Source organism: Bradyrhizobium sp. HKCCYLS20291 (genome assembly GCF_051167715.1).
Taxonomy (GTDB): domain Bacteria; phylum Pseudomonadota; class Alphaproteobacteria; order Rhizobiales; family Xanthobacteraceae; genus Bradyrhizobium.
On record NZ_JBNPTO010000002.1, the window covers coordinates 169,943 to 226,957 of the forward strand.

A 57,015-nucleotide genomic window follows, 5' to 3' on the forward strand; every position below is an offset into this window, starting at 1 on the left:
AAGCTATCAGAACGCTCCGCCGCTGGAGAACCCCGACAACGACGCTCATGCCGTCGCGAAGCTTCTGAATTCGGCGGGCTTCGAGGTGATCACCGCGACCGACCTGACACAGAACGAGATGCTCAAGGTGGTGCAGGATTTCTCCAGCCGCGTCGCCGCCCACGGACCGAACGCCGTGGCCATGGTCTACTACGCCGGTCACGGCGTTCAGCTGGCGGGCGAGAACTACCTCATTCCGATCGACGCCCGCATCTCCGCTCCCTCCGACCTGTCGACGAGCACGATCCGCCTGGTCGATCTGATGGCCACGCTCGATGCCGTTCCCAGCCGACTGCGGATCGTCGTGCTAGATGCCTGCCGCAACAACCCGTTTCCCGCCGTCAACGATGCCGGCCGCGGCCTCGCCATCGTCGATGCGCCCAACGGTTCGATCGTCGGCTATTCGACGTCGCCCGGCGAAGAGGCGCTCGACGGACGCGGCGAGCACAGTCCCTATACGCAGGCGTTTCTCAATCTCGCGCGACAGCCGAACCTGCCGATCGAGCAGCTGTTCAAGCGCATTCGTCTGCAGGTCAACCAGACGACCGATGGCCGTCAGACGCCGTGGGAAAGCTCATCCCTGACCAGCGATTTCACCTTCTTCGGGGACACGCTGGTCGCTGCGGCGCGACCGGCGGACAATGCGCCGGTGCTGCAGATGGCAGCCAACCTGCCCAGCCGGTCGGTGCGGCAGGCCTATGACTACGTGCTGTCGGAGAACCGCCCGCAATACTACCGCGAGTTCATCGAGCTGTACCCGCGCGATCCGCTCGCTGACCGCATCCGCGCGCTGCTCGCCGGCTTGGTGCAGGCGGTCGCGTGGCACCAGACGGTGCTGGCGAACTCGCCCGCTGCGTATAAGAGCTTCAGCGACTCCTACGCCGATAGCCCCTATGCGCCGGTCGCGCTGCGGCTGCAGGTCCAGCCCAGGACCATCCCGGTGCTGCAGCCCAGCCGCCTGATGATGCCGCCGCACATGGCCCCGGTCATGCGTCCACTCAATAGCGGCGTCCAGGTCCGTCCCGCGCCGCTGCCGAACCTGCCGACCAAGAACCTGCCGCCGACGGTCGTCACCAACGGCAAACCCGTCAACAATGCCGGCCCTGGCAAGGTGCTCGATGGGCGGCTGTCCGGTCAGAACAAGATCGTCGACAAGATCGTGCCGCCGTCGAATCCGCCTGCGGCGACCAAGATCCAGCGCGATCCTCTCAAACGCGTCACGGGACGCCCGTTCGAGACGCACGACGTCCGTCGTCCCGCTGGCAAGTCCGGCCCGTTCAAGCCGAACTTCGACGCGTCGCGCCCCGCGCTGACGCGGGGGCCGGGCCCGTCGCATTTTGCCCAATCCGGCCCGCGTCAGGGTGGCGGCGGATTTTCCCGCGGCGGCCTCGGCTTCCGCTGAGGCCGTGGGCTCAGGCAATCAGCCTGGCGTACAGCTCGGCATCGACATTGCCGCCGGAGAGGACGATCACCACGGTCTTGCCGGCCGCCTCGAGCCGGCCCGCCAGCAGTGCTGCGAGCCCGACCGAGCCGCCGGGCTCGACGACCAGCTTCAGTTCCCGAAATGCAAAGCCGACCGCGCGGCCCACTTCTTCGTCCGAGGCTTCCACCGCGGCCGACAGCAGCCGGCTGTTGATGGCGAAGGTGATCTCGCCGGGGATCGCGGCCATCAGCGCGTCGCAGATGGTGCGCCCCTTGGCCTGATGCGCCTCGCGGTGCCCGGCGCGGAGTGAGCGGGCATGGTCATCGAAGCCCTTGGGCTCGGCAACGACCATCTGGGTCTGCGGATAGCGGGCCTTGACCGCTGTCGACACGCCGGCGAGCAATCCGCCCCCCGAAGCCGGCACGACGACTAGGTCAGGCGACAATCCGAGGGCGGCAAGATCCTCGGCGATCTCGCGGCCGACCGTGCCCTGCCCCGCGATCACGAACGGATCGTCATAGGGCGGCACCACGGTCGAGCCGCGTTTTGCGGCAATGTCGCGTGCGATCGCCTCGCGGTCCTCATGGTCGCGATCATACAGCACGACGTCGGCGCCAAACGCCTTGGTGCGCTCGCGCTTGGCGACCGGGGCATCGGAGGGCATCACGATGGTGGCGTGCATGCCGAACAGCTGCGCCGCATGGGCGACGCCCTGGGCATGATTGCCGGAGGAAAACGCGACGACGCCTCTGCCGTGGGCGTCCTTCGGGATCGAGGCGAGCTTGTTGTAGGCGCCGCGGAACTTGAACGAGCCGGTCCGCTGCAGCACCTCGGGCTTCACGAACACGTTCGCCTTGAAGAGATCGCTGAGTACCGGGGCCGGCAACAACGGTGTCCGCACGGCGACGGGTGCAAGAACACGGGCCGCCGCATCGATGTCGGCGACGGTGACGGACGGGATCGGAGCATGAGCTGACATGCTCGCATTTTACCGCGCCCGATCGCCGCGAGGCAAGGGACCGCTCAGGCCGCGCGCGCCGCCAGTTGCGGAACCGGCGCGGACTGGCGCTGCGGATCGGCCCAGGTCAGGATCTCGAAGCGGCCGTCCTCGTGCTCGACCAGGGCGGTACAGCTCTCGACCCAGTCGCCGCAATTCATGTAGCGGATGCCGTCCTGGTCGCGGATGACGGCACAATGGATGTGGCCGCAGATCACGCCGTCGGCACCATGCCGCCGCGCCTCGGACGCCAGCGCGGTCTCGAACGCGCCGATGTAGTTCACGGCGTTCTTGACCTTCTGCTTGGCCCATTGCGACAGCGACCAATAGGGCACGCCGAACATGCGGCGGAAGAAGTTGACCAGACGGTTCATCTGAATCGCGAAATCATAGGCCTTGTCGCCGAGATGGGCGAGCCAGCGGGCGTTCTGCACGACGAGATCGAAGATGTCGCCGTGAATGATGAGATAGCGCTTCCCGTCCGTGCCGGTGTGGACGATGTTCTCGACGACGTCGATGCCGCCGAAATGCGTGCCGTAATAGCCGCGCAGGAACTCGTCGTGATTGCCCGGCACGTAGACGACCTTGGCGCCCTTGCGCGCCTTGCGCAGCATCTTCTGCACGAGGTCGTTGTGCGACTGCGGCCAGTGCCAACTCGACTTGAGCGCCCAGCCGTCGATGATGTCGCCGACCAGATAAATAGTGTCGGCGTCGTGGTGACGCAGGAAATCGACGAGGAGATTGGCCTGCGAGCCGCGGGCTCCGAGATGTACGTCGGAGATGAACAACGTCCGAAAGCGCTTCGTCGGGCTTTCTTCACCAGCAGTCTCAAGTCCCATGCGCGCCCACCTAACAGTCCCTGATGACACTGCGATGACGAACGGAGGCTCCCGAGGGCCGTTCGCATGACGACTCGCGATGTCATTCGCCACGCCCCGCGATACCAGCGGGGTGCGACAATCAGGCGACAGGGCGCCGGCACAAACAGGGAAATCCCCTCCTATCTCGGCACGGCGACGACGCGCAGATTGTTGGTGGTTCCGGCCTGCGCGAACGGGATGCCGGCGACGACGACCAGCAGGTCGCCTGCGGCTGCGAACTCCTCCTGGACCGCGAGCACGGTCGCGCGCTCGACCATTTCCTCGTAGCTCTGGACGTCCTGCGACAGCACGCTGTGCGCGCCCCACAGCAGGCACATGCGGCGCGAGGTGTCCTCGTTCGGCGTGATCGCGAGAATCGGCAGGCTCGGCCGCTTGCGCGCGACGCGCGACGCCGAAGTGCCGCTCGACGTATAGGCCACGATCGTCCTGGCGTGAATGGCGGAGGCGAGGTCGGCCGCCGCAGTTGCGACCGCGTGCGGCGGCGTCTGCTCCTCGTCCGGCTGCGTCGCCTGGATGAGCGAGCCGTACATCTTGTGGTTCTCAGTCGCCTTGATGATGCTGTCCATCATCGCCACCGCCTCGCGCGGATATTGCCCGCTGGCCGATTCCGCCGACAGCATGACGGCATCGGCGCCGTCATAGATCGCGGTCGCGACGTCCGAGACCTCGGCGCGCGTCGGCGTCGGCGTCGCCACCATCGAGTCCAGCATCTGCGTCGCGACGATTACCGGCTTCACCGCGAGCCGGCAGGCGCGCACCAGCTCTTTCTGCTTGCCCGGCACGTCCTCATTCGGAATCTCGACACCGAGATCGCCACGCGCCACCATGATCGCATCCGACAGCTGGATGATGTCGTCGATGCGATCCAGCGCCGCGGGCTTCTCGATCTTGGACATGATGCCGGCGCGGCCGTTGATCAGGCCCCTCGCCTCCAGCACGTCGGACGGTTTCTGCACGAACGATAGCGCTACCCAGTCGACGCCAAGCTCGAGCCCGAAGGCGAGATCGGAGCGGTCCTTCGCCGTCAGTGGCGACAGCTCCAGAATGGTGCCCGGCAGATTGACGCCCTTGTGATTGGAGATCGCGCCGCTGACGATCACCTTCGCCTCGATCCAGTCGTCACCCAGCCCCATGACGCGCACGCGCACGCGGCCGTCGTCGATCAGAAGATCGTGACCCGGCGCGACCGCCGCAAAGATCTCCGGATGCGGCAACGGAATGGCACTCTTGTCGCCCTCGGTGCCGTTGAGCACGAAGCGAATGGTCTCGCCGGCTTCGACCTGGATCTTCTTGTCGCGCAAAGTGCCGACGCGAATTTTCGGCCCCTGAAGATCCATCAGGATGCCGATCGGCCGTTGCACGTCCTTCTCGAGCGCGCGGATCGCGGCATGGACCTTGGCGTGATCGGCCTGCGTGCCGTGGCTGAAGTTGAGGCGAAACGTGTCGACACCGGCGAGGAACAGCGCCTTCAGCATCTCCGGAGAATTGCTCGCTGGGCCGACGGTCGCGACGATCTTGGCTCGACGGTGACGACGCATATGGTGCCCTTTCTGTCTAGCTCATGTGTCGCGTCTTGATGACATGCATGTGATTGGCATGCGCGGACGCAGCGGAAGCGCTGGTATACGCCCCGCAGCGTTCATTGCAAGCACGACACCGGGCACGCCGAGATTGTACGGGAGATTTGCACGCCTCAGACATTCGAGCCGTGGATCGTGTCGATCACCGCATCTGTCACTTCCTTGGTCGTCGCCTTGCCGCCGACATCCGGCGTCAGTATGCCGGCTGCACACACCTTCTCCACCGCTACCATCAGCCTGATGGCCGCGTCCTTCTCGCCGAGATGCTCGAGCATCTGCGCGCCGGTCCAGAATGTCGCAACGGGATTGGCGATGCCCTTGCCGGTGATGTCGAACGCCGAGCCGTGGATCGGCTCGAACATCGACGGAAAGCGCCGCTCCGGATCGATGTTGCCAGTCGGCGCGACGCCGAGGCTGCCGGCGAGCGCACCGGCGAGATCGGACAGAATGTCGGCGTGCAGATTGGTCGCGACGATGGTGTCGAGGCTCTTCGGCTGCAGGGTCATGCGCACTGTCATCGCGTCGACCAGCATCTTGTCCCAGGTGACATCGGGAAATTCACGCGCGACCTCGGCAGCGATCTCGTCCCACATCACCATGCCATGGCGCTGCGCGTTCGACTTGGTGACGACGGTGAGAAACTTGCGCGGCCGCGACTGCGCCAGCTTGAAAGCGTAGCGCATGATGCGGGTGACGCCGACGCGGGTGAACACCGCGACTTCGGTGCCGACCTCTTCCGGCAGCCCACGATGCGCGCGGCCGCCCATGCCGGCATATTCCCCTTCCGAGTTCTCGCGCACGATCACCCAGTCGAGATCGCCGACGCCGACATTGCGCAGCGGCGAGGCGACGCCCGGCAGGATCTTGGTGGGACGCACATTGGCGTACTGATCGAAACCTTGGCAGATCGGCAGCCGCAGGCCCCACAGCGTGATGTGGTCGGGCACATCAGGCGCGCCGACGGCGCCGAAATAGATCGCATCGAACTTCTTCAGTTCAGTGAGGCCGTCGGCCGGCATCATCACGCCGTGCTTCTTGTAGTAGTCCGAGCCCCAGTCGAAGGTCTTGACGTTGAAGCTGAGATCGCCGGAGCGCTTCGCAAGAGCCTCGAGCACGCGGACGCCCGCTGAGATGACTTCGGGGCCGATGCCGTCGGCGGGAATGGCGGCGATGGAATGGGTGCGCATGGAACGAGCTCCGTGTGAGGGGTGCGGCGACAGCACCAGCCGGCCGGCGACGAAATATGGACCATAGGCGGTTGCCTGGGCCGGCTTCAATGCTCGCATCATTATACAAAAAAATCATATAATCCGGTCCATCGCCTCACGGGACCCGTCTCATGGAATTGCACCAGCTCCGCTGCTTCGTCGCCGCCGCCGAGGAGCTGCATTTCGGCAAGGCGGCGCAGCGGCTGCAGATGCTGCCGTCGGCGCTTGGGCGCCAGATCAAGCTGCTGGAGGAGGACCTCACTACCCGGCTGTTCACCCGGACCACGCGCGCGGTGGCCCTGACCGAGCATGGCACCGCGCTGCTGCGCGACGCGCGCACCATCCTGGCCAAGGTCGAGGCGGTCGAGACCGGCTTTCGTCGACGCGCACGCGGCGGCAAGGCGCAGAAGCTGCGCGTCGGGGCCATCGACAGCGCCGCCGCCGGGCTGCTGCCGCAGCTGCTGCATGATTTCCGCGACGGCCATCCGGAGATTGCGGTGCAGCTGATGGAGGAAAAGACCATCCGGCTGTTGCCGAAGATCCTCTCCGGTGCGCTCGACCTCGCCTTCGTGCGTCCGCCGGAGCGCGCCGATCCTAGGCTCGAAGTCCACGCGCTGCTCAGCGAAAGCGCCGTGGTGGCGCTGCCGCGGCGGCATCGGCTGGCCGCGCGTGCCTCCGTGTCTATGACTGACATTGCCGACCAGCCTCTGATCGTACCGGACCGGCGGTCGAGGCCGCACAGCCACGACCTCACGATGAAGCTGTTCGCGCAGGCCGGGCTGTCGCCCGACATTGCGCAGTTCGCCGACGAGAAGCAGACCATCGTCCATCTCGTCGCCGCGCGGCTCGGCATCGCCATCGTGCCGCGCTGGACCTCGCGGCTCGCCGTCTCCGGCGTGCGCTTCGTGCCGCTACGGCTGAAGCGCGGCAGCGCGATCGGACGCCTGCCATTGGCCGCCGCCTGGCTGCGCGGCTCGCGCGACCCGGCGCGGGAGGCGATGCTGGGGGTGCTGGAGAAGCGGCTGGCGAAGTATGCGCGTGGCGCTTGAGGCACCGCGATGGGCCGTGGGCAAATGATGCCGCGCCCGCTCGGCCTCATGGTTCGAGACGCGCGCAAAAGGGCGCGCTCCTCACGATGAGGGCTCCGTCGCGCTCACAACGTTCGTGAAACCAACACCGCCCTCATCCTGAGGAGCGCGCCGCTTGGCGCGCGTCTCGAAGGACCGCCGCGGGCACCCCTGCCCCCACTCTCCTGACAATCGATCCCCCAAAACTCCCCTACCCCAGCGGCGACTCCGCGACGTCGAGCAGGGCGCCGAGGCCGTGGCGGAGGCCGCGCATCGGCTGCTGCTCGGAGGACAGGCCGAGTGCCAGCATGGAGCGGCCGGTAACTTCATAGACATGGCCGAACGGCAGCGACTGCACCTGCGCGTCCGGCTGGTGGGTGTCGATCAGCGCCAGCCAATTGTGCCCCTCGGGCACCGACGGCAAGGTGAAGTTCACCACGTCGTGGTGCGCATTGTAGATCAACAGCAGGGTCGCATCCGAGCCGCGGCGCCTGACGCCGGTCTCCTGGGCGCGGCCGTCGAGCAGCATGCCGAAGCAGCGCGCGTTGCCGTCGGTCCACTGCTCGGTCATCATCTCCTCGCCGGAGGGCGCGAGCCAGGTCACGTCCTTGACGTCGAGCTCCTCGTTGAGCGAGCCGACCAGGAAGCGCGAACGATAAAGGATCGGAAATGCCTTGCGCATCGCGATCAGTTTGCGCGTGAACTCGCGCAGCTGCCGGCCAGATGCAGTGATGCCCATCCAGTCCAGCCAGCTGATCTCGTTGTCCTGGGCATAGGCGTTGTTGTTGCCGTCCTGGGTATGCCCGAACTCGTCGCCCGCGAGCAGCATCGGCGTGCCGTGCGACAGCAGCATCGTCGCCAGCATGTTGCGCTTCTGCCGTTCGCGCAACGCGGTGACCTCGGCATCGTCGGTCGGCCCCTCGACGCCGCAATTCCACGAGTGATTGTTGCTGTGGCCGTCGCGATTGTCCTCGCCGTTCGCCCCGTTGTGCTTGTCGTTGTAGGATACGAGGTCGTTGAGGTTGAAGCCGTCATGCGCGGTGATGAAGTTGACGCTGGCCCAGGGCCGCCGGCCGCGCTTGTTGAACAGATCACCCGAGCCGGAGATGCGCTTGGCAAAATCGGCGATGGTGCCGCCGTCGCCCTTCCAGAACGCCCGCGTGGTATCGCGGAATTTGTCGTTCCACTCCGCCCAGCCCGGCGGAAACTGGCCGACCTGATAGCCGCCCGGGCCGATGTCCCAGGGCTCGGCGATTAGTTTCACGCCCGACAGCACGGGATCCTGACGGCAGGCATCGAGAAAGCCGCCGCCCTCGTCGAAGCCATAGGGCTCGCGCGCCAGGATGGTGGCGAGGTCGAAGCGGAAGCCGTCGACCCGCATCTCGGTCGCCCAATAGCGCAGCGAGTCGGCGACGAGCTGGAGGACGCGCTGATGTGACAGATTGACCGTGTTGCCGGTGCCGGTATCGTTGATGTAGTAGCGCTTGTTGTCGGGCAGGAGACGGTAGTAGCTGGCGTTGTCGATGCCCTTGAACGACAGGGTCGGACCGAGCTCGTTGCCTTCGGCGGTATGGTTGTAGACCACGTCGAGGATGACCTCGATGCCGTTGGCATGGAACTGGTTGACCATGGTCTTGAATTCGGTCGCGAACGGCGTCTTCAGGTAGCGCGGCTCCGGCGCGAAGAAGCCGATCGAATTGTAGCCCCAATAGTTGCGCAGGCCCTTGTCGATCAGATAGCTGTCATCGATGAAGGCGTGGATGGGCAGCAGCTCGGCCGAGGTGATGCCGAGGGAGCGCAGATAGGCCGGAATGTCGTGATGCGCGAGGCCGGCGAAGGTGCCGCGATCGGCCTCCGGCACCAGCGGGTGCAGCTTGGTAAACCCCTTGACGTGCATCTCGTAAAAGAGGGTCCGTTCCCACGGAATCTCCGGCTTGCGCGATGTGCCCCAGGTGAAGGCGGGATCAATCACCCGGCACTTCAACATCAACGGCGCACTGTCGCGATCGTCGAACGACATATCCTTGTCGGCATGGTCGAGCTGATAGCCGAACAGTTCGGGCCCCCAGCGCAACTGTCCGACGAGCTGCTTGGCGTAGGGATCGATGACGAGCTTGTTGGGATTGAAGCGGTGGCCGGCATCCGGCTCGTAGGGACCATGCACGCGATAGCCATAAACAGTGCCGGGGCGCGCGGTCGGCAGATAGCCGTGCCAGACCTCGTCGGTGTATTCCGGCAGCTCGATGCGCTCGAGCTCGGTCTCGCCGGTCTCGTCGAACAGACACAGCTCGACCTTGGTGGCGTGCGCCGAAAAGATCGCAAAGTTGACGCCGAGCCCGTCCCAGGTCGCACCGAGCGGAAACGGCCGGCCTTCGCTGATCTTGACCTTGCGCAAATTGAAAGCGGCCTGCGTCAGGGCGTCCGCCCTGTCAGTCAGTTGATCCATCACTGCCCCCTTTATGCAAAGCCCGTCAGCTGGCCGGCGGTGTGTCGTCGGGCATGATCACCTCAGCCTTGGTCTCGGTCACCGTCACCGAGGCGATCACGGCGCCGGCCGGCGCTGCGAGCTTCGCGGCGCGCTGCTGCGTGACCTCCTTGTTGATCGCCGTGATGGAATTGCCGATACGTCCGACCATCTCGGCCAATTCGGCGGGCGACATCTTCAGCCGCTTGGTCACGACGCGGACCTGGGCCTCATCGGTCATGTCGAGCTTGTTGCGGTTCGGCTGGATTTTGGCACGGCGCATCGTTGGTCCCTCCTGCATGCCAACTAACCTTGGCTGCGGAATTTGGTTCCCTCGCGCGAACTGCCGCGGGTCGCATGCGACGTCTCGTGACATGAGTCACTGCTCTCGCGGCGTCATCCGCCCGAGTCTTGTCATCGCTGTTGCCCTCGGATCAGGCAGAGGGCGCGGGGAATGCCGGGCGCTGGCCTCGCCCATGGCCCGCCTGCAGAAAAAAAGCAGGCGGCAGTCACCACAGGTTCAGCCGAGACATCCCGGCATTCCCCGCACGATGGTTTTCACGCTTATCTCGCGCTCTTCCCGGTGTCCGGCTTGTAGCCACCGTCGCCCGAAGGATCATCATGACCTCCGGACTTGACGCCAGCCTCGGGGCGCCAGAACCACGCGTCTTCACGTCCGCAAGCCTGCCGTTCGTCGGCGAGCCCTATGGCCCGCTGCAGCATGCTCACAGCCACCGCATCCCGCGCCCAACGTATCGTGACGATCGCGACGCGCCCCTCTCGAGGAGCACGGGACCGGGACAATCAAGCATGATTTCCGAAAAATAGCAATAGATTTATCTTTAACAGAAGCCGGCTCGATAGAGAGAGTGGCAAGACCGTCGATGCGCTCAGGTCGGCAGCAGCCTCGTCCGGCACCAGAAATACGCGAAAGCGCCTGAAATCAGACCCACCAGGGCCAATAGGCCCAGCCAAAGCCCAGGAAGAAGAACGACCATCCAAGCCAATGAATCGAAGACGCTGGGATCATTCGGGGTCCGAAGTGTCATCGCGCTCCAAATGAGCAAGGGAACAGCCGTCATAGCGACCAGCGCTCCAGCGAGCCCACCGAGGATACAGGCAACCTCGCGCTTGACCCTATCGCTTGGCATGATTGGGCTATTGGCTAGGAGGCCGACGGCGGCTTGGCTTCGGCGGGCGTTGTGCGTAGGGGTTCAGTACGCACGTGGCAGACAGGCTCGCAGCCTCCGCCCGGCACGCGTCCCATGACGGATACTGGCACGAGATCGTGCTGGAACCGCCGCGCTTCCACACCTGGAGGCACACCGGACCATCGCCGCCGAACCGTTGCGCCGCGGCCGGAGCGGTTGCAAACAATGTGATAGAAGCCACGAAGAGAAGCGCACGCGTCATCACATGATCATGGCATGTGACTGACGAATCCGAAAGGGTCTGGTCTGCGGCCTGTGGCCTCATGGTTCGAGACGCGTCGCAAGAGCGACGCTCCTCACCATGAGGATTACAACTTTGCTGCAGAGAAAAGCCCTCATCCTGAGGAGCCCGCCGCAGGCGGGCGTCTCGAAGGATGGCCGCGGAAAGACTGCACGCGCAGCCACTTTCACCTATACGAGACCCTGTGTAGCGGTGGGTACGCGCGGTGGGCACGGCGCGGGAGTGCCTGCCTTACAAGCTCACACCCGGGCGCGACTTAGATGTCCCAGTGCTTCATCCACAAGGCCAGAAACCCCGTGATCATCACCACGGTGGCGATCAGGGCCATCAGGATCAAGCCGACCTTCCAGAAGCGTCCACATACGACAAGGACGAACAGCAATGCAAAAGGATCGCTTGCGGCCGTTGCGACCGTCATTGCCGCCGCGCCGGCGAGAGACGGTTTGCGTTCCCGAGCGTCTCTCAATTTCGATCGCTGGCGACCCACGACAGCCTCCGCTCAAAGATCGACCGCAACTTGTCGGCCAACGTAAATAGGCCTTCGAGAATTGCGAACGCCCGAGACGTCACAAGGCCTCTTCGATGAGACGAAGAGAGGCTTCGAGGGTTCACCGGTTCGGTGTCAGGTCACGCGGGCTTGATCTTTGACGGCAGCAGGGTCGGTGTGCGCGCACCTGCCGTGGGCAGCAGAAAGGTGTTTCGCGCGGCGTCCGAGTTCAACCGTTCCGGCGCGTACCAGTTCTGAAGGATCGCCTTGTCCTGCAGGTCCGTGTTCAAGTCGAGGAAATCCTCGACATCGGACGTCGGGCGGTCGAGCCGACGTTCGGCGATCAACGACAGGAACGCGATCGTGATCGTGTGGTGGAAGGCCTCGGGTCGGCCGGCGCGCGCCGCGATCGCTCTGAGCGTGCTGCTGAAGATGTGCGCCGCCGTCGTGAAATCGTACCTGTCCAGGAGTTCGTAGCCGACGCGCAAATGGTCGACATGGCGAAACGTCGTGTTGTCGATCTCCGCGCGCAGAAAGCGGGCGACGAGACTGCACTCATTCTGCATCGGGGGCCTCCGTGAGCCGGTGAGCGTCTTCGGCACACAGGTCCAGCCCGTACACCTCCTTCAGCCGCGCGATCTGCCGCAAGGTCTCCTGCGAGAACGGCAGCTTCGCCTCGAACGCATGAAGCACGATGCCTTCGAGGAGATCTCCCAGCGAAAGATCGAGATATTCGGCAAGCGCCTTCAGGACCTTGAGCGTGCGCTGCTCGATCCGCACGCCCGTCTGGATACGTTGAACGTCTTTCATGTTACCAATGTACCAAGGTAACGCACCGCAGGCAAGGGCTGCTGTCTGATTTTTCGTGAGGGTTTGGGCCGGCTCACCCTGAGCTGTTGCCCCGCTCAATTCGCTTCCGTGCTCCGGAGGAGCATCAATCGTGAGGGCCAATCACGCGCCCAGACAATAGGTGTCGTCCCTGCGAACGCAGGGACCCATACCGCGTGATGTCTGAAACAGGCCTGCTGCGAGTCCCGCGCAAGACAACTAAACCCTGTGGTTATGGGCCCCCGCGTTCGCGGGGGCGACAGCAGTGGGTGCCGCGTCGCGCGTTGCCTCCGAGAAAATGCTGCGTCGTTCGACCATCATCAACCGCGCCGCGCGTCGCAGCGCACCGCGTTCAGGCAGCCTCCCCTACCCGAACAGATGCGCCAGCCAGAAGGCGGCGCCGGCGGCGACGCCTCCGACGAGCGCGGTCTGCAGCGCGGACTTGATCTTGCTGACGCCGGTGAAGTGGCCCTTGATGCCGCCGAAGATGAGCAGCGCGATGCCGGTGGCGACCACCGAGATGCGCATCGCCGGCGCGATGTCGTGGACCAGCATGTAGGGTACGAGCGGGATCAGGCCGCCGATCACGTAGGAGCCGCCGATCGTCACGGCGCTGATCGGCGCGCGCTTCGGGTCGGGCCGTTCGAGGCCGAGCTCGAAGCGCATCATGAAATCGACCCAGCGCTTGCGGTCGGCCGCGATGGATTCGACCACCGTGGTCAGGGCCTGGCCTTCGAGACCATAGCCGCGGAAGATCTCCGAAACCTCCGCGATCTCGCGGTCGCGCAGACGCTCGACCTCGTCGTGCTCCCGCTTCTCCTCGGCGGCATAGTGCTCGGCGTCGGTGCGGGCGGCGAGATAGCCGCCGAGGCCCATCGCGATCGCCCCGGCCACGACCTCGGCGAGGCCGGCGGTGACGATCACGTCCGTGGTGGTGACCGCCGCCGACAGGCCGGCGGCGAGCGCGAACGGCACCGTCAGGCCGTCGGCCATGCCGATCACGACGTCGCGGACGCTCTCGGAGGCGGTGAAGTGCTTCTCGACATGAGGCGTGGCCGGCATGGGACCTCCGATTCGATCTCTGATGGAAGCCTTCTAGACCGTTTCAGCCACAGCCTCGATGACATGTCTCAGCCCCGGCTCATCCCCGTAGGCCCGGCACCATCCGCTTCAAGGTGCGATCGTGCAGCCAGTAGTGATGCAGCAGCGCCGCTCCGGCGTGAAGACCGATCAGAATGATCAGGCCGTTGGCCAGCACCTCGTGCATCTCCTTCATGTCGTGCGCGAAGCCGCGATCGCCGGCCCAGGGCGAAACGATGTCGACCAGGCCGAACAGCGGCAACGCCTCGCCGCGGGCGAACTGGGTGAGGATGCCGAGCACGGGAATCGCGAACATGATGCCGTAGATGAGCAGGTGCACGATCTCGCTGACGTGAACCGTCCACGATCCGAACTTCGTCGCTTCCGGGACCGGCGGCGGATCAGCGAGACGCCACGCCAGGCGGGCGAGCGCGAAGCCGAGCATCGCGAGCCCGAGCGAGACGTGCATGAACAGACCGGTGTCGTGGGACTGCCGCGACAGCATGTCGCCGAGATGGCCTGAAATCCAGGCCGCCGGCACCAGCACGGCAACGATCCAATGCAAACCGATCGCAACGGAGCCGTAGGTCTTGGCGGAATTTCGAATACGCATGGCAGCCTCCTCGGGTCAGATGTCCGCCTCCCCTGCGGGAGCGCGGAAGCGATATGACCCGAGGCATAGCTCAGCACCGGCGACGCGGCGCTGACGCCGGCTGTCAGCCGGCCGTCAGGATGGAACGCATCGGTTGAGGCACCAGGGCCGGCGATGGCAGGCCTTGCGGCGCCGGCATGAGGACCGGAGCGATCGTGATCCTGGCACCGCCGAGTTCGGAGCGCCCGATCTGCAGCTTCCAGCCATACGCCTCCAGCACGTCCTGCACGATCGCAAGGCCGAGGCCGCTGCCCGGCCCCTGCTCGTCGAGGCGGCCGCCGCGCTCGAGCACGCGGCCGATCTGCGTGTCCGGGATGCCCGGACCATCATCCTCCACCGACACGCTCGGCGGGGCTGCGCGCGCGACGATGCGCACCGTGCTTGTCGCATGACGCGCAGCGTTCTCCAGGAGATTGCCGAGCACCTCGGCGAGATCAGTACGATCCATCGCCACGCTCAAGTCCGCCGGCACCTCGCCGTCGAAGCTGACATGCGCGGCGGCCGTCGTGCGGCCGAGCGTGCCGAGCAGCGCCTCCACCAGCGGCGCCAGCTCCGTCGACGCCTGCGGCTCGCCGCGCAGCTTGCCGCGCAACCGCGCCAGCGCCAGCTCGCGGTCGACCTGGCGGCTCATGGCCTCGGCGACATCCTCGACATTGCGCGCCAGCTCCAGCTGGCCGAGCTCCTTGAGCCGCGCGGCGTCGGCGGCGAGCGCCGCCAGCGGCGTCTTGAAGCCGTGCGCGAGATCGGCGGCGCGGCTGCGCGAGCGCACGATCTCGCGGCTCTGCGCATCGAGCAGCGCATTGACCTCCTCGACCAGCGGCGCCACCTCGGTCGGCACCGCGACAGGAAGATAACGGCGCCGGCCGTTGCGGATCTCGGCCACGCCACGGCGCAGCACGGTCAGCGGCCGCAGCCCGAGGCTGACCTGGACCGAGGTGCCGATCGCCAGGATGACGGCGAGCACGGCGAGCGCAATCGACAGATCCTTGGCAAAGGTGCGCACCGCGCTGGTGGCGCCGTCGAGATCGTAGGCCACCGCAGCGCGCACCCGGATCGGGCGTTCCGGATTCATCACGATGCCGCGCTCGGCGACCAGCACGCGCGCACCGTCCGGCCCGGCGAGCTCGTGCTGATGCACGTCGGTCGGTCCGGGCTCATCGATCGGCAGCGGCAGGATCGTGTCCCACAGCGAGCGCGAGCGCAGCAGCTGGCCGTGATCGTCGGAGATCTGCCAATACAGGCCCGACAGCGGAATGATGAAGCGCGGATCGGCGGGCGCCCGCGACACCATGATGCGGCCGTCGGCATCGACCTCGAGGCCGTTCAGCAGCTGCCGCAGATGGACGTCGAGATCGGAGGCGAGCGTCCGCGCGACATGACGCTTGAACAGCACCACCATGCCGAAGCCGGCGACGCCGAGCGCGACCAGGATTGCGATGGTGCCCGCCGCCACTAGCCGCAGCCGCAGCGAGCCCAGCCTCATTGCGCCGACTCCGCGATCATGTAGCCGAAGCCGCGGCGGGTCTCGATGATGTCGGCGCCGAGCTTCTTGCGGACCCGGCGGATCAGCACTTCGAGCGCGTTGGAATCGTGATCATGGCCGAGGCCGTAGACGTTCTCCTCGAGTTCGTGCTGCGGCACGACCCGGCCGCTCTGCCGCAACAGATAGGCGATCAGCCGGTACTCCAGCTGCGACAGCGCCACCGGCACGCCGCACACGCTGACCTTCATCTGGCGCTCGTCGAGCGCGAGGTCGCCCGACGACAGCACCGACGAGGCGTGCCCCGACGAGCGGCGCACGATCGCGCGCAAACGCGCCAGCAGCTCCTCGTTGCGAAACGGCTTCGGCAGGTAATCATCGGCGCCGGCATCGATGCCGTCGACCCGCTCGGCCCAGCTCGCGCGCGCAGTCAGGATCAGGACCGGCATGTGGCGCCCGCCACCGCGCCAGCGCTTCAAGACCGACAGGCCGTCCATCTTCGGCAAACCGAGATCGAGCACGACGGCGCCGTAATCCTCGGTATCGCCGAGAAACCACGCCTGCTCGCCGTCGCCGGACGTCTCGACCAGATAACCCGCCGCCTGCAGCGTCCGCGACAGATCGGACGCCAGCCGCGGATCATCCTCGACCAGCAACACACGCATCTCTCATCCCCAACTACTTTTCCTCTACCAGCTCGATCTCGCCGCTGCGCGCATCGACATAGACCTCACGCACCCGGCCGTCGCGCCCGATGATCCGAAACTCGTAGCGCCAGCGGCCGCGCTGACGCTCGACGTCGACCCCGGTCACGTCGCCGGCGATCCGGCTGCGCAGCTTGGGAAGAATCTGTGACAAGGGCAAGGCGTCGCCGGACTCGACCGCGCGGCGCATCGCGTCGCGGCGCTCGCGATCGTCCTCGCGCGCGACGGTCGCCGCCGACGCCGCCGTCGAGATCAGCATCGCCAGCAAAGTGATGCGCATGGACCGTCCGATTGAAGGCGACTGCATGATTGTCCCGGCCCGACGATGAGATGTTCGAAGAAACGCGCCGCTGGCTGCGCTGTGGCCGGCGGCTGTGGATTGCACATGACTTGCAGATGCTGGAGTTGCAGACGCTAGGTGCGGAGTCGATTTTGATTTTCCGATGTCGGAATTGTGCCCGGATTCGAGCAAGCCTTGCGGGATACACATGGCCCGGCATTCTGCACGAACGAGCTGACAAGTTGCTGACGCGCGGCGACGGGAAGTCGTCAGCGCGGGTGCGAGACGATCCCGGCCCGGAGCAGCCGAGCCATGGCTGCCTGCTGATGAGGAGATCGATCTTGCGAAAGCCGTTGATGCTCGCCGCCGTAACGGCAGGACTTACTATGGCAGGACTTGGCACCGTCTCGGTGGCCCGCGCCGACGTAGTGGGGACGCCAACTCTCGCGCCGCTGGCCCAGGCCCAGCCAGGCGTCGCTCAGCTCGCCGCGCGGCATGCGCAGGCCGACGAGCTGCAATACGAGCCGAGCAAGCGCGATCGCGAGGGCGACGACGACACCGAGGACGAGCCGCGCCATTGAGGCCGGCGGCGTGCTCTAGGCCGGCAGCCCCGCTTCGTACCAGTTGCGGCTGGCCTTGACGATGCGCACGACCGACAACATCACGGGCACCTCGACGAGAACACCCACGACCGTCGCCAGCGCGGCGCCGGAGTCGAGCCCGAACAGGCTGATGGCGGCGGCGACCGCGAGCTCGAAGAAGTTGCTGGCGCCGATCAGCGCCGCGGGCGCCGCGACGCACCAGGCGACGCCGAGCCGGCGGCTGAGCCAATAGGCGATGCCGGCGTTGAGATAGACCTGGATCAGGATGGGCACGGCGAGGATGGCGATGACGACCGGCTGCCTGAGGATCTGCTCGCCCTGAAAGCCGAACAGCAGCACCAACGTCGCCAGCAGCGCCAGCAGCGACACCGGCTGCAGCACGCGCAAGGTGCGCTCGAAGGCGCCACCCTTGGCGCGCAACGCGCCGCGCCAGAGCTGCGCCACGATCACCGGCACCACGATGTAGAGCAGCACCGACAGCAGCAGCGTGGTCCATGGCACCGCGATCGAGGCGACGCCGAGCAACAAGCCGACCAACGGCGCGAACAGGAACACCATGATGACGTCGTTGAGCGCGACCTGGCTCAGCGTGTAGTGCGGCTCGCCCTCGCAGAGGTTGGACCACACGAACACCATCGCCGTGCACGGCGCCGCGGCCAGCAGGATGAGACCTGCGACATAGGACGATAGCTGTCCCGCGGGAAGCATCGGCGCAAACACGTGGCCGATGAACAGGCTGCCCAGCAGCGCCATTGAAAACGGCTTGATCGCCCAGTTCACGACCAGGGTGACGCCGATGCCGCGCCAATGCGCCTTGACCTCGCCGAGCGCCGCGAAGTCGATCTTCAGGAGCATCGGGATGATCATCAGCCAGATCAGGCCTGCCACCGGCAGGTTCACCCGGGCGATCTCGGCGCCAGCCACGGCGGCGAAGACGCCGGGCAGCAGATGGCCGAGAGCGATGCCGACGCCGATGCAGAGCAGCACCCAGATCGTCAGATAGCGTTCGAACGTCGTCATCGGATCAGGCCACGTCGAAGCGGAACGACGTCGCGCCCTCGCCTGCCCCGATCTCGCGCAGCCGGGTGCCGAGCGAGAGACGATCGATGCGATCGAGCGGCAGATTGATGAAGGCGCCGATGCGGTTTTTCAGATAGCGGAAGGCGGTCGTGAATGCCGCAAGCCGCTCCAGCTCCGTGCCCTCGGCCGCCGCCGGATCTTCGATGCCCCAATGCGCGGTCGTCGGCTGTCCTGGCCAGATTGGGCAGGCCTCGCCGGCGGCGTTGTCGCAGACGGTGAAGACGAAATCCATCACCGGGGCGCCTGCGGCAGCGAACTCGCTCCAGCTCTTTGAGCGCAGATCCTCGGTCGGATAATCCATGCGCCTGAGCAGTTCGATCGCGAGCGGATGCACCACCCCCTTCGGCGTGCTGCCGGCCGAGAAGGCGCGGAAGCGACCGGCGCCGTCCTTGCGCAGGATCGATTCGGCGAGCACCGAGCGCGCGGAATTTCCGGTGCAGAGAAACAGCACATTGTAGCTGCGATCAGGCATGGCTCTTCTCCTTCCGCTTCGGCGGACAACAGGGCGCGAGGCTTGCGATGACGGGCGCGCAGATCTCCGGCCGGCCGCCGCAGCAATCCTGCAGCAGGAACAGCGCGACCTGCTGGAACGCCGCCAGATCGGCGCGGTAGACGATCGAGCGGCTGTGCCGGGTCGAGCCGACGAGGCCGGCGCGCGCCAGCACGGACAGATGCGCCGACAGCGTGTTCTGCGGCACCTCGAGCAGGCGCGCGAGCTCGCCCGCGGCCAGGCCGTCGGGCTCGTGCTGCACCAGGATGCGGAAGGCCTGTAGCCGTGTGGACTGCGCCAGCGCGGCCAGGGCCATGACGGCCTGCTCGTTTTCCATATATCCAGAATTATCGATATAAGGAGCCGGCGTCAAGGCAGCCGTTGGACGGCCCGGCTTGGTCCAACGCCTCAGCGCAGCCGCAGGCGGCTGCCGCGCACGATCAGCGTGCCAGACTGCTGCATGCGCGCCAGCGCGCGGTAGAGCGCTTCATGGGTGAGGCCGAGCTCGGCGGCCCAATCCTTCTTCGAGCGGTCGAGCTCGATCGTGCCGCCCTCGCCTTCGGTTTCGAGGAAATGTACGATCCGCTCGCGCGCCGTCTTGAGGCTCAGCCGCTCCGCCTGCGCACGCACCTTGCGCAGCTCGCGCGCCAGATGGTCGCTCCATCTTTCCCGGATCTCCGGGCGCCGCAGCGCTTCCGCGAATGCCTGGCTGTCGATCGCGAGCAGCACCGAATCCTGCGCCGCCACGGCGTCGCAATGATAGGCCGCCTGGTCGAGACTGGCTTCGGCCAGGAAGCCCTGGCGCGCACGCTGCAGGACGACGTCGTCGCCGCCGCGCGAACGGCGCAGCAGCCTCACCTCGCCGCTGAGCACGAAGAACATCGCCCGCGGCCGATCGCCCCGGCGGAACACGTGGCCATGGCGCGGGATCTCGACACGCCGCGTCCGCAGCCGCGCGGCCTCTGGCAGCGCAGCCAGCAGCGGCGACAGAGGCGCGAGCGCCGGCCAATCCAGCTGCGCCAGGCGTCCCGGCGCGTGATCGTCGGTCAGAGGCATATGATCGGGATCATACGCCTCCGCAGACCGCCCGGTCTATGCATCACGCTCGTCGATCAATCGAAGGGAGATGTCATGCGCCTGCATCTGGCCGCCACCACATTGGCGTTCGTTGCCGCGGTCAGCGCCGCCCTGGCGCAGCATCACGGCAATCATGGTCATGGCAGCCACGACGCGCCGGCGGCCGATACGCGCGAGCGGGTGGCCTTCCCGCCAGAGCTGACCGCGCACACGCTGGCGAACATGCGCGACCATCTGCTGGCGCTGCAGCAGATCAATGACGCGCTGGCCGCGGGTGACCTAGACCAGGCCGGTCGCATCGCCGAGCAGCGGCTCGGCATGACCTCGCTGCGGCTGCATGGCGCCGCCGAGGTGTCGGGCTTCATGCCGCAGGGCATGCAGGACGCCGGCACGGCGATGCACAAGGCCGCGAGCCGCTTCGCCATCGCAGCCCAGGATGCGGGCGTGACCGGCGATCTCAAACCTGCGCTGAAGGCGCTCGGCGAGACGATGGCGGCCTGCGTCGGCTGTCATGCCGGCTACCGGCTCAAATGATCCCGCGCGGTGGCTCCCTCCCCGCGCCAGCATATTTCCAATATTCTAGAAATACCGTTTGACGTCGGGCTTCGCCTGATGCATCTTCATCGCCATGAAGCTCGACGACGTCGCCGCACGACTGGAAGCCCTCGGCAACACCACGCGCCTGAAGATCTACCGCGCGCTGGTGCGCGCCGGGCATGCCGGGATGCCGGTCGGGAAGCTGCAGGAACGGCTAAAGGTCCCCGCATCGACCCTGTCGCACCACGTCAAGACGCTGGTCGCGGTTGGGCTGATATCGCAACGGCGCGAGGGCACGACGCTGGTATGTCACGCGGAATACGACGTGATGCGCGGCCTGCTCGGCTTTCTCGTCGCCGAATGCTGCGTCGAGGAGCGCGGCTGCGGCACGGCGAGCACGGCGGCCTGATCATTTGACCTATAATTCGATCATTCTAGAAGTATGGGAGCTCGAAGATGACGGAAGCCAGGACAGTTGCCAAGACGGTTGCGATCATCGGCGCAGGCCCAGTGGGGCTCGCAGCGGCGGCGCATGCGCTGGAGCGCGGACTGACGCCGGTCGTGCTGGAGGCAGGTCCCGAAGCCGCGCATGCCGTGCGGCAGTGGCAGCATGTGCAGCTGTTCTCGCCGTGGAAGTACAATGTCGACACGGCGGCGGCGCGGCTGCTCGCCTCGACCGGCTGGAATTCGCCCGACCCGGAGGTCTATCCGACCGGGCGCGAGCTGATCGACTCCTACCTCGCGCCGCTGGCCACCCGCACCGCCCTGCGCGATGTCATCAGGACCTCGCATCGTGTCACCGCGGTCAGCCGCATGGGCTTCGACAAGGCGAAGTCTAGGGGACGCGCCGCTGCGCCGTTCGAGATCCGCTATCGCAACGGCAAGGGCGACACCGCGATGCAGGCCGATGCGGTGATCGACGTCTCCGGCACCTGGTTCTCGCCGAACCCGGCCGGCAACAACGGCCTGCCTGCGATCGGCGAAGCCGAGCATGCGGCGCGCATCGCGTATGGGATGCCGGACGTGAAAGACGCGCAACGCAGCCGCTATGCCGGCAAGACCACAGCCGTGCTGGGCGGCGGCCATTCGGCGGTCGGGACCCTGCTCGACCTCGCAAGCCTCGCCGAGGACGCGCCGGGCACGCAGGCGATCTGGCTGCTGCGGGCGGAAGATCCCGCCAAGTCGTTCGGCGGCGGCAGCGCCGACCAGCTTGCCGCGCGCGGCGAGCTCGGCATGGCCTTCGCCGCATTGGTACGCTCGGGGCGCATCGCCATCGAGGCCGGATTCCACGTCACGCGGATTGCTGATGAGGACGGCCGGCTCTCGATCGTCGCACGCGGCGATCGGCGCATCGCCGCCGACGAGCTGATCGTCGCCACCGGCTTTCGTCCCGATTTGTCGCTGCTGTCGGAGTTGCGGCTGCGGCTCGATCCGGCGATCGAGGCGCCGGTGGCGCTCGCGCCGATGATCGATCCGAACGAGCATTCCTGCGGCACCGTGCGGCCGCACGGCGCGCGCGAGCTGGCGCAGGCCGACGAGCCCGGGCTCTATCTCGCCGGCGTGAAGAGCTATGGCCGCGCGCCGACCTTCCTGATGATCACGGGCTATGAGCAGGTCCGCTCGATCGTGGCCGACATCGCGGGAGACAAGAAGGCCGCCGCGCGCGTCGAGCTGCAATTGCCGGAGACCGGCGTCTGCACCCGCGGCGGGCTCGAGAGCATTGCAGCCCTGTCCGGCTGCTGTGGCGGACCGGCGCCATCCAGCGTAGACAGTTGTTGCGCTGATGATGCCAAGGCCAAGGCGGCGGGGCGCACCGGCTGCGGCTGCACGTGAGCCGCGCCAAGGAGAGGTGCAAGGAATGCAGGCACGACGGCTGGGCGTGGTCATCGCTCTCGGCACCGCCCAGACGCTGGCCTGGGGATCGAGCTACTATCTGCCGGCGATCCTCGCCGATCCGATCGCCCGCGACCTCGGCCTGTCCAACAACTGGTTCTTCGCCGCCTTCTCCGCCTCGCTGATCATCTCCGGGCTGCTCGGCCCGCGCATCGGCCGCCAGATCGACCGTGTCGGCGGCCGCCAGGTGCTGTGCGCGTCCAACCTCGTGCTGGCCGTCGGGCTCGTACTGCTCGGCCTGTCGCACTCGCTGTGGGTGATGGCGATCGCCTGGCTGTGGCTCGGCGTCGGCATGGGCCTGGGGCTCTATGACGCCGCGTTCGGCACGCTCGGACGGATCTACGGAAAGGATGCGCGCGGCGCGATCACCGGCATCACCCTGCTCGCCGGCTTCGCTTCGACCGTGGGCTGGCCGCTGAGCACCTGGGGGCTTGCGACGATCGGCTGGCGCGAGACCTGTTTCGCCTGGGCGATCGCGCATCTCGTGATCGGACTGCCGCTCAATCTGTCGCTGCCGCGCGCGACCGAGGTCGCGGCGGGCGATACGCCCACGGCCAAGCCGAACATCGCGCTGGACCGGCCGATGCTGCTAATCGCCTTCGCCATGGCGGCGGCCTGGACGGTGACCGCGGCGATGGCGGTGCATCTGCCGCGGCTGATGGAGGCGTTCGGCGCGACGCCTGCACAGGCGCTGTTCGCCGGCATGATGATCGGACCGGCGCAGGTCGCCGCGCGGGTGTTCGAGGCCGGCTTCCTCAGCCGCTTTCATCCGCTCGCTTCGGCGCGGCTCGCCTGCATCACCCATCCGATCGGCGCGCTCACGATCGGACTGTTCGGCGGCGGCGCCGCGGCGGCATTCGCGCTGCTGCATGGCTCCGGCAACGGCATCCTGACGATCGCCCGCGGCACGCTTCCTCTGGCGATCTTCGGCCCCACCAACTACGCCTACCGGCTCGGCCTGATCGGCGCGCCGTCGCGCATCTGCCAGGCTTTCGCGCCGCTGCTGTTCGGCCTGCTCATCGACGTGCTCGGCCGCGGCGTGCTGATCGTGTCGGCGAGCCTGAGCCTGTCGGCGCTCGCCGCGCTGATGCTGCTCTCGGCCGGACGAACCGAGGCGGCGCTGCCGGGCACGGCTCCTGACAAGGCCGCCTGAGCCGCCCCCGCTAGGACTTCCTTAACCAGCTTTGCGCGTGCGCTGCCGCACTCGCGCCTGCCGTGCACTCGCGGGGCTGGCATATACGGAAATTTGAAGGTTGGATTGAACGATGCCCGTGATCGTACGGGGTGGGGTGTCACAACGCGATGGCATTGCAGCGCAAACATATGCTTCGCGTCGGCGCGGTGACCGCCTGCGTCGGTATCTTCCTGGCCGGCGCTGATTTCGCGGTGACGGCGCTGATCGGCAACCAGACCGCGCGCCAGCTCGGCGAGCTGAGCTCCGTCGCGCTGCGCCGTTCGGAAGCCGCGATCGACTCCGCCGGCGTGATCCTGAACCGGCTCGCCATCGCGGGCGGCATGGATTGCGGCGAGAACGCCCTGCAGGCGCTGCGCCTGCACGTCTACCAAGGCACCATCATCAAGGACATCCGCACCGTCGATCGCGACGGCTCGGTCGCGTGCGCGGCCTATCCCGAGACGCTCGAATTCGACAATGGCTGGGCCCGGCGCGACCAGATGTTCACGTCGGCCGACGGCCAGCTGCGGCTGTTCCAGGTCGAGCAGTTCACCGGCGCCGCGTTCGGCGTGCTGCGCGACATCGACGCACAGCGTTCGCTGGCCGCGATCCTGCGGATCGACGGCAACCTGCTCGACGTGATGCCGGTGGGCCTGCGCGCCGAGAGCCACGTCACCCTGACGCTGCCCGACGGCGAGCAGGTCGCGGGCTATCACCCTGACGCGTCGGCCAAGCCGCCGGCGCAGACCTTAGCCTTCAGCACCACGTCTGACCGCTATCCGCTGCAGGCCACGATCCACGTGCGGCCGCAGAGCCTGAGCGCGCGCCACGACATGGCCTATCTGCTGACGATGCTCGCCGCCGGCATGCTGGGCGGCGTGTTCGGCCTGCTGCTGGCGAGCTATCTGAACCGGCCGGTCGATCCGGTGGCCGAGCTCGACCGCGCGCTCGCCGGCAACGAGTTCAAGCCCTATCTGCAGCCGATCTTCAGCCTGCGGACCGGCGACGTCGTCGGCTGCGAGATGCTGGCGCGCTGGGAGAAGCCGGACGGCCGGCTGGTGCCGCCGATGAGCTTCATTCCGCTGGCCGAAAGCAGCGGCCGCATCGAGAAGCTGACCTGGCAGCTGCTGTCGACAGCGCTACGCGAGCTGCAGCCGGAGATGCGGCGCGACAAGCTGTTCAAGCTCTCGGTGAACATCACGCCCCGTCACCTGCTCGGCGACAGCTTCATCGACGATCTGCGCCAGGTGGTCGCGTCGTCATCGGTCTCGACCCGCCAGGTCGTGCTCGAGGTGACCGAGCGCGAGGAGCTGCCCGACCTCGACAAGGCGACCGACGTGGTCAAGCAGCTCGGCGAGTTCGGCTTCCGTGTCGCGCTCGACGACGTCGGCATCGGCCACAGCGGTCTGTCCTACATCCAGCGACTCGGCGCGCGCACCCTGAAGATCGACAAGTTCTTCGTCGACGCGATCACGCGCGACCAGTCGGCGGTCGTGGTGGTGCAGATGCTGGTGGCGCTGGCGCGCGAGCTCGACATGTCGCTGGTCGCCGAGGGCATCGAGCACCAGGCCCAGGTCGACGCGCTGATCGCCTGCGGCGTCGAGGAAGGCCAGGGTTATCTGGTGTCGCCGCCGCTGTCGCTGCCCCGCTTCAAGCAGTTCCTCGAGGTGCGCCACGCCGTCACCGGCGCGGCGCAGATCAAGCAGCCCGAACTGGCGGCCTGAGGCCGGGCCGAAGGCCTCACTGCTTCGTCATCTGTCCCCGGATCTCGCCGCCCGGATTGGCCTGGGTATGGATGTTGGCGTACCACTTGCCGGCGAGCAGATCAGCTGCCTGGGCTTCGCTGATGACCAACGATCCGGTGATCGGCGGCTGCGGGCTCTTGAAGGGCAGCACGATGCCGGCGTTCTTGCCGGGCTCGCTGGGGCCGTGGAAATGGGCGCCGATCGGCGGTCCGCTCAGGCCGGAGAAGTTGATCGTCCAGCTCAGCGTCCGCGTTGCGGTGTCGAAGCTCGCTTCCGCCGTGCCCGATGCCGGGCTCGCATTGGGCGGCACCGAGTTGGCGGCGCTCAGCTCGGACTTCAGGACGATGGTCTCTGCGTGAGCCAACGGCACGGCCACGGCTGAGGTGACGACGGCGAACAACGCCAGATGAACCAATGCCCGAGACATGCTTTTCCTCCCCCTGCCGGCTTCGTGCCGCCTTTCCGATACCCCGCAATCTAACGGATATTCCTTAAACGACTTGGTATGGACACGGGTTTGTGGCCTCCGGCGCGTTGATTGAACAATCCCCACCCCTGTGCCAAACAAGGGCGGGACCACAAGGGCCTCGATAGAAAGCCATGGCGGATCGAATGGTTGCTTCCAGGACGGCGCGCGGCAAGGTGGGGCGCCCCCCGCTCGAACGCGCCGGCGAGGTCGAGCAGCGCATTCTCGACGCGGCCAAGCGGGTGTTCCTCGCCCATGGTTTCGAAGGCGCGAGCGTCGACGAGATCGCGCAGACGGCGCGGGCCGGCAAGCCGACGATCTATGCACGGTTTCCGAGCAAGGCGGCGCTGTTCGCCGCCGTCATTGCTCAGCACGCGGCGCGCAACACCCAATATGAGAACCTGGTGCCGCAGGGGCGCACCTTTCGCGCCCGCCTGGTCAGCCTCGGTCTGACCTTGATCGATCGCGCGTTCGTCGACGACACGATTGGCCTGATGCGGACGGTGATCGCTGAAAGTCCGCGCTTTCCCGAACTGACGCTCGAGATCCAGGATACCGCGCGCAAGCGCGCCACCTGCAACGTCAGCCACGCGATCGGCGAACTGGCGCGCGCCGAAGGTCTCATCGGCAAAGGCGCCTTCGCCGCCGACAGGCTCGAGGACACCGCGCGCATCTTCCTCGATCTCGTGGTCTTCGCAGTCTTGATCCGCAGCCTGCTCGGCGAGGACGTGCGCGCGCTCAAGAAGGAAGCGCAGGCCCATGTCGAGAAGCGCGTCGACTTCTTTCTGGCGGCGACGACCTGAGACCACGACCGCGGACGTCTGTTGCTCGCAGCCTGACGAGATCCCCGGATCTCTCCACACGTCATTCCGGGCTTGTGCTGCGCGCGCCCCGGAATGAGGAGAGATTGAAGTCTTGCGTTCGTCTGTTTCCCCACGTCATGGCCGGGCTTGTCCCGGCCATCCACGTCGGCCGGCATCCCGGGGAACGCGTGGATGCCCGGGTCTTCGCCGCGCCGAAGCGGCTTTGGCCGCGCAGGCGGGTCAAGCCCGGGCATGACGGAGCAACTAACTGGCAGGGCTGATCGTCGCGAGAGCCCAGATCGGCCTATACAATAGCTGTCGCGTCGGACGAAGCCGGGCGACATCGTCGAGGTCGAGATCAAGCGTATCGGACTGCTGCGGAACGGCATCGCGGACGAGGTCTGAACCCGCCGGAGGCGAGCGTCTCGAAGGGAGAGCACCGCTGCCCGGCGAGACCTCGCATCCAACTTCCTAAGTCAAAAGTTCCTGCGCAAATGATGGACGCACGTTGCAATTGGACTAGGTAAGCGAAACCTGCGTCGCAGACGTGACCCGTGCGAAACGCCGCCACGCGAAGATGCCGAGCACGACGAACAGAACCAGGGTGACGATCTGGGCGGCGGCAAACGGTGGCTCGCTCTGCGTCGGCGCCAGCGCGTTGAGCACGCCGATTTTCTGGAACGACTGCACGATGGCGACGAAGACGTTGAGATAGAGCGACAGCAGCCCGGTGATGACGTAGACCGATCGCCACCGGCCCGACAGCGCGAACAGGTAGAGTGCCGCACCGGCCGCGGTGAGCAGCGCGAGCAGGATGATGCCGATGATCCGCGGCGGGTCGAGACCGAACGGCGGCAGCGGGAACCCGGTCACGCCGGTGAGGAAGGTCGTTGCCAGGAACAGCGCCGCCCAGACCGCCAGATGGCGGCCTGCCAGCATCCCGGCCAGCATGACGAGCCCGGCCACAATCCCGATCAGGCTCAGCCCGACGTGGATCTGCAGAAACAGAGTCGTCGGAATTCCCCAGGTCATGTGTCGCCCCTATTTGTCAGGTCCGGATGAAGCTGAGGAGATCGGCGTTGATCAGTCTCGGCCTCAGCGAGCCGCAACCTCAATCCCAAGGCAGATTCCGTGCCAGCGACGCGCGACCCAGGCCCCCGCTTTCCTCAGAACATGCCGTTGGTGTTGGCCGACTGTTCGGGGATCGGCTGCACCGAGTCCCAGTGCTCTTCGATCTTGCCGTCCTTCAGGCGGAAGATGTCGACGATGGCGCTGCCGCGGGTGCCGGGCTCGCGAAGCGCGTGCACGCGCAGGATGACGAAGTCGCCGTCGACCAGCACCTTCGTGACCTCGCTGTGGGACTGCGGGTACTTGGCTTTCAGGAATTCGATGAACTTGCGAAACCCTTCCGGGCCGTCCTCGGCATTCGGATTGTGCTGGATGTAGGTGCCGAGATATTTCGAGGCTGCGGCGAAATCCTTGCGGTTGAGGCCCTGCTCATAGAAGTCGAGCACGATCGCCTTGTTGCGCTCTTCCTCGGCGGAATAGGCGCGCTCGGCCATGGCCGGCGCTGATAGCGCGGCGACCGTGGCCAGTGTCATCGGAATGAGGAATCGCCGCAGCATCGGGGTGTCCCTTGATGAGTTGGAGAAGCTCGCCTGCCCCGCTGACACCTCGCAGATGGAGTCAGTAGAAGCGGTGGAGATGGTGCACCGGACCGTGGCCGTGACCGACGCTGAAGCGGTCGGCCGCGGCGATGGCGCCGGAGATGAAGGTCTTGGCATTGCGGACCGCGGCCTCGAGGCTCTCGCCCTTGGCAAGGCCGGCGGCCACCGCCGAGGAGAGCGAGCAGCCGGTGCCGTGGGTATTCCTGGTCGGGACGCGCGGCGCTGACAGCGCGATGCTGCTCTCGGCCGTGATCAGATAATCGGTGCTGTCGGCGCCCTCCCCGTGCCCTCCCTTGATCAGCACGGCCGGGCAGCCGAGCGCGAGCAGCCGGCGGCCCTGCGCGGCAATCGCGTCGTTCGTCGTCGCGATCTCCTCGTCCAGCAGCGCGGCCGCCTCGGGCAGGTTCGGCGTGATCAGCGAGGCCTGCGGGATCAGCCGGCGTCGCAGCGCGTCGATCGCGTCCTCCGGCAGCAGCCGGGCGCCCGAGGTCGCCACCATCACGGGATCGAGCACGATATGAGGCGGCTTCCAGCGGGCGAGGCTGGCGCTGATGGCATCGGCGATCGGCGCCTGCGCCACCATGCCGATCTTGACGGCGCCGACGGCGAGATCGTCGAACACGGCGTCGATCTGGGCGGTGACGAAGTCGGGCGGCACCAGGTGCACGCCGGTGACGCCCGTGGTGTTCTGCGCGGTCAGCGCGGTCAGCACCGAGGCGCCGTAGACGGACAGCGCCGCAAAGGTCTTGAGATCGGCCTGGATGCCGGCTCCCCCGGAGGAATCCGAGCCTGCGATGGTGAGTGCGACGGGGGTGCTCATGTCCCTTGTCCTAGCCCGGCCCGGCCACGCCCCGCAAGCCGGCCGCAAGGCCCTGAGAAAGCGTATCGACTCCGCCCGAAAACGTTATATTGAGGCTTCAAACGTCTTCCGGAGACAGTCCGCAATGGTTCCCTTCTTCGTCCAGATCAAGTGCAAGCTCGGCCAATCCTACGTCGTGGCCAATGCGCTGGCAGAGGCCGAGATCGCCTCGGAGATCTACTCCACCGCGGGCAATTACGACCTGCTGGTCAAATTCTACGTCGACAAGGACACCGACATCGGCCACTTCGTCAACGAGAAGGTCCAGGTCCTGCCCGGCATCCAGGACACCCATACGATCATCACCTTCAAGGCCTTCGGCGCCACCTAGAACGGCCGCGGAGAATGTCCCGTCCGGCGCGATCGCGGCCGCCGGGATGACAAAGGCGCCCGCCGTTTCCGACGGGCGCCGAAGTCCTGAAAATCGAACAAGCATGAGTTCGTCATGAAAGGCGACGGGTGACCGAGCCGATGCGGAGCCAGCGTCGGCGCGCGCATTCGGCCGAGCCAAGTCCTGGCCGAGGTTCGGAAAGCCGGACGCCCCGCGGGTGAGGAGCAAGGGGGGCGTCGAAGCGTCCGGCTTTCCTTTTCGGCAACTTGGCGATAGGCCTCTATACGCGGTGCACGGCGCACCGGGTCAAGACGAGCAAGGCGATCGAGACGATCGATCAAGAAGTTGAGACGAAAACTCAAGACGAGAAAGCTCAAGACAAGAGAGCTCAAGACGAGTGTGCGGCGCGTAGCGTGAAGAGTGACATTCGAACCGTTTCGTCCCTGCTGCCGAGCTACGGCTTCTCGGCCGGGCAGATGGACACAGCAAACAACATTGCAGCCTGGCGCGAAGCCACCTCGACATTCTTCGACGTCGATGAACTCGCCGCAGGCGAGGCTGCGCCGTTCGCCGCCGACGTCGTATCCTACGCCCTCGGCTCCGTCCTGCTCGGATCCGCCCGCGCCAGCGGCCAGCGCTTCCGGCGGTCGGCCGAGACGATCGCGCGCAGCGGCGTCGACCACATCATCCTGCAGCTCTATGTGACGGGCGGCTACACCGGCGTGGCGGGCTCCCGCCCGATCCGGGTCGATGCCGGCGACCTCTGCGTGCTCGATCTGGCCCAGACGCTCGAGACCCGCGCCACGCCGTTCGAGAACGTCACGATGGTCGTTCCGCGTCCGATGTTCGACGCCCGGCTGCTGCAAGTCGAGGATCTGCACGGCCTCGTGCTGCCAGGCGACGGCGCGCTGGCGCCATTGCTGGCGCGGCATTTCGGCGCATTGTTCGACCTGGCGCCGCGCCTGGGCATCGACGAGTGCCAGGCCGTCGTGGACGGCACGATCTCGCTGATATCAGCATGCCTGCGCGGCGAGCTCGAACGCCGCGACGCCGATCGAAGCGTCACGGCGGAGGCCTCGCTGCTGCGCGTCCGGCAATATATCGAGGCGCAGCTGTCGAGCCCCGAACTGAGCGCCGATGCCGTGGCGCTGCATTTCGGACTGTCGCGCGCATCGCTCTATCGGCTGTTCGCGCCGATCGGGGGCATCGCCGATTATATCCGCAGCCGCCGCCTGCACCGCGCCTTCTTCGACCTGGCGTCGACGGGCTCACGCAACCTGCGCATCAGCGAGGTTGCCCGGCGCTGGCAGCTCGGCACCGACGCGCATTTCACCCGGCTGTTCAAGGCCGCCTACGGCATCACGCCACGCACGGCGCGCGACGCGGCCTTGCTCGGGCTGCGGCACAGGCCGGCGCATGGCAGCGATGCCGCCTCGCCGCTCAGCCGTTGGATGCGAGGGATAGCAGCGCCCCGGACCGGGGAATGAGCGCAACGACGGCGCCCGAGCGGGGATCGGCGTGCTCCGATACGTCCGCGTCCGCCGCTTCCGCATGCTCCGACGCCTCAGCGTCACGGCGGGGTTCGTCGGCCTCCGGCGCTGCGCGGCTGATCTCCAGATGCTGCTCCAGCTGCCCGACGGGCATCGGCCGGCCCAGCAGATAGCCTTGCGCGAAATTGACGCCGAGCGAGCACAGCTGTTCGAGCTGCTCCTCGGTCTCGACGCCTTCGGCCGTGATCTGGATGCCGAGCCCGCGCGCCAGCGTCACCACCGAAGAGATGACGGCGGCGCTCTCGTCGCGCACGGAGAGGTTGGCGATGAAGGATTTGTCGATCTTGATCTTGTTGAACGGGAACGCGGTCAACGAGCGCAGCGACGAATAGCCGGTGCCGAAATCGTCGAGCGCGAGCGAGATGCCGAGACCCTTGAGCTGGTCGATGAAGCTCTCGTTCTCGGCGGCACGTTCGAGCAGCACGGACTCGGTGATCTCGATTTCCAGGCGCTGCGGATCGAGGCCGGAGCGCGCCAGCGCCGACTGGATGACGTCGAACAGCTCCGCCTGCTTGAACTGCACGGGCGACAGGTTGACGGCGACCTTGACGTCGTCGGGCCATGAGGTGGCGTCATCGCAGGCGCGGCCGATGATCCATTCGCCGAGCGGCACGATAAGCCCGGTCGATTCCGCGAGCGGGATGAACTGGTCCGGCGGCACCAGTCCCTTGACCGGGTGACGCCAGCGCACCAGCGCCTCGACGCCGCGGCGCTCGCGCGTTTCGGCATCGTAGAACGGCTGGTAGTGGACCTCGAACTGGCACTGCGCGATGGCGTCGCGCAGATCGCCTTCCAGCGTGTTGCGCGCCTCGAGCTCGGCCGACATCGCGTCGTCATACATCGTGTAGCAGCTGCGACCGGCGGATTTCGAGCGATACAGCGCGAGGTCCGCCTTCTTGAGCAGATGCTCCTGGTCGCGGCCGTGCTGGGGCGCCAGCGAGATGCCGATGCTGGTGCCGATCTCGACGCGCTGCCCGCTGATCTGGAACGGCTGCGCGATCAGCCGGGTGATCCGCTGCGCAAGCTCCGTGGCGGCCGTGCGCTGATCGTTGCTGCCGGCCTGGATCAAGGCGAACTCATCGCCGCCGAGCCGGGCCAGCACGTCCTCGTCGCGCAGCTGCGATCGCAGCCGCTTGGCGACCTGCACCAGCAACTCGTCGCCGGCGCCGTGGCCGAGCGAGTCGTTGACGTTCTTGAAGCGGTCGAGGTCGAGCAGGAAGACGGTGAAGCGCCCGTTCTTGTCGTCGTTGATGCGCTCCATCTCCTCGAGGAAGAAGGCGCGGTTGGCCAGTCCCGTCAGCGCATCGGTCTGCGCCAGTTCGAGGACGCGGCGGTTGGCGAGCGCAAGCTGCTGGGCGTTGCGGCTGGACAGCGCGAGATACACGGCGAGGAAGATCGTGGTCGCCATGCCCGCGGCATACAGCGCCAGCGCACGGTTGTGCGTGGCCATCAGCCCGCCGCCGGCAGGCGCGGCCTGAAACACCCAATCGGCATCGCCGATCCGAAGCGTCGTCGACCAGATGTTGGGATCGGCCGGCCAGCGCTGCGGATCCACGCCGGAGGCGTTGATGACGCGCTCGGGCGGCAACAGGTTGATCGCCAGCGCCGAGCTGTTCGGATTGTTGCTCCGCACCGCTTGCAGCAGCATCGGCAGATCGAACACGCCGACGATGAAGCCGGAGAGATTGCGGCGACGGTCCGCGACCGTCGTCCGCGAAGTGCCCTTGGCATAGACGGGAATGCCAATCATCACGGCATTGGCGCGCTCGTTCTGATTGATCAGGTTATGCCGCGTGCGCAGCGCCCCGATCATGTCGTAGTCGCGCGACTGCTCGAGCACGGCGCGATGGTCCGGAATGCTCCAGTAGTCGAGACCATAGACCGGCGAGGTCTTCGCCTCGGTGGAGAAGTAGACCGGGTAATATTCGTCGCTCTCCGGCGCGACCGTGCCGTCGGGAAAGGACTTGATGCGGAACGCCGGGACGCCGTCGGTGATGGCGGCCGCCTCGTACTCGCCGCGCTCCTTGCGCTTGATCCGCGGCAGCCAGGCGAGCCGCAGCATGCCGCGATGCGCCTCGAACAGCCGCGCGCTGAAGGTCTGATATTCGCTGCGCGTGATGTCGTCGTTGGCGGATTCGAAGCGGGTGCGCAGCGCGGTCAGCCGGCTGACATATTCATTGACGCCGTTCTGGACCAGGATCGCCTGCGCTTCGGCGATGCCTTCGAAATCGGTGCGCGCAAGCCGGTTTTCCCAGCGTCCCACGGCAACGGTTCCGACGACCGAAAGCACCACGCCGACGCAGGCGGCAATGAGGGCCGGACGATAGAGACGGTAGCGCGACAGCGAAGCGCGGAATTTCTCGCGCCCGCCACTGTCACGAGCATCATCCTTGTCCACAAGTGGTGATGCGTTGTACTCTTCAACCTGCAATATGGCCCCCGCCAAACGGCTGCCCGTCATTCCGATCCGGCCGATGAGACACCGGCTAAGTTAAGGACGCTCAAAGATGATCACGCGTCCGGCACCGACGCGGCAGCTTGGTTAACGCTTGACTGTTGAGCGCCTCCCAAAACGCGATCAAGGCCGCGATGCTCCTTTAGCGAGGTCTTCATTCACAGCGGTTAGACTGCAGCATGATCATGCAGTCCCACTCCCTGAACACCGCAATGACGTGGCTCTCACATCTCCGTAGTTTCCTCGCCCTCCTCCTCCTCGCAGGCGTGCTGCAGCCGATAGCCGCTGATGCCGACGAGTTCGGCGTGACCAACGACCAGATCCTGTTCGGACAGGTCGCGGCGTTGGAAGGACCGTCGGCGGCGCTCGGCCAGGCAGCGCGGCAGGGCCTGCTTGCGGCCTTCAACGAGCTCAATGCGCGAGGCGGCGTCTATGGCCGGCGGCTGAAGCTGGCGAGCCGCAATGACGGCTACGATCCGGATCGCTCGGTGGTCGAGACCATCAAGCTGATCTACGAGGACAAGGTCTTCGCATTGATCGGCGCCGTCGGGACGCCAACCTCGATCGCGACCGCGCCGATCGCAGCCTCGAATGACGTCCCCTTCATCGGCCCGGTGTCGGGCGCCGAATACCTGCGCACGCCGGACTTCCAGAACGTCGTGAACATCCGCGCGAGCTACGCGGCCGAGGCCGAGGCTGCGATCAAGCATCTCACCGAAGAGCTTCGCCTGACGCGGATCGCGATCTTCTATCAGGACGACGCGTTCGGCCGCGACGTGCTGGCCGGGGTCAAGACCTATCTCGATCGCCGCGGCTTGGAGCTTGCGGCCGAGGGCACCTTCGAGCGCAACACCCGCGCCGTCGGCGCGGCGCTGAAGGTGATCCGGCGCGCCGAGCCGGAGGCGGTCATCCTGGTCGGCACCTATGGCCCGTGCGCCGAGTTCATCAAGATGTCGCATCGCTCAGGCTTCAACCCGACGTTCTCGGCCGTGTCGTTCGTCGGCGGCAATGCGCTCGCCAAGGAGCTCGGCTCTGAGGGCCGCGGCGTGATCGTCTCCGAGGTGGTGCCGTTCCCATGGGACACCGACCGCCGCGTCGTCTCCGACTACCAGGCGGCGATGAAGGCGCTCGATCCGACGCAGACGCCTGACTTCATCGGGCTGGAGGGCTACATCACCGGCCGCGTGGTCGCGCGGGCTCTGGCGATGACCGGACCCAATCCGACGCGCGCCGAGCTGTTGCGGATCATCAACGATGTCGGCCAGTTCGACCTCGGCGGCCTGATCGTCAGCTTCGGCAATGCGCGCAAGGACAACCCGCCGCCAGTGTCGCTGACGGTGATCCAGGGCGACGGCAGCTTCAAGCCGATGTAGTTCAGCCCGCCGGCTCAGCTCTGCAAGTTCAACTCGCCGGCTTCTTGGGCTTCGGCGGACCTTCGACCGGCGGCAGCGATTTGAGATAGACCGCCATCGCCTTGCGATCGTCGGCCGTGAGCTGCGAGGTGTTGCGGATCACCCGCGCCATCGAGCCGCCGGCGCTGTCGCCGTCGGGCAATTGGCCCGTCTCCAGGAAATAGCTGATGTCGCTCTCGCTCCAGTCGGCGAGGCCCTTCTGGGTGATGTTCGGCACAAAGCCGTGACCTTCCGGATCGGGTCCGCCGGCGAAGCGCTGCGCCGTCTTGATGCCGCCGAGCGGGTTGCGCGGGCTGTGGCACTCGGCGCAATGGCCGAACGTGTTCACCAGATAGGCGCCGCGATTCCATTCCGCCGAGCGCTGTGCCTCGGCAACGAACGGCTTGTCGGCGAAGAACAGCAGCTTCCAGACACCGACGGTGCGACGGATGTTGAACGGGAACGGTAGGTCGTGCGCCCGCGAGGCGCCGGTGACCGACGGCAGCGTCTTCATGTAGGCGAAGAGATCCCTGACGTCGTCGAGCTTGGCGCCGGCATAGGAGGTATAGGGGAACGCAGGGTAGTAGTGGCTGCCGCCCGGCGAGACGCCCTTGACGACCGCATTGACGAACTCGGCCTCGCTCCAGCGCCCGATGCCATCGGTGGGATCGGGCGAGATGTTGGGCGCGTAGAACGTGCCAAACGGGGACGTCAGCGGCAGGCCGCCGCCGAGCTTCAGCCGGTCCTCCTGGTTCGGCACCGCATGGCAGGACGAGCAGCCGCCGATGTTGAACATCTCCTTGCCATTGGCGAGATCGGGCGCCCGCGCCGCCGCGGCGAGCGTGATCGTCGACGGCTGCGTCAGCCACCAGAATACCGCGAGGCCCGCGACGCCGAGCACACAAAGGGCAAGCAGGAGGCGTCTTAGCATGGAGGCTCCGTCACGGCGGGAAGGATGCGATTGGCTGAACTGCTGCGGGACTCGCCGCCACCATAGGACGGCGGCGCCGGACAAACAAAGGGGGCGAACGCGTTGCCGCGTCCGCCCCCTCTCAAACCTGCGTCAGATCAGCTGTTCTTGAGACGGAAGGTCTCGTGGCAGCCGCCGCATTCCTTGCCGATCGCCGGCGCGACCGTCTTCAGGCTGTCGAGATCCTTGATCTTGCCCTTGGCCTCGGTGACCACCTTGGCAAAGCTGTCGATCTTGGCCTGGAAGCCGGCATGGTCTTCCCAGATCTTCGGCGAGGCGCTGTAGTCGCCCTCGAACTTCGCGCCCTTCATGCTCGCCGGGTACATCGTCGGCAGCTTCTTGGCGGTATCTTCGAGCACCACCAGAGCGGCATTGACGGCGGCCTGGTCATACGGCTTCTCGCCCTTCACCATGGCGATCAGGACACCGCCAAGGTTCTTGGCGTTGTTCTTCATGATGTCCTGGCTCTGCTTGACCAGATTATCCTGTGCCATCACGGCGCCGGCCCCTAGCAGCAAAGCTGCGACCGCCACGACAGTCCGCTTCATCAATTCGCTCCTTTGTTGTCACAATTCGCCCAGCCCACCTGGACGAGTTGATATGTTCGGTCAACCCCTCAACCCGCGGGTTATTCCGGAATTGAGGCGGATATCGGAGAGTGTTCGGTGAAGAATACTCAGAGACTATGACGGCGGTGCTGCTCCCGGATCGCGATCCAGACCCGCTCGGGGGTCGCCGGCATGTCGATATGATCGATCTTGTACTCACGCCACAGCGCTTCGACGATCGCATTGACCACCGCCGGACATGAGCCGATCGCGCCCGCTTCGCCGGCGCCCTTGACGCCCATCGGGTTGGTCTTGCACGGCACGTTGTGGGTCTCGAAGGTAAAGGAAGGCGCATCCGCGGCGCGCGGCAGCGCGTAGTCCATGTAGCTGCCGGTCACGAGCTGCGCGTCGGAGTGGCTGTAGACCACCTGCTCCATCAGCGCCTGACCGATGCCCTGCACCGCGCCACCATGCACCTGGCCGGCCAGCAGCAGCGGATTGAGCGTCACACCAAAGTCGTCGACGATCACGTAGTTGACGATCTTGATGATGCCGGTCGCCGGATCGAGCTCGATCTCGGCGACGTGGGTGCCGTTCGGATAGGTGCCGTCGGCGCTGGCAAAGGTGGCGCTGCCATTGAGCTTGGCGGGATCTGTGCCGGGGCGCTTGGCGAGATCGGCAAAGGTGATCGCGCGGTCGGTGCCGGCGACGCGGATCACGCCGTCGGCGATCTCGAGATCGCCGAGTCCGGCCTCGAGCGCTTCCGCGGCGATCTGCTTCAGCTTGTCGCCGAGCTCATGGGTGGCGCGCTGCACGCTGACGCCGCCCGAGGGAATCGACGCCGAGCCGCCGGTGCCCAGACCGGTCGCGACCTCCGCCGTGTCGCCCTGGTGGATGTGGACGCGCTCCGGCGGCAGCCCGAACTGCTCGGCGACGATCTGCGCATAGGCGGTCTGATGGCCCTGCCCGCTCGACTGCGTGCCGATCAGGATGGTGACGTCGCCATTCGGGTCGAGCCGCACATTGGCGGTCTCCTCGCCCATGGTGCCGCAGACCTCGACATAGCTCGCGAGTCCGATGCCGCGCACCAGCCCGTGCTTCTTGGCGGCCTTGGCGCGCTTCGGAAACTCCTTCCACTCGGCGATCTCCATCGCGCGCTTGAGGTGCGCGTTGAAATCGCCGGAATCATAGACCTTGCCGGTCGCGGTCTTGTAGGGCAGCGCGCGCGGCGCGATGAAATTCTTGCGCCGGATGGCATCGACCGACATGTCGAGCTTGCGCGCGCAGGCATCGACGAGACGCTCGATGACATAGGCCGCCTCGGGACGGCCGGCGCCGCGATAGGCATCGACCGGCACGGTGTGGGTGAAGATCGTGCGCACGCGGCAGTGGAAGGCCTGGATGTCGTAGAGGCCCGGCAGCATGCCGGCGCCGCCATGCGGGATGTAGGGCGCGAAGGTCGAGAGATAGGCGCCCATGTCGCCCATCAGGTCGGCGTCCATGCCTAAGAACTTGCCGTCCTCCGTGAGCGCCATCCGCGCCGTGGTCACGTTGTCGCGGCCCTGCGCATCACCCATGAAGTGCTCGGAGCGATCGGCAGCCCAGCGCACCGACTTGCGCAGGCGCTTGGCGGCGACCGCGAGCAGCGCGTACTCCCGGTAGGGAAACAGCTTCGTGCCGAAGCCGCCGCCGACATCCGGGCAGATCACCCGCATCTTCTCGACCGGCATGTTCAGCACGTTCTGGCACAGGATGTCGCGCAGGCGGTGGCTGCCCTGGCTGCCCGCCGTCAGCGTCAGATGGTCGCGCTTGGTGTCGTATTCGCAGACGGCGGCGCGCGTCTCCATGAAGCTCGCGACGACGCGCGGATTGACGATGCGGATCTCGGCGACCGCGTGGGCCTTGGCGAAGGCGGCTTCGACCGCGGCCTTGTCGCCGATCGAGACGTCGAACAGGACGTTGTCCTTGTGCTCGGCCCACACCTGCGGCGCACCCGGCTTGACCGCATTCACGACACCGGTGACCGCCGGCAGGATCGTCCACTCGACCTTGATCGCCTCCAGCGCGTCACGGGCATGATCGAGCGTATCGGCCACCACGAAGGCGATGGCATCGCCGACGTGACGCACCTCGTCCTTGGCCAGGATCGGGTACGGCGGCGCCGTGAACGGATCCGTCTCGAGGTTGAACAGGCACGGCAGCCCGCCGAGTTCGGCCGTGTCCTCGGCCGTCAGGATCAACGCCACGCCGGCGGAAAGCCGCGCCTGGGTGGCATCGAGCGTGAACCTGGCGTGGGCATGCGGCGAGCGCAGCACCAGCGCGTGCAGCGCGGACGATGGCGCGAGATCGTCGGTGTAGCGGCCCTTGCCGCGAATGAGCGCGTCATCCTCTTTGCGGAGAACGCTCTGACCCATGCCGAACTTGATTGGAGCTGCCATCTGGTTTCACTTCCCACTGCATTGTCGACTATTGGCGCCATATTGCAGTGGATCGCGGCAACGCGCAAACGCCATATCCGCCGCAGCGGAACACGATCGGTCAACTCTGCTCGGGTCAACGCGCGGCCAACGCGGGATCGCGTCATGCTGCATTGCAATCAAGGAGCCCCCGGCGCGCTGTCCGGCGCCGAGGTCCCTCACCGCATTTGGCCGTCAATGATTCGCATGCTCCGCGCTCGCGGCGCCCTGCTGCCCGCCCGGCGCCTGGGCGCCGACGCTGAGCACGTCGAGCAGCACCGCCATCTTGCCGGCCCGCTCGAACTGCAGCGTCACCGCGACCGACTTGCCCTCGACCAGCGGCGCCTTGAGGCCGGTGAGCATCAGGTGAAGGCCGCCGGAGGTCAGCGCGACCGATCGTCCCGCAGGGATCGCGAGCCCCTCCTCGAGCGGCCGCATCACCATCACGCCGTCGCGGTTCGACATATCGTGGATCTCGACCGTCTCGGCGATGTCGGCGCTGGCCGCGACCAGCCGGTCCGGCTCGCGACCCGTATTGGTGATGGCAAAATAGCCGGCGCCGACCTTGGCGCCGCCGGGCGTGGCGCGGCTCCAGCCTCCTGAGACGACGATGTCACCCTTGGCCACTCCGCTGGCCGCCCCGCGCGGCGGCTCGGCCGCGGTCAGGCGCAACAGCGGCGCGGGATATTTCAGCGCATGCGGATCCTGGCCGGGCGCCGCCGTCTCGACCCATTTCGTGACGCCCTTCTCGCAGTCCTGGATCGCGGGGATCGGCAGCACGTCGCCACTCTTGAACGAATCGGCGACGAAGCCGGTGAAGTTGAACTCGTCGTAGAAGCCGTCCTCCAGCCGGCCGCTCCAGCTGATCTCCTTGACGCCTTCGCTGAGCTTGGTGCCATGCATGAAGTCATAGGCGCGCGCGTAGGCACCCTTCTTGACCTCGATGGCCCAGCCCGGCTTCGGCATCGGCTTGATCGCGATCAGGCCTTCAGGAACCTGCACGGTGAGGCGCACGGTCGCCGCGCCCTCGCAGCCATGCGGCACGGCGAGCACGGCCTTGTAGGACTTGCCGATGCGCGCCTCGGATTTGTCGAGCACGACATGGGCGCTGGCCTGGGCGCCAAACACGGCAGCCGCGAAAACGGCCAGACCAAACGATGCGAATTTCATGACCGGCTTCCTTTCACTTGGTTCCGGATGCGGGCGCGTCCATCCGGACGATGCCTTCGAACGACGACAACAGGGCGAGTTGCTCAGCCGACAACGACTGCTCACGCGCGGCGAGCCGTGCGGTGAGCTCGGAGGCCTCGGTCGCCGACAGGCCCGCGAGCTGCAGCGCCTTCGGATCCTTGATGCCGTCGCCTGCGCACAGGATCAGGACCCACCCCTTGTTGCCCTGCCGCAGCAGCGCGCGGCCGCCATGCGGCCCTTGCGTCCAATCGGCGATGGCATGCGTGCCGGAGATGACGATGGGATCGACGACGAGACGGGCTTCCGGCTTGTCGAAGGCCTGCATCAGCACGTCGCGGACCGCATCGTCGGCGGCGCCCGCGCGGGCCGGCGTTGCGGCGAAGACCGCCGCCACGATCATGAAGCGTTTCAGCATCGCGCGCTCCTCACAGCTTGTAGCGCAGGCCGGCATAGACGCCGCGGCCGTTGCCCGGGTTGAACAAGGTCGACGTCGGCGTCGCGCGATCGATGATGCTGGTCGTCGCGATATAGGCCTTGTTGGCGAGGTTGCGGCCCTCGAGATAGGCCGAGAAGTGCTTGCCGTCGTCATAGGTCGCCTTCAGGCCCCACAGCAGATAGGGGTCGGTGGACAGCGTGTTGGCGCTGTCGACGAAATAGGACTGCGGCACCCATTCGATGTTCGGCCCGAACGCAACACCGCTCGGATGCTTGTAGAGCAGCTCGGCGCGCAGGACGTGCGGCGGCGCGCCCGGCAGGCGGTTGTTGCCCCAGGTCGCATCGTTGGCGTAGCGGAAGTCGTTGTAGGTGTAGGCGAGGTTGAGCCAGACGCGGTCGGGCGTATCGCTGTTGACGGCGAGCCCCTTAAGCAGGCTGACGCCGAGACCGGCCTCGACGCCCTGGTGCATGGTCTTGTCGGCGTTGGTGACGTTGCAATTGCCGAACGACGAGAAGAAGCACTGCAGCTCGTTGCGGATGTCGGCGTGGTAGAGCGCGAAGTCCCAGGTGACGTCGGGCCGCCTCCCGCGGGTGCCGATCTCGTAGGTGGTCGCGGTCTGCGCCTTGATATCGTAGAAGCGCGTCGCTGCACCATTGCCCTCGCCGAAGCTCGGCGCCTCGCCGCTGCGCGAGACGTTGGCGAACACCTGCCAGGCCGGATCGACGTCCCAGAGCACGCCGACCTTGGGGCTGAACAGGTCGTAGGTGGCGCGGCCGGCGACGTCGCCATTCAAGCTGAGGGACTTCAGCTGCTGATCACGCACCGCATGCAGGAACTGCGCGCCGGCGATCAGCGACACGCTCGGCACCACATACCAGGCATTCTCGGCATAAAGAGTATAGTTCTCGGGCGTCTGCAGCAGCGAGGACAGTTGCTGCCCCTTGTTGCCGCCGGTGTTGACGAAATTGTCCGCATCCGTCGTGCCGTTCTGGATGTTGAGCCCGACGGTGAAGCGGTTGCGATGTCCGCCGATCTCGCGGTCATCGACCGCGCGCACGAAGCCGCCGTAATCGTGGTAGCGGTAGTCGAGCCACTGGAAGATCGGATGCATCAAATGCCGGTCGACGGCGAACATCCCGAACTCGATGTCGGTGTTGTCGAGATGCAGCGTCGACTTGTTGGCGACCCGGACGGTGTCGATGTTGCGCTGCCAGTCGTTGAGCACATTGTTCGCCGCCGCGGTCTGCGGCGAGTTGAGCGCGCTGGTCTTGCTGACCTCGCCCGGAATGCGCTGCCGCACCGAATTGGCATTCAGGTAGAAGCGGGTCTCGAAATCCGGCGAGACCTGATAGCCGACATTGGCGCTGCCGCGCTCGGACTGTCCCCAGCTGTGATCTCGATAACCGTCGACGCGCGACGCCGAGCCGGTCACGAAATAATCGGCCGCACCATAGGCGCCGCCGGATGAGGCCGCACCGCGCAGGAAGCCGAACGCACCGCCGTCGAGCCGGCCGTCGAACACCGACGCATCGCGCCCGGTCGGCGTGACGAAGTTGACGGCGCCGCCGAGCGAATTGGCGCCATAGCGTAGCGCATTGGCGCCCTTGTAGACCTCGACATAGCGATAGGCGGTCGGGTCGATCTCCTGGAAGTCGCCATAGCCGTCGGCGGTGTTGATCGGGATGCCGTCGAGATAGAGCTGGGTGCCGCGCAGATGAAAGTTGCGCGACAGGCCGGAGCCGCGAATCGACAGCCTGGTATCGTCGCCCCATTTCGGCTGGGCGAACACGCCAGGCACGTAGTCCAGCACATCCTTGATGGTCTGTGCCGGCGTGGTCTTGAACGCTGTATCGGGCACCACGGCCACCGCACCCGGCGTCTGCTGGATGCGCTGCGTGGCGACCTGGGTGTTCGGCGCCGTCAGGCTGGGTGCCGGGCCTGCGGGGGCCGCGGCGGCAGTCTGCGCCGCGGGCCTCGATCGGGCGGCGCGCGCCCTGCCCGCCGACTGATCCTGACTGGGCTTGGCCGGCCGGGACGCCGTGGGCTTGGCCGGGTCGACCGTGACCATCGGCAGATTGGATGGCTGTCGGGCCTGGGAGAAACAGGGAGAAGACAACGTGACGAGGCACGTCGCCGCGCACAGCGCGGTTACGGAACGGGACATGATGAAACCTCTGAACGAACGAAACCGGACGAAAAACGTGCGTCAGGCGTTCGCAGGAGGTCCTTGCGACAGTCGCGGCTCACGGAGGCGGGTATCGCGCGCAGCCCAGATCGCGAAGCTGGCGAGGCGCAGCTCGCTGGCCGTGCGCAGCAGCAGTTCGCCGGCCGGTGGCGGCACCGGCGCGGCATGGGCGGCAAAGGCACAGACGGCACAGAAGTCCTTGTGCAGACCAGCCGAGCCCGGCGCGTTGGTGCCGTGCGACGCGCCACCATCCAACTCGGTACAGATGATGCCGAGATCGCTGGCAGCCGCGGCCGCCATCTGCGCGGACATCGCTCCGGCGAGCACCACCTGCAGTGCGATCAGATAGGCGGCCGCGATGCTGACCGCCCTCCTCATCCACCCTGCACTGTGCCGCCGTCGTCTCACGCCGATCTCTCCCCCGGCGGACCATATTAGCCGCGCCACGCAGGCGCAAGGCGCAACAGGCGCACGCGCATGTCCGATCAGTTCGCGCGCAGGTGACGCGTTCAGAATGCGGCCTCTTAGCGCCGCATCAGCGCCTTGAGCCAACGCGGGCCGAACAGCAGGAGAATCGCAGCGGCATAGATCACCGCCCCAACCACGATCAGAACGCCGAGCGTGGCCTCGTCCTGCGCGCGGCCGAGCGTCGCGAGATACGGTGCGGCGACGTAAGCCGTCCCCCACAGCGCAGCCGCGAGCAGCACGCCGGTGCCGGCGAACTTCACGAGCGACAAAGTGAGCCGGCGATCGAAGCGGAGATAGCCCTTGTGGACGGCAAAGCCGAGCACGAGCAGCAGATTGATCCAGGCGCCGACAGCCGTCGCCAAGGCGAGGCCGACCTGTGCCAGCGAGCCCATCAGCAGCACCTTCAGCACGACGTTGACGGTGAGCCCGGTCAGCGACGCCTTGACCGGCGTCGCCGTGTCCTTGCGCGCATAGAAGGTCGAGACGGCGCTGCGAATCATCACGAACGGAATCAGTCCCACGGCATAGGCCGCGAGCGTTGCACCAGCGGCGGCGGCGTCGCCCTTGGTGAAGGCGCCGCGCGCGAACATGGCGCGCGTGATCACGTCGGGCACGGCGAGGAAGGCGGCGACGAACGGCACCGAGAACAACAGCGTGAACTCGAAAGCGCGGCGCTGCTGCTCCATGGCGCCGTCATGGTCGTTGGCCGTCAGGCGCCGCGACATCTCCGGCAGCAGCACCGTGCCGATGGCGATGCCGATCACGCCGATCGGCAGTTGGTTGAGGCGGTCGGCGTAATACAGCGCCGAGATGGCGCCGGCAGGGAGAAACGTCGCGATGATGGTGTCGGCGAACATCGCGACCTGCGTGCCCATCGAGCCCAGCGTCGCCGGCCCCAGCGCCTTGAAGAAGGCGCGAATGTCGTCGTCGAGTTTGAGCGGCGCGAACCGCGGCAGGCCGCCAAGGCGGGCGAGATCGCCGGCCAGCAGGAAATACTGCAGGAAGCCGGAGATCAGCACGCCCCAGGCCGCGGCATGGCCGGCGGTCGGAAAGAACACCGCCACCGCCAAGGTCGCCATCATCGCGATGTTGAGGAAGATCGACGCGGCCGCGGCGCTGGCGAAGCGCTGCATCACGTTGAGCATGCCGCCATACAGCGTCACCAGGGTGATCAGCAGCAGATACGGGAACGTGATCCGCGTCAGCGTGATCGCCAGCTCGCGCTGCCCCGGATCGTCGGTGAAGCCCGGCGCCAGGATCGTCATCGCCTGCGGCATGAACACCCAGGCGAGCATCAGCAGCACGATTTGCGAGGCCAGCAGCAGCGTAAAGATGCGGTCGGCAAACAGCCCCGCCGAGGCCGGCCCCTTCTCGCCATGAACATGCGCATAGGCCGGCACGAACGCCGCATTGAACGCGCCCTCCGCGAAGATCGCCCGGAAATGATTCGGCAGCCGGAACGCAATGAAGAACGCATCCGCAACCGGCCCGGCGCCAAGAATCGCCGCCAGCATGATATCGCGGGCAAAACCAGTGAGGCGCGACAGCAGCGTATAGCCGCCGACGGTGAAGATACGTCCGAGCATGGGGGGCTTGTAGAGGATTGGGGGGCGGGTTTGAAGCGGGGAACGTGTCGCCCGGCCACTTGAGGCCGAACTGTGGCGCCCCTCCGCCGCCTCGCCTGCTTGGAAGCTCAGCCGGCACGGTGTCGACCGGAGGGAGCCGCGCATTTTCACACTCCGCCGTCGTCCCGGACAAGCCTGCCGACGCAACGCGTCGGCGGGCGCCGATCCGGGCCCCATACCCCGTGCCGTCGGTGACGCGCGCGGGACGTGCCGCCTGCCCGTTCCCGACATCACGCGGTATGGGTCCCTGCGTTCGCAGGGACGACGGTGTTATTCGGAGCTGCCCGCAGCCCGACGGAGGACGCCATGTGGACGTCGCCAAATCTGCATGTTGGTGCGCAGTATCATTTCCATGACGCCGGACTCCGCCACGCCCTTCCGCGCGATGTGCTTGCTGATCTGAGCGGCGTCACCAATCCAAGTTCACCGACATGCACCGACTGCAAAGCAAGGCCCCTCGCGGAACGTCATGCTCGCATACGTGACAACGCGAGCCGGCGTCCCGAAGGTGCATGACGTTTGCCTTGGCTTGGCGCAGATCACATCCCGACAGGCGCATGAGCAGCGCTATTGCTTCCATTCGATCTGAACGCCGCAGGCGCGCGATCTCGCTCCTTTCCCCCGGGGAGAGGTTCTCGAACAGCAGAACGACCGCGCGACAATGCGGACAGACCAGATGCAATCGGCCGTCAGGCGAGAAAGTTTCGTAGGACCATGACTGATCCGCGAACGCGTCGAGCAGCTTCGTCGTCATTTTCTTCGGCATGGGGACCTCGCTGCAAATCATAGTCCGTAGGGCGGATTAGCGGAGCGTAATCCGCCGCGATCAAGACCAACATCTAGCAGCGTCGTCATCCCGGACAAGCCTGCTGGCGCGAAGCGCCGGCGGGCGCCGATCCGGGATCCATACTCCGTGCAGTCGATGGGGCGCGCGGAACGGGCCGCCTGCCCGCTACGTACATCACGCGGTATGGGTCCCGGCGTTCGCCGGGACGACAATGGTGTCTGGAGCTACCAGCTAAGCAGCTCGGCCCAATGCAAACCCTTCGATAGCGTGCGCGATATCGAGGCTAGCATAGCGGCAGATTACGCTCCGCCAATCCGCCCTGTCCCCTCCCCTCATGGGCGGCGCCGAGCCCAGAAGGACAGCATCAGCACGCCGTCGGAATTCCGATAAAAATAACTATCTTGCGCTTTTGCCGAAAGCATGATTGTCTCTCGCCATCCCGCCTCATGCAGAAGGGGCGTAGCGCGCGATCGTCACGACACGCGAGGCGGGGATGCGATGGCCGCGAGAGCTCGCAGCATGTCCTTCGGGGCGTGCGGACGAACGGGCGCTTGCGGACGGTCAAGTCGCGTGGTCCTGGCCTCCCGACGCTGAGGTCAAGTTTGCGCCGCTGCTGATGCACGGCGTGGATGACGGTGGCCAACGAGCCGGCGCACCGGGGAGATCGCGAAGCAGCCGTCAACCCGTCGCGCAGGGAATGCCGGATGGTCGGCTGCACCTGTGGTACCTGCCGCCTGCATTTTGTTAGCAGGCGGGCCATGGGTGAGGCCTTCACCCGGCATTCCCTGCGCCCTCTGCACTTGCTTGCGAGGGACGAACTGATCGCAAGCCTCGGGCAATGCATGCCGCGAGACTGCGTCGTCATGTCGATTGCTGTTTGAGATGTGAAGCAGAATGGAAGCGGCCGTAGGGTGGGCAAAGCAGCCGCCCGCAGGGCGGTCGCGTGCCCACCGCGCATCCGCGCCAGCGGTGGGAATGGTGGGCACGGCGCGGGATGGGTCGGCCAAAAAAGCGCTCGGATGGGCGCGCCTTTGCCCACCCTACGGAGTTGAGCTGTTTGATAGGTGATCGCGCCTCACCCACCGCTGTCGTCCCGGACAAGCCACGGCGCGCGAAGCGCGGCGTGGCGCCGATCCGGGATCCATACGCCGCGGCGGAATTGTTGGGCAAAGGGCCAATCACCAGCCTGCCTCAAACCGCTCCCTGGGGGTATGGGTCCCGGCGTTCGCCGGGACGACAGCGGTGTGTGTGGCCGCCGGTGCGACAGATCACTCTTAGCCGCGCTTTCGTCGTGGCGAGAGCGCGGCCGGATGAGGAGCCGAGCCCAGGTCAGCGGTCGGCTGAGCGATGCGTGAACCCTTAAGCCGCCAGCGCGCCGCGCACGACGTCGATGATCCGCACCTGCGTCGCCTCGTCGAGATAGGCGTGCATCGGCAGGCTGATGACGTCAGCGGAGAGCTGCTCGCTGACCGGAAGGCCGCCATCGGCGCTGGGGAAGATGCGGTAGGCGGTCTGCTGGTGCATCGACTTCGGATAGTACACCATGGTGGGGATGCCCTGCGCCTTCAGCGCGGCGGCGAAGGTGTCGCGGTCGACACCCGCGGGCAGGCGGATGGTGTATTGCGCCCACACCGAGGTGCAGCCCTCGGCGAGGCGCGGCACCTTCACGACGTCGGCCAGCGCCGCGGTGTAGCGCTCGGCAACCTTGTTGCGCGCGGCGATCTCGTCCTCGAAGATGCTGAGCTTCTGGAGCAGCACGGCGGCCTGGATGGTGTCGAGCCGCGCGGTGAGGCCGAGGCGGACGTTGTCGTATTTGTCGCTGCCGCCGCCATGCGCGCGCACGCTGCGCAGGCGCTCCAGCAGACCGGCATCGTCGGTGAGGATGGCGCCGCCGTCGCCGAAGCAGCCGAGCGGCTTGGCGGGATAGAAGCTGGTGGCGGTCGCGAGACCAAAGGTGCCGATGCGGCGGCCCTTGTAGCTGGCGCCAAAGCCTTGGGCTGCGTCGTCGAGCACGAACAGGCCCTCGTCCGCGGCGATCGCGGCGACCGCATCATGGTCGGCGGCCTGGCCGAACAGATCGACGGGGATCACCGCCTTCGGCTTCAGGCCGAGCCGCTTGGCGGTGGCGATGCCGCGGCGGAGCGAGGCCGGATCGATGTTGAAGGTGTCCTCCAGCACGTCGACGAAGACAGGCGTGGCGCCGGTCAGCGCGACAGCTTCGCCGGTCGCGCAGAAGGTGAAGGACGGGCACAGCACCGCGTCGCCCGGGCCGATGCCCTGGGCCATCAGCACCATCAGCAGCGCGTCGGTGCCGCTGGAGCAGCTCACGGCATATTTGGCGCCGCAGAACTCGGCCAGCTCCTTCTCGAGCTGGATCAGCTCGGGGCCTCCGAGGAATTGGCAATGCTGGAGCACGCGGGCAACCGCGTCATCGAGCGACTTGCCGAGCCGCTGGCGCTGCGCGGCGGTGTCGATGAACGGAATGGGCTGATGACGCAGGTGCTGGTTCATGAGCTCTGACACTTGTTCGGAACGGACAGGATGGAGCGGATGACGAGCCGGTTAGCCCGCCGCGCGGAGCTTGGCCGCCTCGGCCGGGCGATGGCTCGAGGTCTCCAGGCACTGAGTGGCGATCGCGAGACTCGCGACGCCCTCGTCGCCGGTGACGGCCGGCGAGGTGCCCGAGCGCACGGCGTGCAGGAAGGCGATCAGCTCGGCGCGCAGCGGCTCGTCATGGCCGACCGGCAGATGCCGCATCGAGTAGCTGCCGTCCGGCTTGAAGCCGAAGCATTCGGTGACCTGGCGCGTCAGGAGATCGCCCATGATGTACTTGCCGCGCGTCGCCACCGTGACGTTGCGCGCCTTGAACGGCGTCAGCCAGTTGGTGTTGATGTGGGCGAGCACGCCGGAGGCCGTGCGGAACTGCAGGAGCGCGATGTCCTCGCGCTCGGCCACCGCGCTCGACAGCTGCGGCTGCACCTCGATGATGTCGGACTCGGTGAACCAGCGGATGAGATCGATGTCGTGCACGGCGAGATCGATGACGACGCCGACATTGGACATGCGCGGCGGGAACGGGCCGACGCGGGTGATCGCGATCGACAGGAGGTCCTCGCCGGCGATCGCCTTCTTGATCGCGGCGACCGCCGGATTGAAGCGCTCGACATGGCCGATCATCAGGGTGACACCGGCGCGATGCGCGGCCGCGACGATCTCCCGGCCCTCGTCCACCGTGGAGGCGATCGGCTTCTCGACGAGCAGATGAACCTTGCGGGCGATGCAGGCGAGCGCGAGCTCATGGTGCAGATGGGTCGGCGCCGCGATGGTGACGGCATCGACACCTTCAGCGGCGAGCTGATCGAGGCTCTCGAAGGTCGGGCAGTTCGCAAGCTCGGTGACGCGGCTGCGATGAGCAGGAAGCGGATCGACCACGCCGACGAGATGGACGTCGGGAAGACCTGCGAGCACGCGGGCATGATTGCTGCCCATCACGCCGGCTCCGATCACGCCGACCCGCAGCGCCTGCCTCAGCTCGGCCTTGTGGCCCGCCCCCTTGGAACTCATGTCGCTCGACCCCATCAATGCCCCGGAATGGCCGCAACAGTTAACGAACTGCAAATCAGCCGGCGAAGCTCTCCTAGCATGCTGGTTGAAGCGAGGCGAATGCGTAAACCCTTTTCAGGACACGATTTGATTCAGAAAGTTACATTCGGCCCCGGGAAAAAGCGGAGTGTTTTGAATAGGCTGCGCGGAGCCCTTCGCGTGTGGCAGGCGTCCTCCTCACGCACCGCGACAGGGTTGGCGGCGCGCAGCGCGCGCCTTCACGCTCCCGTGTGGAAGGTAACGCGGCACGTTCATCACGCGAAGGAGGTGATGTCGCATCGCTGGAGAAACATCCATGACCGTCCGCCTCGCCTCCCTCCTTGGCACCTCCCTGTTTGCCGCCTTGACCATGTCGGTCACACCGGCCGCCGCCGCGGAACGGCCGGTCGTGATCGAGCTGTTCACGTCGCAAGGATGCTCGTCCTGCCCACCTGCAAATGCCTATCTCAACGAGATGGTGCGGCAGCGCCGCGACGTGCTGCCGCTGGCGTTCCACGTCACCTATTGGGACCGGCTCGGCTGGAAGGATCCGTTCTCGCTGCCGGCGGCGACCGATCGCCAGGCCCGCTACGGCAGCCGCTTCGGCGACGGCTCCTACACGCCGGAGATCGTCATCGACGGCGTCAGCGGCCATGTCGGCTCCAACCGGGCCGAGGTCGGGCCGGCGATCGATCGGGCGCGACGCGCGAGTGCGACCGTGGCGAGCGTGAAGCTGAGCCGTAGCGGCGACAAGCTGACGGTCGAGGTCGGCGCCGGCGAGGGACGCGGCCGCGTCCTCTTGGTCGGCTTCGACCGCCGGCACGAGACCGCGATCGGACGCGGCGAGAATGGCGGCCGCACGCTGGAGGAGCTGAACGTGGTGCGCTCGGTGCGCGCGCTCGGCAACTGGAGCGGCACGTCCCTGCGGCTCAACGAGCCGATGCCGGACGGCGAGGATGTCGCGGTGCTGCTCGAAGCCCCGGACGGACGCATCGTCGGCGCCGCGCGGCTGTAGAAGCGATCAGGAGGAGGTGCAGTAGCGTTGCCAGAACAGGCGGTAGCCCTCCTCCACCTTGCGCGTATAGGTCTCGACATTGCCGGCGGCGGAGTTCGCGACCATCGCCGGCAGCTCCGCGCGCAGCTTCGCCAGCGCGGCGGGCTGCGCGGCATGCTTCAGGGCGATGGCGACGTAGCCGTCATCGTCCTCGGCCACGAACGCCCCGAGCCCGACCGCGGTGTTGATGGCCGCGGCGGCCCGCGCCGCCGCGCCATGGCCGAGCTTGGCAATCACCGGCACGCCGGCCTGCAGCGACTCCCAGGTGCTGACCCCGCCGTTCTGCGGGAACGGATCGAGCGACATGTCGATCGCGGCGAACTGCGCAACGTGCTGCTCGCGCGACGACAGGCCGAGGCAGGTGATGCGCTCCTGCGCAATGCCGTGAGCGACAAAGCGGGCGATGAGGGCGTTGCGCACCAGCGCATCGTCCAGCGCACCGTTCTTGATGACGATCCGCGCATCCGGCAGCGCCGCCATCAGCCGGGACCACAGCGCGAGCGCAGGATCGGAGATCTTGTCGATGCGGTTGAACACGCCGAAGGTGACGTAGCCGTTGCGCAGCATCGGCAACGGCGTCGGCTGCCATCCCTGCAGCGGATCGGTGGTGATCACGGCCGGCAGGTCGTAGACCTGCTCGGCGAACAGATGACGCACCGATTCCGGCACGGTCACCGGATCGGCGAAGAAGTAGTCCATCGTCGGCAGGCCCGTGCCGGTGCCGCTGCCCCAGGCCGTGACCTGCACGGGCGCCGGCTTGCGCGCGAACACCGGCAGGCGGTTGCCCGCGGAATGGCCGGCGAGATCGACCAGGATGTCGACGCCATCGGCCTCGATGCGGTCGGTGAGTTCCTCGTCCGACATCTGCCAGGCGTCGACCCAGACGTCGGCGGCGGCACGGCACTGCGCCGTCATCGCGTCCTGCAGCGGCGAGCACGAATAGCAGGCGATCCTGAAAGCGCCGTGATCGTGATGGCGCAGCACCGGGAGGAACACCAGCGCGGCCGAATGCGACCGGAAATCGGACGAGACATAGCCGATGGTGAGCCGCCGCTTTGGATCGCGATCGCGCTGCGGCTGTGGCCGGCGCGCGATCTGGGCGCCGATCCTGTTCCACCATTCGCGCCTGACGGCCTGGTGCTCGGCAAAGCCGGTGTCGGGCATGAAGTCGAGCAGGAAGATCTTCGCGGTGATCGCATCACCGAAATCGGGCTTGATCTCGAGCGCGCGCTCGAAATGCTGCAAGCCCGCGGCGAGGTCGCCCTGCTTGCAGAAGCATTCGCCGAGCCACGTCCAGGCCACTTCCGACTGCGGGTTCAGCTCCAGCACCTTGCGGCACGCATCCATCGCCGGCGCGATGTTGTCCCTGATCACGCTCAGCTGGGCGAAGCCCATCAGCGCCACCTCATGCCGCGGATCGATCGCCAGTGCCGCGTTGAAATCGGCCATCGCCTGATCGAACCGCCCGGCCTGCTGGTGCAGGCGGCCGCGCTGCGCCAGCACCTGGGCCGCGCGCGGCCTGATCGCCAGCGCGGCATCGAAGGCCACGAGCGCGTCGTCGGAATGGCGCAGATTGATGCTGGCGAGCCCCTTGCCGAACATCGCCTCCATGTGCCGCGGGTTGAGCTGCAGCGCGCGATCGAAGCTCTGGTTGGCCTCCACATTGCGCGCCAGCGGCAGCAAGGCCATGCCGCGGTTGCAATGGGCGTCGGCATAGTCCGGCTTCAGCGCGATCGCCCGGTCGTGAGCCGCGATCGCCTCGCCGGGCAGGCCCAGATGCATCAGGGTATTGCCGAGGCCGGTGAGCGCGACGAGCAGATTGGGCTTCAGCGCAACGGCCCGCTCCTGGCACTTGCGCGCCTCCTCGTAGCGTCTGCGGCTGAACAGCGCGAGGCCGAGATTGGACAGCGCCTCGGCATGGCGTGGCTCGATCTCCACCGCCCTGGTCAGCGCCTGCTCGGCGAGTTCGAGCTGCCCGCCGTCGAGCGCCACGACGCCGAGCAGATGCAGGGCGTCGAAATGGTCCGGCAGCAGCGCAAGGATTTCCCTGCAGATCGCCTGCGCATCGGCGTGACGGCCGGCGCGGTAAAGCGCGACGGCGCGCGGCATCAGCTCATCGGCCTGCTTGCGGTGTTTCTTCTGGAGTCTCGCATTCTGGAAGGCGCGAGAGCCGAGATTGCTTGCCAAAGACGTGGCTCCTCAAGGCGGTGGGCCGAAACGGAACGCGATGAACTCATTCGCGGCATGGCGGGAGCCCGCCGCAGACGGCGGTCAGCCGGCGCTGGCACAATGCCGGCGCCAGAACAGCCGATAGGCCTCCTCGACCTTGCGCGCGTAGGTCGCAACGTTGCCGGACGCGGAGCTTGCCAGCATGCTTGGCAGATCGGCGCGGATCCTGGCCAGCTCCTCAGGCTTGGACGCCCAGCTCACGGCGAGCGCGATGTAGGCCTCGTCCGTCTCGGCGACGAATTCGCCGAGCCCGACCGATGTGACGATCCCGGCTGCGGCGCGCGAGGCCGCGCTCAGCCCGAGCTTGGCGATGACGGGCACCCCGGCCTGCAGCGATTCCCAGGTGCTGACGCCGCCATTCTGCGGGAACGGATCGAGCGAAATGTCCACTTGCGCGAATTGCGCCATCTGCTCCTCGCGGCTCGACCGCCCAAGACAGACCACCCGCTCCGGCGCGACGCCATGCGCGGCGAAGCGCGCCAGCAGGCGGTCGCGCAGCAGGGGATCATCGAGCGAGCCGTTCTTCATGACGATGCGGCAGTCCGGCAGCGCGTGCATGATCCGGGTCCAGACCTCGAGCGCAGCGTCCGAGATCTTGTCGATCCGGTTGAACACGCCGAAGCTGATGTGGCCGTTCTGCAGCATCGGCAGCGGCGCGGGCACGATACCCGGCACGCCTTCGGTCGTGATCACGGCAGGCAGATCATAGACCTGCTCCGCGAACAGCGGGCGCGCCGCTTCGGGCACCGTCACGGGATCGCCGAAGAAGTAGTCGATGGTCGGCAAGCCCGTTCCGGTGCCGCTGCCCCAGGCCGTGACCTGAATGGGCGCCGGCTTGCGGGCAAACAGCGGCAGCCGGTTGCCGGACGTGTGGCCCGAGAGATCGACGAGGATGTCGATCTGGTCCGCCTCGACGCGGTCCGCCAGCTCGTCGTCGGACATCTGCGTGGCGTCGACCCAGACGTCGGCACAGGCGCGAAACTTTTCAGTGACGGAGTCCTGTACCGGCGAGCAGGAGTAGCAGGCGAGAAAGAAGTTCTGCCGATCGCGATGCCTCAGCACCGGCAGATAGGTGTGCGCCGCCGAATGTTGGCGGAAGTCCGAGGACACGTAGCCGATCCGCAGGCGCCGTTCCGGATCGAGGTCGCGCACCGGCGCCGGCCGGCGTGCGATGTGAACGCCAATGCGCTCCCACCATTCGCGCCGGACCGCCTGGTGAAGCGCGAAATCGGCTCCGGGCTTGAACTCGAGGACGAAGATCTTGGCCGTCATCGCCTCGGGATAGTCGGGCCTGATCTCGAGGGCGCGATCGAAATGCGCGACGGCAGCCTCCACCTCACCCTGCTTGCCGAAGCAGATACCGAGCCACAGCCAGGCGTCCAGCGAGCGCGGATTCTGCTCCAGCACCTTGCGGCAGGCATTCACCGTCACCGAGATGTCGGTGAAATAGGCGAGCTGGGCCTTGCCGAGCAGCGCGACTTCCAGCATCGGATCACGCGCCAGCGCCGCTTCGTAGTCGGCCATCGCAGGAGCGAACCGCCCGGACATCTGATGCACCCGCCCGCGCTGCGCGAGCACCTGCGGCGCACCGGGCTTGATCGCAAGCGAGGCATCGAAGGCAGCCAGCGCCTCGGTGAGATGACGCAGGTCGAGGTTGACAAGACCTTTGCCGAACAGCGCCTCCATGTGGCGCGAATTCAGCGACAGCGCGCGATCAAAGCTCTGGGTGGCCTCCGCGTGGCGACCGAGCGGGAGCAGCGCCATGCCCCGATTGCAGTAGGCGTCGGCATAATCGGGCTTCAGCGCGATCGCCCGGTCATGCGCGGCAATCGCCTCCGCCGGCAGGCCGAGCCGCATCAGCGTGTTGCCGAGCCCGGTCTGCGCGACGGCGAAACCAGGCTTGAGCGCAATCGCCCGCTCCTGGCATTTGCGTGCGTCATCGAAGCGCTTGCGGTTGAACAGCGCGAGGCCGAGATTGGAGAGCGCCTCGGCATGGCGCGGCTCGATCTCTACCGCCTTCGTCAGCGCCCCTTCGGCGAGTTCGCTCTGGCCGCCGTCGAGCGCCGTGACGCCCAGCAGGTGCAGCGCGTCGAAATGGTCCGGCAGCAACGCCAGGATCTGGCCGCAGATCGCCTGCGCCTCGGCGAGACGGCCGCTGCGATAGGCCGTGACGGCATCCTGCATCAGCGCATCGGCCTGCTTGCGGTGCTTCTTCTGCAGCCTCGCATTCTGAAACGCGCGGGAACCGACATCGCTAGCCAAGGGACAGCCTCCAAAGGGGACGCAAAGAGATACAGGGACACGTTCGATGACGGCATCTTGCAATGCCGTCGAGATGATCCGTCAGCCCACGCAGTAGCGGCGCCAGAACTGCCGGTAGCCCTCCTCCACCTTGCGCGTGTAGGTCTCGACATTGCCGGCGGCAGAGCCAGCGACGCGCGCCGGCAGCTCTGCCCTGAGGCGGGCCAGCTGTTCGGGCTGCGCCGCATGTCTCAGCACGATGGCGATGTAGCCGTCGTCATCCTCAGCCACCCAATCGTCGCTGCCGACCGCCTTGACGATGGCCGCCGCGGCGCGCGAGGCCGAGCTGTGGCCGAGCTTGGCGACGACGGGCACGCCGACCTGCAGCGACTCCCAGGTGCTCACACCGCCGTTCTGCGGGAACGGATCGAGCGAGATGTCGATGTTAGCGAACTCGGCGATGTGCTGATCCCGGGGCGACGAGCCGAGACAGGTGATGCGCTCCAGCGGCACGCCATGGGCGACAAAGCGCGCGATCAGGCCGTCGCGCAGCACGGGATCGCTGAGTGCGCCGTTCTTGACGACGATCCGCGAGCCCGGCAGCTGCTGCATCAGCCGCGACCACACACGCAACGCGGGGTCGGAAATCTTGTCGATGCGATTGAACACGCCAAAGGTCACAGCGCCGGTCCGCAGCATCGGCAACGGGCTCGACGCGGGAGCCGGCAACGCGTCGATGGTGATGACGGCCGGCAGATCATAGACCTGCTCGGCGAACAGATGGCGCGCGCTTTCGGGCACGGTGACGGGATCGGCGAAGAAGTAGTCGATCGTCGGCAGGCCGGTGCCGGTCCCGCTTCCCCAGGCCGTGACCTGAATCGGCGCCGGCTTGCGGGCGAACACCGGCAGCCGGTTGCCGGCCGAATGGCCGGAGAGATCGACGAGAATGTCGACCTGATCCGCCTGGATGCGGTCGGCGAGTTCGTCGTCCGACATCTGCGACGCATCGACCCACTCGCTCGCGGCAGCCCGGCAGCGCTCCGTCACCTCGTCCTGAATGACGGAGCAGGAGTAGCAGACGGTCTTGAAGTTCTGCCGGTCGCTGTGCCTCAGCACCGGCAGAAACACAAAAGCTGCGGAATGATTGCGGAAATCCGACGACACATAGCCGATCGTGATGCGCCGCTCCGGATCCATGTCGCGCGGCGCCAGGACGCGCTGCGGAAGGTGGCGTCCGATCCGCTCCCACCAGTCGCGTCGCGCCGCCTGGTGCTGCGCGAAATCGGCGTCGGGCCAGAATTCGAGCGCGAAGATCTTCGCTGTGACGGCGTCGGCAAAGTCGGGCTTGAGCTCGAGCGCCCGGTCGAAGTGCTGCAGGGCCGTGGGGAGGTCGCCCTGCGTGGCGCAGCAGATGCCGAGCCAGCCCCAGGCCGCTTCGGACTTCGGATTGATATCGAGCAGTCTGCGGCAGGCCTGCAAGGCCGATGCGATGTTGCCGTTGTTCAGGCCGATCTGCACCTTGCCGAGCAGCGCCGGCTCCGAGTCCGGCTCACGGGCCAGCGCGGCATCATAATCGACTCCCGCTTCGTCGAACCGGTGCGCCTGCAAATGCAGCCGGCCGCGCTGGGCGATGACCCGGGCCGATCCCGGCTTCATGGCCAGTGCGGCATCGAACGCGGCGAGCGCGGCGTCGTAATGGCGCAGCGCCACGCTGGCGAGCCCGGTGCCGAATTTCGCCTCCATGTGCCGGGGATTGAGCGCGAGCGCGCGGCCAAAGCTCTCATTTGCCTCAGCGTTGCGCTCGAGCGTCAGCAGCGTCATGCCCCGGTTGCAATAGGCGTCGGCGTAGTCCGGCTTCAGCTTGATCGCCCGGTCATGCGCCGCCACCGCCTCGTTCGGCAGGCCGAGATGCATCAGCGTATTGCCGAGGCCGGTGAGAGCAGCGGGGAAATTCGGCCGCGCCGCGATGGCGCGCTCCTGACACTTGCGGGCCTCCTCGTAGCGCTTGCGATTGAACAGCGCGAGGCCGAGATTGGACAGCGCCTCGGCATGGCGCGGCTCGATCTCGACCGCTTTCGTAAGGGCCTGCTCGGCGAGCTCGGTTTGGCCGCCGTCGAGCGCCACCACGCCGAGCAGATGCAGGGAATCGAAATGCTCGGGGAGTAGCGCCAGGATCTGCCCGCACATCGCCTGTGCCTCGGCGAGCCGTCCGGCGCGATAGGCCGCGACCGCGCGCGGCAGGAGGTCATCGACCTGCTTGCGATGCTTCTTCAGGAGTCTCGCATTCTGAAATGCGCGCGAACCAACATTGCCTGCCAAGAGCGGCCTCCACGGACTTGACGCAAAGCACTCACTCACTGAATGGGACTCGAGAACACAACGGGCTACGCCGCGCAATCCGCGCAGCAGCCGTCAGCCGGCAGCGCAGTAATTGCGCCAGAACTGGCGATAGCCCTCCTCGACCTTGCGCGTGTAGGTCTGGACGTTGCCGGCAGATGAAT

At 66.7% G+C, this 57,015-nt stretch carries 52 protein-coding genes (2 of these 52 only partly in view); 13 read left to right on the top strand and 39 right to left on the bottom strand.

Going from position 1 to position 57,015, the window contains the following annotated elements:
- A protein-coding gene (locus ACQR07_RS04820; protein WP_434901201.1) for a caspase family protein crosses the window boundary here: on the top strand, positions 1-1,441 show its 3' portion. Its footprint begins 239 nt before the window's first position; the window shows 1,441 of its 1,680 coding nt (coding positions 240-1,680); its start codon lies beyond the left edge, outside the window; its stop codon occupies positions 1,439-1,441.
- A 10-nt stretch (positions 1,442-1,451) separates the two neighbouring features.
- Here the strand turns inward: ACQR07_RS04820 and ACQR07_RS04825 are convergent, their stop codons facing one another.
- From ACQR07_RS04825 to ACQR07_RS04840, 4 genes are all read right to left on the bottom strand, one after another.
- Positions 1,452-2,441, bottom strand: coding sequence for a threonine ammonia-lyase (locus ACQR07_RS04825; protein WP_434901202.1), 990 nt, complete (start codon positions 2,439-2,441; stop codon positions 1,452-1,454).
- A 44-nt stretch (positions 2,442-2,485) separates the two neighbouring features.
- Entirely contained in the window at positions 2,486-3,298 is an 813-nt protein-coding gene (locus ACQR07_RS04830; protein ID WP_434901203.1) for a UDP-2,3-diacylglucosamine diphosphatase, read from the bottom strand.
- A 161-nt stretch (positions 3,299-3,459) separates the two neighbouring features.
- Positions 3,460-4,878: a pyruvate kinase gene (gene pyk, locus ACQR07_RS04835; protein ID WP_434901204.1), complete on the bottom strand. Its 1,419-nt coding sequence runs from the start codon at positions 4,876-4,878 to the stop codon at positions 3,460-3,462.
- 155 nt (positions 4,879-5,033) lie between these two features.
- Positions 5,034-6,107 carry a tartrate dehydrogenase gene (locus ACQR07_RS04840; RefSeq protein ID WP_434901205.1) on the bottom strand — a complete coding sequence of 358 codons (1,074 nt, stop codon included), beginning with the start codon at positions 6,105-6,107 and terminating at the stop codon, positions 5,034-5,036.
- A 152-nt stretch (positions 6,108-6,259) separates the two neighbouring features.
- Between ACQR07_RS04840 and ACQR07_RS04845 the strand changes: the two genes are divergently transcribed.
- Complete coding sequence (locus ACQR07_RS04845) at positions 6,260-7,177, top strand: LysR substrate-binding domain-containing protein (protein WP_434901206.1); 918 nt, start codon at positions 6,260-6,262, stop codon at positions 7,175-7,177.
- Between the two features lie 229 nt (positions 7,178-7,406).
- On the opposite strand, the gene glgX is transcribed toward ACQR07_RS04845, so the two are convergent.
- The 11 genes from glgX to ACQR07_RS04900 form a co-directional block, all read right to left on the bottom strand.
- Positions 7,407-9,641, bottom strand: coding sequence for a glycogen debranching protein GlgX (glgX, locus tag ACQR07_RS04850; protein WP_434901207.1), 2,235 nt, complete (start codon positions 9,639-9,641; stop codon positions 7,407-7,409).
- 25 nt (positions 9,642-9,666) lie between these two features.
- The gene (locus ACQR07_RS04855) at positions 9,667-9,942 is read right to left on the bottom strand and encodes a DUF3606 domain-containing protein (protein WP_434901208.1); all 276 of its coding nucleotides are present in this window, start codon (positions 9,940-9,942) and stop codon (positions 9,667-9,669) included.
- Positions 9,943-10,817: 875 nt separating this feature from the next.
- Positions 10,818-11,135, bottom strand: a complete 318-nt coding sequence (locus ACQR07_RS04860; RefSeq protein ID WP_434901209.1) for a DUF3551 domain-containing protein — start codon at positions 11,133-11,135, stop codon at positions 10,818-10,820.
- A gap of 232 nt (positions 11,136-11,367) precedes the next feature.
- Positions 11,368-11,598 (bottom strand): hypothetical protein, encoded by a 231-nt coding sequence (locus ACQR07_RS04865; protein ID WP_434901210.1) that lies wholly within the window; start codon positions 11,596-11,598, stop codon positions 11,368-11,370.
- A 140-nt stretch (positions 11,599-11,738) separates the two neighbouring features.
- Positions 11,739-12,164: a hypothetical protein gene (locus tag ACQR07_RS04870; protein ID WP_434901211.1), complete on the bottom strand. Its 426-nt coding sequence runs from the start codon at positions 12,162-12,164 to the stop codon at positions 11,739-11,741.
- Positions 12,154-12,549 (bottom strand): hypothetical protein, encoded by a 396-nt coding sequence (locus ACQR07_RS04875; protein ID WP_434901212.1) that lies wholly within the window; start codon positions 12,547-12,549, stop codon positions 12,154-12,156. The genes ACQR07_RS04870 and ACQR07_RS04875 overlap by 11 nt, the downstream gene beginning before the upstream one ends.
- 243 nt (positions 12,550-12,792) lie before the next feature.
- Positions 12,793-13,488, bottom strand: a complete 696-nt coding sequence (locus ACQR07_RS04880; protein WP_434901213.1) for a VIT1/CCC1 transporter family protein — start codon at positions 13,486-13,488, stop codon at positions 12,793-12,795.
- Positions 13,489-13,567: 79 nt separating this feature from the next.
- Entirely contained in the window at positions 13,568-14,119 is a 552-nt protein-coding gene (locus ACQR07_RS04885) for a cytochrome b (RefSeq protein ID WP_434901214.1), read from the bottom strand.
- A gap of 103 nt (positions 14,120-14,222) precedes the next feature.
- Positions 14,223-15,641: a sensor histidine kinase gene (locus ACQR07_RS04890; protein WP_434901215.1), complete on the bottom strand. Its 1,419-nt coding sequence runs from the start codon at positions 15,639-15,641 to the stop codon at positions 14,223-14,225.
- A complete protein-coding gene (locus ACQR07_RS04895; RefSeq protein WP_434901216.1) occupies positions 15,638-16,303 on the bottom strand; it encodes a response regulator transcription factor in 666 nt (221 codons plus the stop codon). Before ACQR07_RS04895 ends, ACQR07_RS04890 begins: the two co-directional genes overlap by 4 nt.
- A 13-nt stretch (positions 16,304-16,316) precedes the next feature.
- The gene (locus ACQR07_RS04900; protein WP_434865064.1) at positions 16,317-16,622 is read right to left on the bottom strand and encodes a PepSY domain-containing protein; all 306 of its coding nucleotides are present in this window, start codon (positions 16,620-16,622) and stop codon (positions 16,317-16,319) included.
- 29 nt (positions 16,623-16,651) lie between these two features.
- On the opposite strand from ACQR07_RS04900, the gene ACQR07_RS04905 reads away from it, so the two are divergent.
- Positions 16,652-17,203 carry a hypothetical protein gene (locus ACQR07_RS04905; RefSeq protein WP_434901217.1) on the top strand — a complete coding sequence of 184 codons (552 nt, stop codon included), beginning with the start codon at positions 16,652-16,654 and terminating at the stop codon, positions 17,201-17,203.
- 15 nt (positions 17,204-17,218) lie between these two features.
- Here ACQR07_RS04905 and arsB read toward each other — a convergent pair whose 3' ends face one another.
- The 4 genes from arsB to ACQR07_RS04925 all read right to left on the bottom strand — a co-directional run bounded on the left by arsB (position 17,219) and on the right by ACQR07_RS04925 (position 19,850).
- Positions 17,219-18,244, bottom strand: coding sequence for an ACR3 family arsenite efflux transporter (arsB, locus tag ACQR07_RS04910; protein WP_434901218.1), 1,026 nt, complete (start codon positions 18,242-18,244; stop codon positions 17,219-17,221).
- Positions 18,245-18,248: 4 nt separating this feature from the next.
- On the bottom strand, positions 18,249-18,776 hold the full coding sequence (locus ACQR07_RS04915; protein WP_434901219.1) for an arsenate reductase ArsC: 528 nt from the start codon (positions 18,774-18,776) through the stop codon (positions 18,249-18,251).
- Positions 18,769-19,131 (bottom strand): ArsR/SmtB family transcription factor, encoded by a 363-nt coding sequence (locus ACQR07_RS04920; RefSeq protein ID WP_434901220.1) that lies wholly within the window; start codon positions 19,129-19,131, stop codon positions 18,769-18,771. Before ACQR07_RS04920 ends, ACQR07_RS04915 begins: the two co-directional genes overlap by 8 nt.
- A gap of 71 nt (positions 19,132-19,202) precedes the next feature.
- Entirely contained in the window at positions 19,203-19,850 is a 648-nt protein-coding gene (locus ACQR07_RS04925; protein ID WP_434901221.1) for a Crp/Fnr family transcriptional regulator, read from the bottom strand.
- Positions 19,851-19,925: 75 nt separating this feature from the next.
- Here ACQR07_RS04925 and ACQR07_RS04930 point away from each other — a divergent pair, with 75 nt between their 5' ends.
- The 5 genes from ACQR07_RS04930 (at position 19,926) to ACQR07_RS04950 (ending at position 25,199) form a co-directional block, all read left to right on the top strand.
- Positions 19,926-20,405: a hypothetical protein gene (locus ACQR07_RS04930; RefSeq protein ID WP_434901222.1), complete on the top strand. Its 480-nt coding sequence runs from the start codon at positions 19,926-19,928 to the stop codon at positions 20,403-20,405.
- A gap of 94 nt (positions 20,406-20,499) precedes the next feature.
- Positions 20,500-20,817 (top strand): ArsR/SmtB family transcription factor, encoded by a 318-nt coding sequence (locus ACQR07_RS04935; protein ID WP_434901223.1) that lies wholly within the window; start codon positions 20,500-20,502, stop codon positions 20,815-20,817.
- 47 nt (positions 20,818-20,864) lie between these two features.
- A complete protein-coding gene (locus ACQR07_RS04940; RefSeq protein ID WP_434901224.1) occupies positions 20,865-22,241 on the top strand; it encodes an NAD(P)-binding domain-containing protein in 1,377 nt (458 codons plus the stop codon).
- A 25-nt stretch (positions 22,242-22,266) separates the two neighbouring features.
- Positions 22,267-23,454: an MFS transporter gene (locus ACQR07_RS04945; RefSeq protein WP_434901225.1), complete on the top strand. Its 1,188-nt coding sequence runs from the start codon at positions 22,267-22,269 to the stop codon at positions 23,452-23,454.
- Positions 23,455-23,624: 170 nt separating this feature from the next.
- Entirely contained in the window at positions 23,625-25,199 is a 1,575-nt protein-coding gene (locus ACQR07_RS04950) for an EAL domain-containing protein (RefSeq protein WP_434901226.1), read from the top strand.
- Between the two features lie 16 nt (positions 25,200-25,215).
- Here ACQR07_RS04950 and ACQR07_RS04955 read toward each other — a convergent pair whose 3' ends face one another.
- Positions 25,216-25,647 (bottom strand): CHRD domain-containing protein, encoded by a 432-nt coding sequence (locus tag ACQR07_RS04955; RefSeq protein WP_434901227.1) that lies wholly within the window; start codon positions 25,645-25,647, stop codon positions 25,216-25,218.
- A gap of 185 nt (positions 25,648-25,832) precedes the next feature.
- Between ACQR07_RS04955 and ACQR07_RS04960 the strand changes: the two genes are divergently transcribed.
- Positions 25,833-26,489, top strand: coding sequence for a TetR/AcrR family transcriptional regulator (locus ACQR07_RS04960; RefSeq protein ID WP_434901228.1), 657 nt, complete (start codon positions 25,833-25,835; stop codon positions 26,487-26,489).
- 519 nt (positions 26,490-27,008) lie between these two features.
- On the opposite strand, the gene ACQR07_RS04965 is transcribed toward ACQR07_RS04960, so the two are convergent.
- The 3 genes from ACQR07_RS04965 to thiD all read right to left on the bottom strand — a co-directional run bounded on the left by ACQR07_RS04965 (position 27,009) and on the right by thiD (position 28,976).
- Entirely contained in the window at positions 27,009-27,521 is a 513-nt protein-coding gene (locus ACQR07_RS04965; protein WP_434901229.1) for a hypothetical protein, read from the bottom strand.
- Between the two features lie 134 nt (positions 27,522-27,655).
- A complete protein-coding gene (locus ACQR07_RS04970) occupies positions 27,656-28,114 on the bottom strand; it encodes a nuclear transport factor 2 family protein (RefSeq protein ID WP_434901230.1) in 459 nt (152 codons plus the stop codon).
- A 61-nt stretch (positions 28,115-28,175) separates the two neighbouring features.
- A complete protein-coding gene (thiD, locus tag ACQR07_RS04975; RefSeq protein WP_434901231.1) occupies positions 28,176-28,976 on the bottom strand; it encodes a bifunctional hydroxymethylpyrimidine kinase/phosphomethylpyrimidine kinase in 801 nt (266 codons plus the stop codon).
- A 124-nt stretch (positions 28,977-29,100) separates the two neighbouring features.
- Here thiD and ACQR07_RS04980 point away from each other — a divergent pair, with 124 nt between their 5' ends.
- Both ACQR07_RS04980 and ACQR07_RS04985 read left to right on the top strand, forming a co-directional pair.
- Positions 29,101-29,346: an Lrp/AsnC ligand binding domain-containing protein gene (locus tag ACQR07_RS04980; protein ID WP_015665678.1), complete on the top strand. Its 246-nt coding sequence runs from the start codon at positions 29,101-29,103 to the stop codon at positions 29,344-29,346.
- A 425-nt stretch (positions 29,347-29,771) separates the two neighbouring features.
- Positions 29,772-30,833 carry a helix-turn-helix domain-containing protein gene (locus ACQR07_RS04985; protein ID WP_434901748.1) on the top strand — a complete coding sequence of 354 codons (1,062 nt, stop codon included), beginning with the start codon at positions 29,772-29,774 and terminating at the stop codon, positions 30,831-30,833.
- Here ACQR07_RS04985 and ACQR07_RS04990 read toward each other — a convergent pair.
- Entirely contained in the window at positions 30,787-33,327 is a 2,541-nt protein-coding gene (locus tag ACQR07_RS04990; RefSeq protein WP_434901749.1) for a bifunctional diguanylate cyclase/phosphodiesterase, read from the bottom strand. The two genes, ACQR07_RS04985 and ACQR07_RS04990, sit on opposite strands and share 47 nt — an antisense overlap.
- A 236-nt stretch (positions 33,328-33,563) precedes the next feature.
- On the opposite strand from ACQR07_RS04990, the gene ACQR07_RS04995 reads away from it, so the two are divergent.
- The gene (locus ACQR07_RS04995) at positions 33,564-34,724 is read left to right on the top strand and encodes an ABC transporter substrate-binding protein (protein WP_434901750.1); all 1,161 of its coding nucleotides are present in this window, start codon (positions 33,564-33,566) and stop codon (positions 34,722-34,724) included.
- A gap of 28 nt (positions 34,725-34,752) precedes the next feature.
- Here the strand turns inward: ACQR07_RS04995 and ACQR07_RS05000 are convergent, their stop codons facing one another.
- The 11 genes from ACQR07_RS05000 to ACQR07_RS05050 form a co-directional block, all read right to left on the bottom strand.
- A complete protein-coding gene (locus tag ACQR07_RS05000) occupies positions 34,753-35,673 on the bottom strand; it encodes a c-type cytochrome (RefSeq protein ID WP_434901232.1) in 921 nt (306 codons plus the stop codon).
- Positions 35,674-35,810: 137 nt separating this feature from the next.
- Positions 35,811-36,260 carry a c-type cytochrome gene (locus tag ACQR07_RS05005; RefSeq protein ID WP_434901233.1) on the bottom strand — a complete coding sequence of 150 codons (450 nt, stop codon included), beginning with the start codon at positions 36,258-36,260 and terminating at the stop codon, positions 35,811-35,813.
- A gap of 128 nt (positions 36,261-36,388) precedes the next feature.
- The gene (locus ACQR07_RS05010) at positions 36,389-38,698 is read right to left on the bottom strand and encodes a xanthine dehydrogenase family protein molybdopterin-binding subunit (protein ID WP_434901234.1); all 2,310 of its coding nucleotides are present in this window, start codon (positions 38,696-38,698) and stop codon (positions 36,389-36,391) included.
- A 213-nt stretch (positions 38,699-38,911) separates the two neighbouring features.
- Complete coding sequence (locus tag ACQR07_RS05015; protein ID WP_434901235.1) at positions 38,912-39,886, bottom strand: DUF1775 domain-containing protein; 975 nt, start codon at positions 39,884-39,886, stop codon at positions 38,912-38,914.
- A 13-nt stretch (positions 39,887-39,899) separates the two neighbouring features.
- Positions 39,900-40,322, bottom strand: a complete 423-nt coding sequence (locus tag ACQR07_RS05020; RefSeq protein WP_434901236.1) for a copper uptake system-associated protein — start codon at positions 40,320-40,322, stop codon at positions 39,900-39,902.
- A gap of 10 nt (positions 40,323-40,332) precedes the next feature.
- The gene (locus ACQR07_RS05025; protein WP_434901237.1) at positions 40,333-42,507 is read right to left on the bottom strand and encodes a TonB-dependent receptor family protein; all 2,175 of its coding nucleotides are present in this window, start codon (positions 42,505-42,507) and stop codon (positions 40,333-40,335) included.
- A 42-nt stretch (positions 42,508-42,549) separates the two neighbouring features.
- Positions 42,550-42,906, bottom strand: coding sequence for a DUF2946 family protein (locus ACQR07_RS05030; RefSeq protein WP_434901238.1), 357 nt, complete (start codon positions 42,904-42,906; stop codon positions 42,550-42,552).
- A gap of 146 nt (positions 42,907-43,052) precedes the next feature.
- Positions 43,053-44,582 carry a murein biosynthesis integral membrane protein MurJ gene (murJ, locus tag ACQR07_RS05035; protein WP_434901239.1) on the bottom strand — a complete coding sequence of 510 codons (1,530 nt, stop codon included), beginning with the start codon at positions 44,580-44,582 and terminating at the stop codon, positions 43,053-43,055.
- A gap of 448 nt (positions 44,583-45,030) precedes the next feature.
- Positions 45,031-45,387: a hypothetical protein gene (locus tag ACQR07_RS05040; RefSeq protein WP_434901240.1), complete on the bottom strand. Its 357-nt coding sequence runs from the start codon at positions 45,385-45,387 to the stop codon at positions 45,031-45,033.
- Positions 45,388-46,767: 1,380 nt separating this feature from the next.
- Positions 46,768-47,919: a DegT/DnrJ/EryC1/StrS family aminotransferase gene (locus ACQR07_RS05045; protein WP_434901241.1), complete on the bottom strand. Its 1,152-nt coding sequence runs from the start codon at positions 47,917-47,919 to the stop codon at positions 46,768-46,770.
- A gap of 51 nt (positions 47,920-47,970) precedes the next feature.
- Positions 47,971-48,972 carry a Gfo/Idh/MocA family protein gene (locus tag ACQR07_RS05050; RefSeq protein WP_434901242.1) on the bottom strand — a complete coding sequence of 334 codons (1,002 nt, stop codon included), beginning with the start codon at positions 48,970-48,972 and terminating at the stop codon, positions 47,971-47,973.
- Between the two features lie 334 nt (positions 48,973-49,306).
- Between ACQR07_RS05050 and ACQR07_RS05055 the strand changes: the two genes are divergently transcribed.
- Positions 49,307-50,005 (top strand): DUF1223 domain-containing protein, encoded by a 699-nt coding sequence (locus ACQR07_RS05055; RefSeq protein ID WP_434901243.1) that lies wholly within the window; start codon positions 49,307-49,309, stop codon positions 50,003-50,005.
- A gap of 6 nt (positions 50,006-50,011) precedes the next feature.
- On the opposite strand, the gene ACQR07_RS05060 is transcribed toward ACQR07_RS05055, so the two are convergent.
- From ACQR07_RS05060 to ACQR07_RS05075, 4 genes are all read right to left on the bottom strand, one after another.
- Positions 50,012-52,231 (bottom strand): tetratricopeptide repeat protein, encoded by a 2,220-nt coding sequence (locus tag ACQR07_RS05060; protein ID WP_434901244.1) that lies wholly within the window; start codon positions 52,229-52,231, stop codon positions 50,012-50,014.
- Positions 52,232-52,315: 84 nt separating this feature from the next.
- Positions 52,316-54,535 (bottom strand): tetratricopeptide repeat protein, encoded by a 2,220-nt coding sequence (locus tag ACQR07_RS05065; RefSeq protein ID WP_434901245.1) that lies wholly within the window; start codon positions 54,533-54,535, stop codon positions 52,316-52,318.
- An 81-nt stretch (positions 54,536-54,616) separates the two neighbouring features.
- Complete coding sequence (locus tag ACQR07_RS05070; protein ID WP_434901246.1) at positions 54,617-56,833, bottom strand: tetratricopeptide repeat protein; 2,217 nt, start codon at positions 56,831-56,833, stop codon at positions 54,617-54,619.
- 93 nt (positions 56,834-56,926) lie between these two features.
- On the bottom strand, positions 56,927-57,015 hold the final stretch of the coding sequence (locus tag ACQR07_RS05075) for a tetratricopeptide repeat protein (RefSeq protein WP_434901247.1). It continues 2,131 nt past the right edge of the window; 89 of the gene's 2,220 nt are visible here — the last part of the coding sequence; its start codon lies beyond the right edge, outside the window — the gene reads right to left on this strand; the stop codon is at positions 56,927-56,929.

Bases quoted from the DNA above. Each gene is read 5' to 3' on its own strand.
- ACQR07_RS04825 (WP_434901202.1), bottom strand. From the start codon at position 2,441: ATGTCAGCTCATGCTCCGATCCCGTCCGTCACCGTCGCCGACATCGAT.
- ACQR07_RS04830 (WP_434901203.1), bottom strand. From the start codon at position 3,298: ATGGGACTTGAGACTGCTGGTGAAGAAAGCCCGACGAAGCGCTTTCGG.
- pyk (WP_434901204.1), bottom strand. From the start codon at position 4,878: ATGCGTCGTCACCGTCGAGCCAAGATCGTCGCGACCGTCGGCCCAGCG.
- ACQR07_RS04840 (WP_434901205.1), bottom strand. From the start codon at position 6,107: ATGCGCACCCATTCCATCGCCGCCATTCCCGCCGACGGCATCGGCCCC.
- ACQR07_RS04845 (WP_434901206.1), top strand. From the start codon at position 6,260: ATGGAATTGCACCAGCTCCGCTGCTTCGTCGCCGCCGCCGAGGAGCTG.
- glgX (WP_434901207.1), bottom strand. From the start codon at position 9,641: ATGGATCAACTGACTGACAGGGCGGACGCCCTGACGCAGGCCGCTTTC.
- ACQR07_RS04855 (WP_434901208.1), bottom strand. From the start codon at position 9,942: ATGCGCCGTGCCAAAATCCAGCCGAACCGCAACAAGCTCGACATGACC.
- ACQR07_RS04860 (WP_434901209.1), bottom strand. From the start codon at position 11,135: ATGAGGCCACAGGCCGCAGACCAGACCCTTTCGGATTCGTCAGTCACA.
- ACQR07_RS04870 (WP_434901211.1), bottom strand. From the start codon at position 12,164: ATGCAGAATGAGTGCAGTCTCGTCGCCCGCTTTCTGCGCGCGGAGATC.
- ACQR07_RS04880 (WP_434901213.1), bottom strand. From the start codon at position 13,488: ATGCCGGCCACGCCTCATGTCGAGAAGCACTTCACCGCCTCCGAGAGC.
- ACQR07_RS04885 (WP_434901214.1), bottom strand. From the start codon at position 14,119: ATGCGTATTCGAAATTCCGCCAAGACCTACGGCTCCGTTGCGATCGGT.
- ACQR07_RS04890 (WP_434901215.1), bottom strand. From the start codon at position 15,641: ATGAGGCTGGGCTCGCTGCGGCTGCGGCTAGTGGCGGCGGGCACCATC.
- ACQR07_RS04895 (WP_434901216.1), bottom strand. From the start codon at position 16,303: ATGCGTGTGTTGCTGGTCGAGGATGATCCGCGGCTGGCGTCCGATCTG.
- ACQR07_RS04900 (WP_434865064.1), bottom strand. From the start codon at position 16,622: ATGCGCATCACTTTGCTGGCGATGCTGATCTCGACGGCGGCGTCGGCG.
- arsB (WP_434901218.1), bottom strand. From the start codon at position 18,244: ATGACGACGTTCGAACGCTATCTGACGATCTGGGTGCTGCTCTGCATC.
- ACQR07_RS04915 (WP_434901219.1), bottom strand. From the start codon at position 18,776: ATGCCTGATCGCAGCTACAATGTGCTGTTTCTCTGCACCGGAAATTCC.
- ACQR07_RS04920 (WP_434901220.1), bottom strand. From the start codon at position 19,131: ATGGAAAACGAGCAGGCCGTCATGGCCCTGGCCGCGCTGGCGCAGTCC.
- ACQR07_RS04925 (WP_434901221.1), bottom strand. From the start codon at position 19,850: ATGCCTCTGACCGACGATCACGCGCCGGGACGCCTGGCGCAGCTGGAT.
- ACQR07_RS04930 (WP_434901222.1), top strand. From the start codon at position 19,926: ATGCGCCTGCATCTGGCCGCCACCACATTGGCGTTCGTTGCCGCGGTC.
- ACQR07_RS04935 (WP_434901223.1), top strand. From the start codon at position 20,500: ATGAAGCTCGACGACGTCGCCGCACGACTGGAAGCCCTCGGCAACACC.
- ACQR07_RS04940 (WP_434901224.1), top strand. From the start codon at position 20,865: ATGACGGAAGCCAGGACAGTTGCCAAGACGGTTGCGATCATCGGCGCA.
- ACQR07_RS04945 (WP_434901225.1), top strand. From the start codon at position 22,267: ATGCAGGCACGACGGCTGGGCGTGGTCATCGCTCTCGGCACCGCCCAG.
- ACQR07_RS04950 (WP_434901226.1), top strand. From the start codon at position 23,625: ATGCTTCGCGTCGGCGCGGTGACCGCCTGCGTCGGTATCTTCCTGGCC.
- ACQR07_RS04955 (WP_434901227.1), bottom strand. From the start codon at position 25,647: ATGTCTCGGGCATTGGTTCATCTGGCGTTGTTCGCCGTCGTCACCTCA.
- ACQR07_RS04960 (WP_434901228.1), top strand. From the start codon at position 25,833: ATGGTTGCTTCCAGGACGGCGCGCGGCAAGGTGGGGCGCCCCCCGCTC.
- ACQR07_RS04965 (WP_434901229.1), bottom strand. From the start codon at position 27,521: ATGACCTGGGGAATTCCGACGACTCTGTTTCTGCAGATCCACGTCGGG.
- ACQR07_RS04970 (WP_434901230.1), bottom strand. From the start codon at position 28,114: ATGCTGCGGCGATTCCTCATTCCGATGACACTGGCCACGGTCGCCGCG.
- thiD (WP_434901231.1), bottom strand. From the start codon at position 28,976: ATGAGCACCCCCGTCGCACTCACCATCGCAGGCTCGGATTCCTCCGGG.
- ACQR07_RS04980 (WP_015665678.1), top strand. From the start codon at position 29,101: ATGGTTCCCTTCTTCGTCCAGATCAAGTGCAAGCTCGGCCAATCCTAC.
- ACQR07_RS04995 (WP_434901750.1), top strand. From the start codon at position 33,564: ATGACGTGGCTCTCACATCTCCGTAGTTTCCTCGCCCTCCTCCTCCTC.
- ACQR07_RS05000 (WP_434901232.1), bottom strand. From the start codon at position 35,673: ATGCTAAGACGCCTCCTGCTTGCCCTTTGTGTGCTCGGCGTCGCGGGC.
- ACQR07_RS05005 (WP_434901233.1), bottom strand. From the start codon at position 36,260: ATGAAGCGGACTGTCGTGGCGGTCGCAGCTTTGCTGCTAGGGGCCGGC.
- ACQR07_RS05010 (WP_434901234.1), bottom strand. From the start codon at position 38,698: ATGGCAGCTCCAATCAAGTTCGGCATGGGTCAGAGCGTTCTCCGCAAA.
- ACQR07_RS05015 (WP_434901235.1), bottom strand. From the start codon at position 39,886: ATGAAATTCGCATCGTTTGGTCTGGCCGTTTTCGCGGCTGCCGTGTTT.
- ACQR07_RS05020 (WP_434901236.1), bottom strand. From the start codon at position 40,322: ATGCTGAAACGCTTCATGATCGTGGCGGCGGTCTTCGCCGCAACGCCG.
- ACQR07_RS05025 (WP_434901237.1), bottom strand. From the start codon at position 42,507: ATGTCCCGTTCCGTAACCGCGCTGTGCGCGGCGACGTGCCTCGTCACG.
- ACQR07_RS05030 (WP_434901238.1), bottom strand. From the start codon at position 42,906: ATGAGGAGGGCGGTCAGCATCGCGGCCGCCTATCTGATCGCACTGCAG.
- murJ (WP_434901239.1), bottom strand. From the start codon at position 44,582: ATGCTCGGACGTATCTTCACCGTCGGCGGCTATACGCTGCTGTCGCGC.
- ACQR07_RS05040 (WP_434901240.1), bottom strand. From the start codon at position 45,387: ATGCCGAAGAAAATGACGACGAAGCTGCTCGACGCGTTCGCGGATCAG.
- ACQR07_RS05045 (WP_434901241.1), bottom strand. From the start codon at position 47,919: ATGAACCAGCACCTGCGTCATCAGCCCATTCCGTTCATCGACACCGCC.
- ACQR07_RS05050 (WP_434901242.1), bottom strand. From the start codon at position 48,972: ATGAGTTCCAAGGGGGCGGGCCACAAGGCCGAGCTGAGGCAGGCGCTG.
- ACQR07_RS05055 (WP_434901243.1), top strand. From the start codon at position 49,307: ATGACCGTCCGCCTCGCCTCCCTCCTTGGCACCTCCCTGTTTGCCGCC.